This is a genomic window from Amycolatopsis antarctica, assembly GCF_002262875.1.
Classification (GTDB): Bacteria; Actinomycetota; Actinomycetes; order Mycobacteriales; family Pseudonocardiaceae; genus Amycolatopsis; species Amycolatopsis antarctica.
Window position 1 is genome coordinate 1 of record NZ_NKYE01000018.1, and the last position, 55,684, is coordinate 55,684.

Consider the following 55,684-nt stretch of genomic DNA (forward strand, 5'->3'; position numbering starts at 1 on the left):
ATCAACCCCAGACGCGACTACCAACCCACCGGAGCCCCCAAAGGGCCCACCCGCCGACCCCACACATAACAACAGCCGAACCGACACTTCGTCGGTCCGACTGTCGCCGATGTCCTGAGACATCACAGTTGTGCCCTCGGCGGGACTACCAAAGGATGGGAACGGGGCTGACCAGGGACTCTTCACGGGTACGTTGGTGGTCGAGGCGAGTTTCGAGCTTCCGGGCTTTGGGAGTTCGTCGTGACTGCCAGTTCGCAGGCGGTTGCTCGGTTTGTCACGGTTACGATGGGGCTGGTCATCGGGCTCACTTTTCTCTTCGGGTTCGGGAACGTGTTGAATCTGGCGTTGAAGCTGCAGGTACCCGCGTTCGTAGCGCCGCTGGTGGCGCCGGCTGTTGATCTGACGGTGCTGGGGTTGCTCGTGGGTACACGGCACCTGGCCTTGTCGGGGGCAAGTGATGAGGTGCTACGGCCGGCACGTCGTCTGCTGCTCGGGGCGAGCGTGGTGACGCTGCTGTTGAACGTTGCCGATCCGGTGTGTTCTGGCCAGTGGGGTAAGGCGGCATTCGACGCGGTCGGCCGCTCCTGTTGGTTGGGTGGGCAGAAGCAGGTCCCGGCCTCCTTCGTGCCTTGAGCGCTGCGAGTGCCGACCTCGGATCAGCACAGACTTCCGGCCCGCCGTCGACACTGCCGGCGGAGAGGGGCGTGGAACCAATCGCGCGGGCTGCGGCGTTGCAGGGTGATCAAAAGGCGCGAGTCCAACCCAGCCGGACCGGTCACTTCGATGAGGAACTCGTCGAGAGGGCTCGGCAAGCGGACGCCGACCACTGGCGACGCCATGGGCGCCCGATCTCGGCGGAGAATCTCAGGAAGCAGCTCCGGATCGCCGCCCGGACCTCACGCACTCTGGTGAGGGTCGTTCGCCCGGAGAACTCTCCGGGAATAGCCCAGCTACAACGAACTAACTAACCGAAGGGTTGTTGGTTCGAGTCCAACCGAGGGAGCAAAGCGCAGGCCAGAGGTCTGGGCTTTCGCGTTAGGGTGCTAGGGGCGATTTAGCTGTCTAGTTTGGTCGCCGTTCCGGTGCCCGGACGGTGGGCGCCGCAGCCGAGCAGTGGTGTTCCGCATGGTCGACGCTCAGTACCGAGTCGCGCTACGCAAACGGCCTCAGTTCGCTTAGCGCTGACCGATCCACTGGTACGGCAGCTCGGATGTCATTTCCTGAGCGACGCTGATGAGCATCGCCAACACTGGCGTCCGAGTGGGAATCTCTGCGCAGGACGCGTGTTCACGTGACCGGCCGTCGACGAAGTTCCAGAGCATTGTGTGCGTTCGAATCCCCGGTGCGACTCCTGCGGCTATCACACCGGTTTTGCCTGGCGGGCTGCTGATCCTGGCCGAGGCTCTGGTCCGCGGCTCCATGGCCGAGGAAACTGCTGTTGCAACGCCTTCGCCGAGCCCGTCCGCGCCGAATAGCGGCGGACCCTGATGCGGTTCTTCGGCTTGGGAGCGGAACGCTCGCGCCTGCTGATGCGCACCGTCCGTGCGGGCCGCGAGCACGCTGTCCATGGCGATGGTGGTCGCCTTGCGATGCCCGATCGACCGGCATGACTAGCGCGGGTGTCATGTCCAATGACTGGCAGCTGTCTGTCCCCGTAGGGAACGACGCGCTCGAGTCTCTGGGCGCCGCTGCCACATTAGGTGGGATGAGGTGACCGTCGCTCTTGCACTATTCGAACGTTCGTTCTAATTTCAGGGTGGTTGTCGCAGTTGGCGGGTGGTGAAGCGAAGAGGGGATGAGTAGGGGTACTCGGTGGGCATGGTGCCCTGTGCCTCTAGTGTTCGGTCCTGATCTGAATGAGGAGTGGCGGCATGGCTGACGGCAGTTCGATCGAATGGACGGAGGCGACTTGGAACCCGACGACAGGTTGCGATCGAGTGTCGGCAGGCTGCGATAACTGCTATGCCCTCGCGCTCGCCAAGCGGTTGAAGGCGATGGGGGCCACGAAATATCAAACAGATGGTAACCCGAGTACGTCGGGGCCTGGGTTTGGCATTGCAGTACATCAGGATGCGTTGGCGTTGCCGTACCGGTGGCGGCAGCCGCGGCTTGTTTTCGTCAACTCGATGTCGGATCTGTTCCACGCAAAGGTGCCGATTGGGTTCATCCGGGACGTGTTTGCGGTCATCGCCGATACCCCTCAGCACACATATCAGATGCTGACGAAGCGGTCGCTGAGACTGCGGCGGTTCGCAGACCGTCTGAGCTGGCCACCGAATCTGTGGATGGGCGTGTCGGTCGAAGACGAGTCGCAACTTTATCGCGTTGACCATTTGCGTGAGGTCCCTGCAGCGGTCAGGTTCATATCAGCCGAGCCCCTGCTTGGTCCGCTAAATGGGTTGTCGCTGTCGGGAATTGGATGGGTGATCACGGGGGGTGAGTCCGGTCCGCGGGCGCGGCCGTGCGATACCGCTTGGGTTCGTGGCATCCGCGACGCGTGCACAGATCTCGACGTTCCGTTCTTTCACAAGCAGTGGGGCGGTATTCGTCCCAAGTCGTTGGGGCGAGAGCTGGACGGTCGTACCCACGACGGGATGCCTACGCGACGTTCTCTTGCCGTGAACGTCAGGTGAGCGAGCTTGTGAGGCGGACGATGCTGCCGCGGTACAAACCTCGTCGGTCGCTCTCGATCAACCCTTCTTGCCGGAGGTTCTTCAGCGTTTGGATGACATGTTGAGGTCGGTAGACCGTTTCGAACAGCGCGAAATCGCGGAGGGTCTCGACCCTGAGCCCGTCCGCGGCGGCGTGCTTCAGCCTGGCGATTAGTAGCCGGCCTAGGGGGGACAGCACGGGGTCGGCCAACTCGAACAGAGTTTCGGCTTGCTCGTCGCGAGGGTCACGGAAGCCGACGCCGTAGACCCGGTCGACCTCCCAGGCTGAATCTTTCATCTTCTCGAGGCCGCGACGGTGATTTGTGCCGAAGACCAGGTAGAGGGACTCGCCGCGCACGTCGATCAGTTCGAAGTCGAGCAGGAACTTGAAACCGGCTTTGGAGAGAGTCTTCCGGTAGCACGTGAGGATGTGTTGCCGTTTCGCCTGGACAGTGGCCATCGAGTCGATCTGCCGCCAGTTCGGATCACCGCCGAAGACTTCGTCGGCGTCTGGGCCCATCTTGGAGACGAAGCGAATGAAGTGTTGTGTGCCGAGAGTGATGATGACCTCTGATGACGGGTTGTGAGCGATGCGCTGCAGTAGTCGATAGGTGACGGGGACGTTACCCCAGGAATCGAGCACAGCGAGTATTGGCTGTCCCCAGGCGTTCATGGAATTGAGTTGGGGTTCGAGGGCTTTCCGCGCACGTGCCATTTTTGATCTTGATCGGCAGCTTTTCGCTGCTTCGCGGGCGTTCGGGAAACCTGCGTGTCAATTGCTCGCGGAGCATTTCTGTACACCTGACGTCATCGTCAATGAAGATCATTTTCACGATGGGGTCAGGGTTGGGTACCTTTTCAAGAAGCGCTTGTATGGCGATGATCGGCGAGCCTGGGTGGTCGTCCTCGTAGACGCCCGGGCCGGCGAAGCCTTCGGCATATGTGGCCGACTTGTAGGCGTTGGTACCGCGCAGCAAGATCGGGAACCATCGCTCAAGGTATCGGCGATAGATGTCGTGCTTCGCCCCTGTGTGGTCTGCTCGTTTCCAAGGCACTGGGCCGTCAACGGGCACGCTCAACCCCCTACAACGACACACCGTAACACTGTCAACGCAAAGAGTGCTCATTTTTACGTTACAGGTCGCTGGCCTTCACCTCAACGCTGGTTCGTTGCTGCGCGTGGAGTCGGTGGCCGCGGTACGTGTTGATGTCCTTGGCGTACGGCCTGGGTTCCAGAATGCCGTCCCGATAGAGGCGGGACAGCGCTTGTCGTAGGTGCTTGTCCCATGCCTGCCCGAACGTGTCGGGGCCGAACAGGACATAGGCGTCCTGGGGAAGGTCGATGCGTCCGCGTTCGGTAAGGAGGTTCCGGGTCCGGCGTTCGATGATGTCCACCCACGATGATTGGCGAGCCTCTTCTTCGGCTGGGAACGGGTCTGTGATGGAGAACAGGCTGTCCTCGACGGTGTTGGGCGGGGGACTGCAGTAGCGGCGCCACTCGGCGGCTGCTCGGGCGGCGGCTTCTCGTATCCACCAGACGCCATCTGGGTGGTGAGTGAAGTGCACGAGCCAGTAGAGAGGCTGCTTGTGGGCCCGGTCTCTGACCGGGATTAGGCTTGTTGAGCAGTTGGTCTTGAGCTGAAGTCGCTGAGCGTAGCCGCGCGCAATTTGTGCGATGGCTGGTGCGGTCGAGTCAGATGACAGGTAGATCTCTCGCCACCAGTCCCCACCGAGTACGGCATCGAGCCGAAAGAGTGTGTTCTCCTGCTGAGGGCTTCGGGCGGCCCGCCGCAGGTAACCGCCGGCGCGGCTGAACGCCATCGCGATGAAGTTCAGCAGAACCTCGGTCTTACGCCCATAACCTTGTCTTGGGCGATTGAGAACGGACGCGACTTCTTCGAACGTGGGGCCTAGACCGTACGGGTCAACGAACATGAAGAGGGGTGAATTGCCAGCAAAGGCCAGGGCCTCCTGGAGGTGGTCACTTGCCCGTCCACGGCGTGTAATCCAATGAGCTCCGGCTGGCATGTTGTCAGTGAGAAGCTGCCGCAGGTGGTCGTGATTACTTTTGCGGGCCTCGACGAAAAAACAGTCGATACGTCGAAGCTTCTGCATTTCCGAGACGTCTTGTGCCACCAGCAGCGGACTCCCTGCGGTGCCGTCGTCGTATGCACCGCGACCTGCGTGGGTGTCGACATAGGCTAGCCGCCTATCGGCCTCCGTTGAGCCTGCCTTCCCCACAAACTTAGGGAAGTAGGTCTTCAGAAGTTTGTGTTTAAAGACCGCGGATGCTTGCTTCGAGACGAAGAACGGATCGTCAGACCCCATGCCTTCTTCGCCGCCAGCCTCGCCACTGAGGGCGTAGTCCTCGAGTTCCGCCTTCGTCAGACCTTGATCTGTCGGCTCGTCGTCTGGCGTCATCGCTGCCCTCCCGTGTGGTGGTAACGACCAATTCGCGAACGGGAGCGATTATGCTACGCCAGGGCGATAACGATCTGGCCAAACATGCTCAAACTGTCATTCTGGCGCGGCAGGACGAGAACAGCACCCTACTTCTGGATTATGACCGGGACGGGCATGCAATCTCAACGCTGAGCCCCGTTGGCGGCGGATGGCGTCCTGGTCGCTCGATCGAGTTGGCTTGAAATTTCCGGCAGCGGGGTGACAGCGACCTTGAACGTCGATCTCGGCAAGCGTCTATGCCGCATGCTCGGCACCCTTCCTCGAGTGCAGCAGCAGATCGTCGCCCCACCTATCGCCGTCGGCCTCTCATCTGCGGAGACCTCCGAAGCCCTCGGTACCCCGTCGACAATGTGCGTGCCATCCGCCACCGTGCGCAGGTCAGACTCCGGGCAGCGGTGAACACGACGAGTTCAACCCTTCTTGACCTCAAGTCAATGGAGGCCTCGATCTCGACGCGGTCCGGCGCTACAAGCCATGCCCGGCACCACGTTCGCAGAAAGGAATCTCAATGGTCGTGTCAAGCTGTCGAGGTGATCGGTGTTGGCGCGGCCCAGAGTACGTCGACCAGTCGTCGTGTCTGGGCGAGCAGGGCTTGGGTTTGAATGCGTCGTTCGCCGCGTTTCTTGTCGTAGAAGGCGCGCGAGGGGCCGTCGCCACGCAGGCTGAAGAGGGAGGCCATTCCCTTGGAGCCACCGTGCGGCAACCAATCATCAGCCACACGCCCTGGGCATCCAGGGCACTAAGCCCGGAACACCAATAACCTTCGGGAACCAGTTATGACTGCCGCATTGCTGACGATCTCCGGCTTTCGCGCGACGTCCGCCCTGTAAGTCGAATTCCTCGGCCTCGATGAGGTGGGACTGCACGGGGGAGCGACGGATCGGCTCCTCCGCGACCACGACGATCCGCCGATCGGATTACGGGCTAGGCGAAAATCCGCGGTCGCTGGGGCTTGCGGCTTGCATGACGGCGTGCACGACGTGGCCGATTCGTTCGGCGGCGTTGTCGGGGTCGGGTTGGCCGGCGTCGAGCCAGGCGATGACGGCCTCGATGGTGACTGTGGGCAGCAGCCGTGCGGCCCATCTGGCCCACGGGCCGTCCGGGATTCGTCCGGTGAGGTTGCGTCCTGCGACTTCGGTGGAGTTGGCGGCGAGTGCGTCCATAATGTCGCGGAACTCCGGTTCTCTTGCCGCGTAATGGAACAGCAGGCGGAATCCGTCCGGGTCGTCGGCCGCTGCGTTGAGCATCTTCTGGATGGTGTCTTCGTCGAAATCGTCGTCGCCGACAGTGGCTGCGAGTCTGGTGCATGCCCGATCAAGCACTGCTCGGTACAGGTCGGGCTTCGAGTCGAAGTGCCGGTAGAGGAGTACCCGGGTCACGGCGGCCTCAGTGGCGATGTCGTCGAGGCCGGTTGCGGCGAATCCGGCGCGAGCGAATGCCCGTGTCGCCGCGGCGAGGATCTGCTCCCGGCGTTCGGCCCGTGGTAGCCGCACGGTTGCCGACTTTTGCTCCGGGCTCATCAGCACCTCCATCTTGTTTACGTGGGAGTATACAAGTACTGTGGTTTACTTCAAGGTAAACACACGTGAGTGAACATCAGGGGGATGGTCATGAGTGCTGCGATATGGTTGCCGTTCGAGCAGCCTGGTCCGGTCGACGTCGCACCGGTGCTGAGCGCGCTGCAGGCCGAAGGCGCCGTGCACCGGGTGCATACCGCGGTCGGCGACGAGGCGTGGCTGATCACCAGCTACCCGCTCGTGCGCGATCTTCTCGCAGACGAGCGACTGGGCCGTTCGCATCCGGTGCCGGAGACCGCGGCCCGTACCGGTGAGTCGGCGTTGTTCGGCGGGCCGATGGGCGACTTCGATACCGAGCACGCCGACCACGCCCGGATGCGGGCCCTGCTGCAACCGCTGTTCACGCCGAAACGCATGCGCGCTCTGGACTCCCGCGTCGAGACACTCACGACGGAGTTGCTTGACAAGTTCGCCGACCGGCCGCATCCCGCGGACCTGGTTGCGGCAGTGGCGGTGCCGTTGCCGATCCTGGTGATCTGCGAGCTACTCGGTGTGCCGTATGCCGATCGCGACCGCTTTCGGTCCTGGACCCGGGCGGCCGCCGACATTCGCGAGCGTGCCCGCTCCGAACGAGGACTTGCCGATCTGTTCGGCTACGGCAAAGACCTCGTCGCCCGCAAACGTGCCGATCCTGGTGACGATGTGATCAGCCGGCTCTGCGAGGCCGACGGAGTCAGCGACGACGAGATCGCCGCCCTGTCGATGTCGTTGTTGTTCGCCGGGCACGAGACCACCGTCGTCCACATCGGACTCGGCGCACTGCTGCTGCTCACCAATCCCGACCAACGCAATGCCGTGCTGGAGGACCACCACCTCGTCGGGTCGGCCGTGGAGGAAATGCTGCGCGCTCCGGGCAAAACTGGTGGTGGCATTCCGCGCTATGCCCGCGCCGACTTCGAGATCGGCGGCGTCACCATCCACGCGGGCGAGTTGGTGCTGCTCGACACCAGCGCGGGCAACCACGATCCCGCCGACTTCCCCAATCCCGATCGGTTCGACGTCACGCGCCGGGACGCCCCGCACCTGACATTCGGGCACGGCCTGCGCTACTGCATCGGCGCCCCGCTTGCGCGGATGGAACTGCGCGCGGTGTTCTCCCAGTTGATACCGCGATTTCCCGACATCCGGCTTGCGGTACCGGTTCACGATCTGCGGACGCATCGGAACACTCTGACCGGCGGGCTCACCGCACTGCCGGTCAGGTGGTGACCACGATGACGAAGCATCGGCTGTTCGGACGGCTGTACCCGGCGATGAGCCGCGCCCTCGACCAGGCGGGCATGGCCGAGCGTCGCACCGCGCTCCTCACCGGGCTCACCGGCGAGGTCGTCGAGATCGGGGCCGGCCATGGCGTCAACTTCGCCCACTACCCGCCCACAGTCACGCGCGTTCTCGCGGTCGAGCCACAGCCCCACTTGAGGGTGCTGGCCGCCGCGCAGGCGGCGGGTGCGCCGGTGCCGGTTGAGGTCGCCGACGGCGACGCCGAACACCTGACCATCCCGGACCGGTCGGTGGACGCCGTGGTCGTGTCCCTGGTGCTGTGCTCGGTGCGCGGTCAGGACGAGGTGCTCTCCGATGCGCGGCGGGTGCTCACCCCCGGAGGGCAGCTCCGATTCCTCGAACACGTCCGAGCCGGCACCGCTGGCCTGGCCCGAGTGCAACGTGCCCTCGACACCACGATCTGGCCACACCTCGCCGGTGGATGCCGCCTGGGCCGCGACACCCTCGCCGCCATTCACCGTGCGGGGTTCACATCATCGACCTCGACCAGTTCCTGATGCCCGCCGCGAAGACCCCGTTCTCCTTCCACGTGCGCGGCATCGCGACTACGCCGGGCGGGTCTGGGTGACCTGCCACAGTCTGCGCGGCAACTCGCCTTCCTCGAATGCGTGTACCTCGTCCAGTGCCCAACCGTCCGCGAGGGTGTCGACCAGGGCGCGGTCGAAGAAGTGCACCGCGAATCCGCCATTCTCAAAGATGTTGTCGCCGTGCTCGATGCCGGCGCCGTAGTGCGCGTCGCCGGTGTGGCGCACCGTGTACACGAGTACCCCGCCCGGAACCAGGACCCGCTCGATCTCATTGACCAGCGCCTGAATCTCTTCGGTGGAGATTGCCATGCACAGCAGCATGTGCGCGAACACTGCGTCCACACTGGATTCCGACAACGGCAACCGGGTACGCACGTCGTGCACGATCGTCTGGACCCGCCCGTCCAGCCCGTCGGCGGCAGCACGCGCTGCGAGCGAGTCGAGTCCGATGGCGCTGAAGTCCGCAGCGGTCACCGAGAACCCGTTCCGGGCGAAGAACAACGCGTCCCTGCCCTGCCCGGCCCCGAGCTCCAGCACGCGGCTCGCACCGGCGGTGCCGAACCGTTCGGCCGCCGCCACCGCCGGTTGCGACGGCACCTCGCCATACATCTCCGGGTGCTGCCGATAGGTTCTGTCCCAATGTGTCCGCTGCTGCCCGGCCAAGGTAGGGCTTGGATCGTTCGTTGCCACCGGTTTCCCTTCCCGTCTTACGCGAACCAGCCAGTTCACGGGAGATGCTGCCAGTAAACTCGACTCTGGTTGGGGCGGGCGGGCGGCTCCGGCGACGTCGCGCCGGGTACTCGCCGCGCTCCTTAGCGCGGCATAGTCGAGCGCCACTGCGCGGCTACCCGTCCACGACTGACGCGGCTCGCGTAATCAACCGACCGAATTAATTAGCAGATTTGTCCGGGAAAATTCGATATTTTCAGGATTAATGGAAACCGCTAGCGTGTGATTCATGACGATACGTATCACGCACGCCGTCACATCCGATGTTGATGCCCTTGTTTCCTCGGTGGCGGCGTTGTTCGCCGAGGACGGTGGAACCCACGATCCCTATATGGACACCAGTTGGCCCGACCGTCACGGTGCCGCGTTCTACGCTGGTGCCATCAACGATACGGATTCCTTGGTGTTGCTAGCGAAGCACGACGATGCCGCCGGGGTGATCATCGGCCATCTTGTCGATCGTCTGAAGCGCGGCAACCCGCTTCGCCCGCATGCGGTCACTGCGATTCTGGAAAGCATGCGCGTCACCGAGAATCACCGTCGGCAAGGAACAGGATCCGCGCTGATCGCAGAATTCCTGCGGTGGTCCGACGATCATGGGGCGAACCAGGCGATTGTCACCGCGTTCGCCGCGAATGACACCGCCATGTCGTTGTATCAGGCGCACTCGTTTGCGCCGTTCGAGATGACATTGCATCGCCCGCTGTGACTCGGTCGCCCACAGGTACGGGCGGGAATCAGCGAACGCATCGCCGGGTGCCTCGCATGGCACGCCAGAGACTGTGGGGAGCGGTGCTGCGCGTTCCCGGTGGGCATAACTCGTGCGTATCGGACCTGCGTAAGCCGGGTAACACGCCCTTGACGCCTCGCTAACGTAAGTATTGGCTTACGTTAGTGGTGGCTTACGCGGTTGATCCGTGGACGGCGCTCGGGGATCCGAGTCGCCGGCTGATCTTCGAGCGCCTCACCGAACGGTCGCAGTCAGTCACCGAGATCGCCGACGGGATGCCGATCAGTCGGCCGGCGGTCTCGCAGCACCTGCGAGTGCTGAAACAGGCGTGCCTGGTCCGGGACCGGCCGGTAGGCACGCGGCGCATCTACGAGGTCGACCCGCAGGGTCTGGCGGCGCTGCGCGGGGAGCTGGATCGCTTCTGGGGCAAGACGTTGGAGAACTTCAAACAGCTTGCGGACGAGGAAGGGGACTAGGTCATGACGGCATCCACCGAGACCACCGTGCGGCAGGAGATCACCGTTGCCGTGCCGGTTGAGCGAGCGTTCGCGGTGTTCACCGAGCAGTTCGACCGGATCAAGCCTCGCGAGCAGAACCTGCTGGCTGTTCCGATTGTGGAGACGGTGTTCGAGACGCGTGTGGGCGGATCGGTCTATGACCGCGGCGAGGACGGATCGGTGTGCCGGTGGGCGCGGGTGCTCGTGTTCGAGCCGCCGCAGCGGTTCGTGATCAGTTGGGACCTGACGCCGCAGTGGCAGATCGAGACCGACCCCGACCGGTGCAGCGAGGTCGAGGTCCGCTTCCTGGCCGACGGGCCGAACCGGACCCGGGTGGAACTGGAACACCGACACCTGGACCGCCACGGTGCAGGGTGGCAGGGCGCGCGCGAAGGCGTCGCCGACGACCGCGGCTGGCCGCTGTACTTGCGCCGCTTCGCCGACCTGGCCGCCAGCGCATGAGCCGCACCGACGTCATGTCCCTGGCCGAGGCCGAGCGACAGGACCTGGCCGCCAGCGCATGAGCCGCACCGACGTCATGTCCCTGGCCGAGGCCGAGCGACAGGACCTGGCCGACTTCCTCGACACCCTTGCCACCGACGACTGGCAAGCACCGACGCTGTGCTCGGACTGGACGGCGCACCAGGTGGTCGCCCATGTGATCAGCTTCGAGGAACTGAGCCGGCCACAATTGGTGGCACGTTTCGTCAAGGGATGGCTCGGACCGGGCAACGTCAACTCAGTCGGAGTGCGCGAGTACGTGACTCGCTCTCCATCTGAGTTGATCGCTCTGGTCCGGGCGTATGCCCTGCCGCGCGGGTTGACCGCGGGATTCGGTGGAGCCATCGCCCTCACCGACGGTCTGATCCACCATCAGGACATTCGGCGCTCGCTCAAGCAGCCACGGTCGATTCCGCCCGAACGACTCGTCGCGGCATTGCAGATGGCGGTGCGGGCGCCCACGCTGCCCGCGCGCCGCAATACTCGCGGGCTACGGCTCGTCGCGATCGACATCGACTGGGACTTCGGGCAAGGCCCCGAGGTGACCGGTTCAGGTGAAGCACTGCTGATGGCGATCGCGGGACGTCCAGCGGCCCTCGCCGACCTCCACGGACCCGGCCTTGACACCCTCGCCGCCCGACTGCCCTCGCCGTAGCTGAGTGCCACCGCCTGTGCCCGGTGACGGCCAGCGGTCCCGGCTGCTGACGTGTGGCCGGGCGGATTCACGAGGCCGGTCGCCGCCTCCGCGCACTGCTCCGTCGTCGCTATCGGACCGAGCTCAATGGAAACCTGTTAGTTCATCGATTGCTGTACTACAGTAAACGGTGAACTGTCTGGGGAAGGGATGTCCGATGGCGGTACTCGCGCTGGTCCTGTACGTAGCGTTTCTGGTGCTGGCGTTCGGGGTGCGCAGTGTCATGCAGTGGCGGGCGACGGGTTCGGCCGGATTCCGTGGTATCAGCGGGAATCCGAGATCGGCGGACTGGTGGGGTGGCGTGTTGTTCGTCGTGGCGGTGGTAGTCGGTGTGGCGGCGCCGGGGCTGCAATGGACCGGCGTGCTGAGTCCGGTCGGCGTCCTGGATGCGGCGTGGATCCAGGTGGTGGGGCTGGTTCTCGCACTGGGCGGGATTGGGGCGACGGTGGCGGCGCAGCAGAGCATGGGGCGGTCGTGGCGGATCGGTGTCGAAGCCGCCGAGCGCACCGAGTTGGTGACCGGTGGGGCGTTCGCGTGGGTGCGGAACCCGATTTTCACCACGATGGTCACCGCCGCGCTCGGGCTGGGGTTGCTTGCGCCGAACGTGCTCGCGCTGGCGGGTCTGGTCGCGTTGCTGCTCGCGGTGCAGCTCCAGGTGCGCCGGGTTGAGGAGCCGTATCTCCTCGTCGTGCACGGTCAGGCTTATCGCGACTATGCCGCCCGCGCGGGGCGATTCCTGCCGATGCTCGGACGGCTGCCCGCGATCGCGTCTAGCTGAGCAGGCTGGACCAGAACGTCCAGAACGCCTGGCCGATCAAGGCAATCAGCACGATGAACCACAGGGTCAACACGGCACTGTGGTATCGGGCCAAGGACCGTGGTGACCGGGCGCAGCGGTCCCGGGGCCGGGAGGTGGCCGGCGGTGAGATTGTGCAGGGTGGTGTACCAGAAGATCGGGATGGTTACGGCCCACACGATCATGCAGTACGGGCACAGCGCGCCGATGCGGTACACGCTCTGCACAAACAGCCAGTGCACGAACACCACGCCGAACGTCGCGCCGAGCTGCAGTCCGAGCCAGACCCAGCGCGGCACCCGGGATCCGGCGAGCAGCAGCACGCCGATCGTGGTGACGATGGGAAAGCCGAGTACGCCCAGGATCGGGTTGGGAAACCCGAACACCGCAGCCTGGGGCGTGTTCATCACCGAACCGCAGGACAGGATCGGGTTGAGGCTGCAACTGGGGATATAGCTGGGATCGGCAAGCAGCGCGACCTTCTCGATCAGCAGGAGTGTCGCGGCCAGCGAACCGACCGCGCCGCCGATCGTCAGGATCCAGGCGACGGTACGCGCGAACGTCGGCACCGCGGTGTCGGGGGCGTCGGTGCTGGTCGCTGTGGAAGACATCGACGCGGCTACTGGGCCAGGGCCGCGTCGACGGCCGAGGTGAGATCGTCGAGGGAGCGGATCGTCAGTTTCTTGCCGTTGAGGAAAAAGGTCGGCGTGCCCTGGACCCCTACCCCTGCTTGCTGGCCGTCGGCCTGGTCGCGGCTGATGCGGTCGTTCGTCGCGGCGGCGTCCCAGTCGGCCTGGAATCGAGGGACGTCGAGTCCGATCCGGCGGGCGTAGTCGAGGAAGCGGTCCCGCTGAGGGGTTTCCTGGTGGCCCCATTCGGCCTGGTTGTCGAACAGCGTGGTGTACATGGCCTCGAACTTGCCCTGTGCCGCGGCGGCTTGCGCGGTCTGCGCGGCGAGTTGCGCGTTGGGGTGGCTGGCGATCGGGAAATACCGCACCACATAAGTGATGCGCCCGGCGTAAGTCTTTCGCAGCTGCTCGACCGCGGGATAGGCGGCGCCGCAGGATTCGCACTCGAAATCGAGGAACTCCACCAGGGTGACCTTGCCGTCGGGCGCGGTGGACAAGCGGTGGCTGTCCTCGCGCACCAGTAGTTCCGCCGGCACGGTGGGAGTGCCATCGGCGGCGGCTTCGGGTGCCGGAGCACTGTCAGGACGGGTCGCGACCAGCAGGATCGCCACCACCAGCGTGGCCACCGCGGCCAGCACGATCGTCACCTTCAGATTGCGCGTCATCATCCTCAATCCCACGGGAGCCGGAGGCGCTTCCACAAGGGGCAAAACCGGCGAACTGGACTATTCACGGCGCACTGTACAACAGCAGGCGCTGTACAGTTCTACGCGTGGTGACGTCTGAAACGCATGAAGCGGCCCTCGCCAGGGTCGGCCGCGCTCTCGCCGACCCGACACGCTGCCGCATTCTGCTGGCCCTGTTGGAAGGGCCGGGCTATCCGGCGCAGCTGGCTGAGCGGCTGGAGCTGAGCCGGTCGAACGTGTCCAACCATCTGGCCTGTCTACGCGGCTGTGGCCTCGCGCTGGCCACGTATCAGGGCCGTCAGGTCCGCTACGAACTCGCCGACCCGCACCTGGCCCGAGCCCTGCGCGAGCTGCTCGTCGTGGTCCTGGCGGTCGACCCGGGCCAGTCCTGCGACGAACGCGTCCCGCCTCGGGCCGTCGCGGCGCCGTAGACCGCGGCCCGTGCAGTCTTATCCCGGCGCGTCACGGCTTCTTCACGGTGAGCGGGATCGTGGTGGCGGTCTTCTGTGCGACCGGCGGTGTGGGCGAACAGCACGCGCAGCCGTCGGTGGTTTCCGCTGATGGGTCGGCCGGAATCTGTTGCGCTGCAACGGTGTCCGGTGCCGGGGCACCGCGCAGGGGGCGCAGTCGTCCGGCGCGGACGCCGTTGCCGATGACGAAGACTTCGGCGAGTTCGTGGATGAACACGACGGTGGCCAGCCCGAGGGTTCCCAGTGCGGCCAGGGGGACGAGCACCAGCACGATCGCGGCGGACAGGGCGATGTTCTGCAGCATGATGATCCGGGCGCGGCGGGCGTGGGCCAAGGCTTGGGGCAGGTGGCGCAGGTCGGTGCCCATCAGGGCGACGTCGGCGGTGTCGATGGCGACATCGCTGCCCATGGCGCCCATGGCGATGCCGACGTCGGCGGTGGCCAGGGCCGGTGCGTCGTTGATGCCGTCGCCGACCATCGCCACCGACCCGCTGGCGCCGCCGCCGAGCCGTTGGATGTGGTCGGCTTTGTCGGTCGGGCGGAGCTCGGCATAGACATCAGTGATACCCGCTTGCTCGGCCAGGGCGGCCGCGGTGCGGGTGTTGTCGCCGGTGAGCATCACGACCCGCAGACCGGCAGCGTGCAGGGCGGCGACGGTTTCGGGGGCTTCGGGGCGGAGTTCGTCGCGGATGCCGACCACGCCGAGCACCGTGCCGCCGCGTTCGATGACCGCGACGGTGGTGCCGCCGTCCTGGAGCCGCTGCACCTCGTCGGTGAGGGTTCCGGGGTCGGTCCAGCTCGGTCTGCCGAGCCGGGCCTGGATGCCGTCGACGGTGCCTTCGAGCCCAGCGCCAGGAACCGTGATCACCTCGTCCGCGGGGGCCGCATCGGGTGCGGCGGCGAGGATCGCGGCGGCGAGAGGGTGCTCGCTGCGGGCTTCCAGCGCGGCGGCGACGGCGAGGACCGTGTCGGTGCTGTGGCCGTCGACGGCGATGATCTCGGTGACGGCGGGGGAGTTGCGGGTCAAGGTGCCGGTCTTGTCCAGCGCGACGGTGCGCACGGCGCCGAGGGTTTCCAGGGCGGCGCCACCCTTGACCAGCACACCGAGTCGGCTGGCGGCGCCGACCGCGGCGATCACGGTGACCGGCACCGAAATGGCCAGCGCGCAGGGCGCGGCGGCGACCAGCACGACCAGGGCCCGCTCGATCCACGTCGCCGGATCACCGAAGATCGCGCCGAGCCCGCCGATGAGCACGGCGAGGACCATGATGGCGGGCACCAGCGGGCGGGAGATCCGGTCGGCCAGGCGCTGACGGGCGCCCTTGCGCTGCTGCGCGTCCTCGACCACCCGCACGACCTTGGCCAGCGAGTTGTCCGCGACGGTCGCCGTCGCCTCGACGGTCAACACCCCGGTGCCGTTGATGGACCCGGCATACACCTCGGCACCGGGCCCGGTTTCCACCGGAACCGATTCGCCGGTGATCGCGGACGTGTCGAGACTCGACCGGCCGGAGACCACCACGCCATCACTGGCGACACGATCACCGGCGCGCACGACCATCTGATCGCCCACCCTGAGTTCGGCAGGCGCGATCGTCACCTCGGCGCCACCACGCACAACGGTCACCGTCTCGGGAACCAGCGCCAGCAGCGCACGCAAACCGCGGCGGGTGCGGGCCAGCGAATAGTCCTCCAGCGCTTCGCTGATGGAAAACAGGAACGCCAGCATCGCGGCCTCACCGAACTGACCGAGGATCAGCGCCCCGACCAGGGCGATGGTCATCAGCGTGCCGACACCGATCCGGCGCCGCCACAACGCTCGCACCGTGCCCGGCACGAACGTCGCGCCACCAACCGCCGCTCCAGCCAGATGCAGCACAATCCCCGCAGTGCCCGCGCCCAGCCAGCCCACGACGAACCCCGCGGTCAACAGCAGACCGGACAGCGCGGCGAGTTGAAGCTCGCGCACCTGCCAGAGTCGTTGCGGCGCTTCGGCTTCGCGGTCGTCGGCGTGGCTGTCGCCGGTGTCGCAGCACAGGTCGCTCACGCCGGTTCCTCCTGCGCGAGCGTGCCGGCCACCGCGTCGAGCAGATGGTGCCCGGTCGGGTTGAGCCGGTACATCACCAGCTTCCCATCGCGGCGGGAATCGACCAGACCCGCCGACCGCAGCTGCCGCAAATGATGCGACACCAACCCCTGGGACGATCCGACGATCCACGCCAGGTCACACACGCACAGCACCTCGCCCACATGCAGGGCATGCGCGATCCGCAACCGGGTCTGATCCCCGAGAGCCCGCATCCGTTCCGCGCGCAACGCGACCTCCTCAGCCGTGGGCAGCGCGGCACGCAGCGCCTCGGCATGGTCGAAGTCGATACACAACAAGTCGCAGCGGTCATCGCTCATACCCAACAAACTAACGTCCGTCGATATGTTGAGTCAACTATCGGAGATGTCGCTCGCCACCTCCGCCGAAGGGCTACTCGTGCGTTGTAGCGGTGTGATCGGGTGAGCCGGGCCACCCTGGTCGGTGATGGCGTTACCGAGTCGGTACTTTGTTGTAACTGTGAGAGGCCAGGCGCGGGTTCGGCGTGCGAGCGGGTTCGCTCGTGCTGTGCTTGTGCTGGGCGTTTTCCTGTCCTACCTGGCGATGCACGCGCTGCCGTGTATCGGTGAACATCAGCATGTTCAGCCTGCGGCGTCGGTCGAGCCACTGGTCGTGGCCACCGACGATCACGATGTGGCCCACGGCGCCCATGAGCACGATGCGGCGCACGGCGCCGATGAGCATCCGGTCGGTGAACCGGTTCCGGCCAGCGCGCCCGGCTGCCACAGCGACCAGGACACGCCGACGGATCCGGACCATGAGGAATGCGTCGCGTTGCCGCGGACGGCGGATGCCGGTCCGGCGGCGCCGGTGGCGGCGTTCGCCCTGGTGCCGATGCTCTCGTTCGGTCTGCGCGACGCGCGTTACGCCGGTCGTGGGCGGCGGCGCCGGCGATGTCGGGGATCGATCTCTCTCACGCCGTATGCGCTCTGTGTGTTGAGGCGCTGACAGGTCCATCCGCTGCTGCCCTGGGGTAGTGGCGGCCCGGATCTGTCACGCCTCGTTGCGGCTTGGTGCCGCACCACAGAACAGGACATTTCTTGATGCCCTCGCATGATGTGACCCTGCCCGTACCCGCGCCCGATCCGGTCGCGCCGCAACTGGCGGCGTTCGTCGGCAACACGCCGGTGACCTGGATCGACCGCCCGTTCACCGTTGATGGCCGCGGGTTCTGGGCGAAGTTGGAAGGCCACAATCCCGGTGGCATGAAGGACCGTCCCGCGCTGCACATGGTCGCCCGGGCCCGTGAGCGCGGGGAGCTGGAGCCTGGCGGGCTGGTCGTGGAGTCGACCAGCGGCACCCTCGGGCTCGGCTTGGCGTTGGCCGGGATCGTCTACGGCCATCCGGTCGCGCTGGTCGGCGATCCGGGGATGGAGCCGATCATCCTGCAGCTCCTGCGGGCCTACGGGACCCGCGTCGATATCGTCACCGAGCCGGATCCGGTGGGCGGTTGGCAGGAGGCGCGGCGGCAGCGGGTGGCGGAGATCGTGGCGGAGAATTCGGGTGCGTTCTGCCCGGATCAGTACAACAACCCGGACAACGTCGAGGCCTACCGCCCGCTGGCCACGGAGCTGGCAAAGCAGCTCGAGCACATCGACACCCTGGTCTGCTCGGTGGGCACTGGCGGCCATTCGGCCGGCGTGTCTCGCGTGCTGCGGCAGCGGTTTCCGCGGATGCGGCTGATCGGCGTCGACACGGTCGGCTCGACGATTTTCGGGCAGCCTGCCCGCAAGCGGCTGATGCGTGGGCTGGGATCCAGTATCTATCCGGGAAATGTCGATTACGGCGCGTTCGACGAGGTGCACTGGGTGAGTGCGGCGGAGTCGGTGACCACCTGCCGGCGGCTGGCTGCCGCCCAGTACACCTCCGGTGGGTGGAGTGTCGGCGCGGTCGCTCTGGTCGCCGGGTGGGCCGCCCGTCACGAGCCGTTGGGTGCTCGGATCGCGGCGATCTTCCCGGACGGCCCGCAACGCTATTTCGACACCGTGTACAACGACGAGTTCTGTGCCGAGCACGGCCTTTTGGGCGCCGCGATGCCAGACGAGCCCGACGTCATCGACGATCCGCTGCACCATGAAGTGACCCGCTGGTCCCGGTGCACGGACGTGGCCGCCCCGGCGGGGGTGGCGCGGTGAGCGGGGTGCTGACGCAGTTCCGATCGTTCGACCGCCCGGTGCAGTTGTTAGCGCTTAACCAGTTCACCATCAACATCGGCTTCTACATGCTGATGCCGTATCTGGCCGCGCACCTCTCGCTGGGTCTCGGGCTGGCCGGGTGGCTGGTCGGGTTGATCCTCGGGGTCCGGAATTTCTCCCAGCAGGGCATGTTCCTGCTCGGCGGGGCGCTGGCCGACCGGTTCGGCTACAAGCCGCTGATCGTGGCCGGATGCGCGTTGCGGACCGGCGGGTTCGCCATGCTCGGGCTGGTCGACACGGTGCCCGCGTTGGTGATCGCCTCGGCCGCGACGGGGTTCGCCGGGGCGTTGTTCAACCCGGCGGTGCGGGCGTATGTGGCCAAGGACGCCGGGGAGCGCCGGGTCGAGGCGTTCGCCCTGTTCAACGTGTTCTACCAGTCCGGGATTCTTCTTGGTCCGCTGATCGGGCTCGCGCTGACCGGTATCGCGTTCCAGGTGACCTGTCTGGTCGCGGCCGTGGTGTTCGCCGGGCTGACTGTGCTGCAGATCCGCGCACTGCCCGCCCGTAGCGATGCCGAGCACACCGAGGCCGCCCGGTCGTCGACCGGAGGCTGGAAGACGGCGCTGCGCAACCGGCGGTTCCTCGCGTTCTCCGCGGCGATGATCGGCTCCTATGTGATGTCGTTCCAGGTGTATTTGGCGCTGCCGCTGGAAACCCGGCGGCTGGCGCCGTCTGACACGATCGGCACCATCGAGGTCGGGGTGTTGTTCGCGGTGTCCGGGCTGATCGCGATCGCGGGGCAGTTGAAGATCACCGCGTGGTGCCGTCGGCGGTGGTCGCACGGGCGCTGCCTGGTGGTCGGGTTGACGTTGATGGGCTCGGCGTTCGTCGCACCGTTGCTGACCGCCGCGGCGGGGCCGGGCGAGTCGTGGTCGTGGAGTGCGGCGTGGACGTTCGTGCCGCTGCTGGTGTCGATCAGCCTGCTGACCCTGGGCACGGTGGTGGTGTTTCCGTTCGAGATGGACACCATCGTTTCGTTGTCCGGAAACCGTCTGGTGGCAACGCATTACGGGCTCTACAACACGATCTGCGGTATCGGGATCGCGGTCGGCAACCTGGCCACCGGGTCCGCGCTCGATCTGGCCCGGGACGCCGGGGTGCCGTGGTTGCCGTGGGTGGTGCTGATCGGGGTCGGCGCGTTGTGCGCGAGCGCGATCCACGCGCTGGGCCGCTCAGGGCGGCTCGAACCGGCGGCTGCCCCGGCCCTGGCGACCACGTGAGCGAGTGCGGCCGCCGGGACGCCACTACGGTGGAAGCATGAGCGGCAAGGCTCGGGGCGGATTCGCGCGATGGCTGCTGTTGTGCGCCGTCGCGCTGGGCGTGGTGGCCATGCACCACGTCGGCGCCGAACCCGGCCACCCGCCCACGGGCCACCACAGTGCCGCGGTCTCGGTGGCGGAGCATCCGTCGATGCTGCCGCTCGCCGACGAACCGATGCCTCATGGCGGCGGGCACGACCTCGGGCACCTGTGCCTGGCCATCCTCGGCGCCGCGGCCGGGGTGGCCCTGGCCCTGCTGCTCGTCTACGCCCACCGCGGCCAGGCGCGGGAACTGCGGCGCGGCATCGGGGCGTGGGCCGCGGCGCGCGGCCCGCCGCCCACACCTGGACGGCACATTCTGCTCACCTCGTGCGTACTTCGGCAGTGATCACCACCCGCGTCGCCAACCCGTTGGCACGCATGGCAATGACGTGATCACACCGACCCACGAACTCGAGGAATTCCCATGAGGACAATGAAAATGATCGGCTTCGCCGTGTCCGCGGTGGCGCTGAGCGCGGCCCTGGCCGCGTGTGGCGGCGAGGAATCGCAGCACCACCCCGAAACTCCCGCTCCGTCCAGTGCGGCTCCGGCCGCGCCGGCTCCGGCGCAAGGGCAGTCGAATCAGGCGGACATCACCTTCGCCCAGCAGATGATCCCGCACCACCAGCAAGCGGTCGAGATGGCGAAGCTGGTCGCCGGGCGCACTAGCAATCAGCAGGTGATCGACCTGGCCGCGCAGATCCAGCAGGCCCAGGACCCGGAGATCCAGACCATGACGGCGTGGCTTCAGCAGTGGGGCGCCCCTGTTCTTGCCCCGATGCCGGGGATGGACCACAGCGGTCACGGCTCGATGCCGGGGATGATGTCCGCCGAGGACATGGGCAAGCTCGAACAGTCCAAGGACACGGCGTTCGACACGATGTGGCTGACGATGATGGTCGACCACCACCAGGGCGCGATCGACATGGCCACCACCGAGCAGCAGCAGGGCGCCAGCGCCGAGGCCAAGCAGCTCGCCGGCCAGATCATCACCGCACAACAGGCGGAGATCGCCACGATGAACGGTCTGCTCAACAAGAAGTAGCCCGTCGGCACGGTGTGAGGTGCACTGCACACCGCACCTCACACCGTGTCGCCCGCCCTCCTGTCCTGTGTGGACAGTGAGCTGGGTTTGTCCCACCTACGCCACGATTTCTTCCTGGCGCTGGGAATGGGGACGTTGCCGAGTCGGGTAATCAGAAACGAGGCCACGGCCAGCAGTGTCTGCGAGCGAGTTCCCCGCAGCCAAGCTCTCGATCGATCGTGAAGGTCACACGCCGGTCGCCGAGCGACTAACAACGATAGTACTATCTCGATAGTGGACAGAGAGGGCCGAGCTGCCTAGTGTGGCAGCGGGCCTGCGGGGCGGTCCGCAGAGTTGTTGACCTACAAGGAGATGCAGCACACGTGAGACCGCACCGGTTCCGCAGGACAGCAGTGGCCGCCGCCATGTCGGCGCTCGTGGTGACGCTCGCGCCGCCGACGATGGCCCAGCCCGCCGACCCGGACACCTCGGACGCGCGTGAGCGCTACGAGGAACTGGGCGTGCAGGCCGCCACGACCGAGGAAGACCTCTCCGAAGCCGAAGGACTGTTGGAGGTCAAGCAGCGCGAACGCGAGTCCTCCGACGCCGACCTGGCCGCCGCGACTCAGACCGCCGACGAGGCAGGCGTGCAGCAGCAGCAGTTTCAGGGTGCGGTGGACCAGTTCACCTCGGCCTCGTTTCGCGGTGCCCGGCTGGAGCCGATGAGTGCCGCGCTGCTGAGTAGTTCGCCGCAGAACTTCCTGGAGCGGATGTCGGCGCTCAACGTGATCGCCGGTTCGAACGCCGAGGCGATGGACGCCTACCGCGACACCGCCGCGCAAGCCAGCGCCGGACGCACTAACGCCGCGGCGGCGCAGCAACGCGCCCAGACCGCGGCAGCCGAGGCCGAAGCTCTCGTGGCCCAGGTCAGGACCCGCAAGCAGGACCTCTCCGGGCAGATCGCGCAGGTCCGCGGTGCGCTGGCGGACCTACCGGCCGCGGACAAGGCGGAGATCGGACAGGTGCAGGACAACGGCTCCTATCTGGGCCCGCCCGGCGCGGCCAACGACGCCTTGCAGGCCGCGCTGTCCAAACGCGGCGCCGAGTACGAATGGGCTGCCACCGGGCCCAATGAGTTCGACTGCTCCGGCCTCACGTCCTGGGCCTACAAGCAGGCCGGGATCGCCATCCCGCGCACCAGCCGCCAGCAGTACACCGCGGGCAAGGCTGTGTCGCTGGACGCTCTGCAGCCGGGTGACCTGCTGTTCTACGACGACGGCACCGGCGATCCCGGGGCGATCCATCACGTCGGCATGTTCGTCGGCGCGGGCAAGATGGTCGACGCCCCCACCGAAGGCCAGCTCGTCGACGTCCGGTCGATGCGCGGCGACGAGCCGATGCGCGTGCGCGACGTGCTCGGCGATCTCAACACCCGTCGGGATCTGGCCTACACCACGGTGATGACGGTGCTGGACAACCTGCACCGCAAGGCGTGGGTGGCCCGCGACCGCGACGGGCGCGCCTACCGCTATTGGCCCCTCGTCGGCCGCCAGGAAGCCGCGGCCCACGCGTTGCGCCGCGTGCTGGACTCGACCGGCGACCCGGAGGGCGTGCTGCTGCATTTCGCCCAGACCGCGTCGGAGGCCGAGTCCGACATCCTCCGCAAGGCGCTGCGCCGGAAACCGCGGAAACGATGATCCTGGCCGCCGCGCTGCTGCTCGGGGCCCTGCTGACCGGCTGCGGCGCCCCGGTCCTGCTGCGCCGGCTGACCGCGTCCCGGGTCGATCCCGCGGTCGCGATCGCGCTGTGGCTGGTCACGATGACCGGCGTGCTGCTCGGTGCCGTCGCGAGCCTGACGCTGCTGGTGTGGCCCGGGCACGGCCCGGCGGACGCCATCACCGCCTGGGTGCATCGATGCTGGACGGCACTGAGCCACGACGGAATCCCGCACCTGGACCCGCTGGTGGCCACCGCCAGCACGGGCGTCGCGCTCGCCGTGGCCGTCCGCATGGCCCGGGCGGGGGTGCGGCGCGGGCGACGGAAGGCTGCGCTGCGCCGCCAGCACGACCAGGCCCTGCTGCTGACCCAGCCCGACACCACCGGAGCCGCCCCGACACTGTGGCTCGACCACGACACCCCGCTGGCGTACAGCCTGCACGGCCACGGCGGACTGGTGGTCGCCACCCGCGGACTGACCGAGCAGCTCACCAAGCCGCAGGTGCAGGCCGTGCTCGCCCACGAACGAGCCCACCTGCGCGGACGCCACCACCAGCTCGTCGGCATCGTCGACCTGGCCGCCAAAGCGCTACGGATCCTGCCGCTGATGCGCCACGCCGCCGGCGCGATCCGCGTCCTGGTCGAACTCGCCGCGGACCGGGCCGCCGTCGCCGCATGCGGGGCCGCACCGGTCCGCGAAGCGGTCCGGGCACTCACCTCCCCGCTCGCCCCGACCCGAGCCCTGGCGATGTCCGGCGCAGACACCGCCGTGCGCCTGCGCCGACTCGACCGCCCCCGCGCCTCGCGCCGGTCGGCATTCGCCGTCGCGGGGGCCGGCGCCGGCGCGCTGCTGATTCCCCTCACCCTCACCACGGGACTGCTCGCCGCCGCCGGCGTCCTGTTGTGCGCGTGATACCAACCACGCGTCGCCAAATCTGATACTAAGGTCGCTAGTACTAGGCCCTTAGTGGTTACCGTCGTGAGTGTGTGACTGCCCCCCCAGAAACGTGCACTCGTCCACCACTTGCACGCGATACCCCTAGGGGGTATAAATCTGGGCGGGGACTATTCGCCCCGATCCGCAGCAGAGGAGCAGCCGTGTCCGAGTCAGCGCAGCACCACGATCCCCACCAGGACGAGCACGCCGAACATCAGCACGGCGGCGGCGCGAGCTGGTCGATGGCCTCCTCGGCGACGCTGCACTGCCTGACCGGTTGTGCCATCGGCGAAGTACTCGGCATGGTCATCGGCACCGCGCTCGGCTGGGGCAACGTCGCGACGATCATCCTGGCCGTCGCACTGGCGTTCGTCTTCGGCTACGCGCTGACGATGCGCGGCGTGCTGCGGGCGGGCGTGGACTTCAAGCAGGCGGTGAAGGTGGCGCTCGCGGCGGACACGGTGTCGATCCTGGTGATGGAGATCGTGGACAACGCGGTGATGGTCGCCGTGCCCGGCGCGATGGAGGCCGGTTTGGCCAACTGGGTGTTCTGGGCGGCCCTGGCGTTCGCGCTGGCGGTGGCCTTCGTGCTCACCGTGCCGGTCAACAAGTGGATGATCGGCCGCGGTCTCGGCCACGCCGTCGTCCACCAGTACCACCACTGAGGCGATGTGGTGACCGAGTTCAGCTATCACGGCGGCGACGGCTGCCGGTTGCACGCGATTCGGTGCGGCGCGGGGCCCGCCGTCGTGCTTATGCACGGCGGCGGGCCCGACCACCACAGCCTGCTGCCGCTGGCCGAACGGCTCGCCGACCGCTACACCGTCGTGCTGCCGGACGTGCGGGGGTTCGGCCGATCGGTGTGCCGTGACCCCGCCGCGTACACCTGGGCCCGCTACAGCGCCGACGTCACCGCGCTGCTCGACCATTTGGGACTGGCCTCGGCCGTAGTCGGCGGCACCGGGCTGGGCGGGACGATCGCCCTGCGCACCGCCCTCGAACACCCCGATCGGGTCTGCGCCGCGGTGCTGATCAGCGTGGAGGACATCGAGGACGACGAGGCCAAAGCGGCGGAGACGGCGCTGTTCGACGAGTTCGCGGCCCGGGTCCGCACCGAGGGCATCGAGGCTGGGTGGGCGCCGATCCTGCCCGGCCTGGCCCCGGTGATCGGCACGCTCGTGCGCGAGGCGATCCCGCGCGCGGATCCCGCGAGTATCGCCGCGTTCGCGGCCATCGGCCACGACCGCGCGTTCCGCAGCGTGCACGATCTCGCCGAAGTCGCCGCGCCCACCCTGGTCATTCCCGGCAGCGACCCGCGCCACCCCACCGCGTTGGCCGACGACCTCGCCCGCACCCTGCCGCGCGGACAGCTGGCAACGGCCCGGGTCTCACCCGGGCTGCGCACTGCTGAGGACCTTGCCGACGCCGTCGCACCGGCGATCCGGGACTTCCTCAACGACATCGACTGATACCGCGGTCGAGCGAGGGCCGGACCAGCCGGTCACCGGTCGACCTGATCCAGTGCCACAGCCAACCTGTCACGGGAGCCGACACATGGGAGTCATCGCCCGCCAGTTCAGCCGCCCCACCGGCCCGATCGGTCACGTCGTCGGCCGGTTCATGGCCCGCAAGAACGGTGGATTCAACCGCTGGCTGGTCGACTAGCTCCGGCACGGCGTACCCGCGCCGACGCAGGTGGTCGAACTGGGTAGCGGGCCCGGGGTCGGGCTCCAGGCGCTGCTGACCGCGTTCCCTGACGCGCACATCTCCGGCGTCGACCCGTCCGACACGCTCGCCCGGCACGCCGCACGGCGCAACCGGCACGCGATCAGGCGAGGACGACTGCGGCTGGTGGTCGGCGAACTCGCGGACCTGCCCGCGTCTCCCGCGGTCGATCTCGTCGTCGGCGTGCATCTGCTGTATTTCCTTCCCGACCTCGAACGTGCCTTGTCCACCATCGCCACTTTGCTTGCGCCACAAGGACATCTCGCGCTCGGCTACCAGCTGCGCCAGCACATGCCGGCCGCCGGGCGACGCGACTTCGCCCGAGCGGGCCACACCCTATTCGACTCCGACGACGACGTCGATCGTCTCGTGCGATCGGCCGGACTGCGGACCGAACACGTCCGGGTCATGGGTACCGACACGAATCCGGGCGGGCGGCTCTGCTCGCGTCCCGCTAGCCGGGGATCACCGCCTCGGGCGCGCCAACGCGGCATCACGTCGCCCGGCTCCGGTGCGCCCCCGAGGCTTGTAGATCGACAGCATCAGGGCCAGGACCAGCAGCACCAGCCCGCCCCCGGCATGCACGACATGTGTCGGATTCCGCAGCTCGACGAGCACCGTGGCAGACGGTGCCGCCGCGAGGTCGGTGTAGTGGCCGATCGAGGTGGCATAGAGCAGCAGAACCACGGTGGCCATGAGATTGATCGCCAGCTTGAACACCACCCAGTAGTGCCGGAGAAGCCCCCACAGCGACCCGAGGGCCGAGACGAGCCCGCTGGCCAGCGACACCAGGCTCATCGGCACGAGAACACACCACACCAACGGTTCCATCACCGAGTACGCGCCCCGCACCTGCACGACGTCGGAGCTCGCGACACCGATGATGGCAAGCACGAGGTAGGCCACGACCGCGCCCAGCCAACCGACCGAGGACGCCACGTGCGTCATCAGCATGGCCTTACGCACGCGCGGCGCCATGCCCATCACCTGGTTTCCCCGTCGGGCTCCGCGGTGACCCGGATGATGCCGCCGGGATCGGCGCCGACATCGGAGGACAGGTGGCGACCCGGCCCGTGCTCCCCGCCGCTGATCACCAGCACCACCACGGCCAGCGCGACCACCACACCGATCACGAGCCCGGTCACCACCACCCAGCGAGGGATCCGCCCAGCACGGTCACGACCAGGTTCATCGGGCATGGGATCGTCGTCTGCCTTCACGGATTTTACGATACATACTGTCTCGATGCATGACAATGTGTCGCCACGGTGGCATCGCGGATAGAATCAGGTGGTGCCGAAGCTGTGGAACGAGACGGTCGACGCGCACCGGAACGCGGTGCGCCAGGCGATCCTGGATGCCACCTGGGCCTTGGTCAGCGAACACGGGATGACGGCGGTGACCATGTCGCAGATCGCGCAGAAGTCCGGGATCGGGCGGGCCACGCTCTACAAGTATTTCCCGGACGTCGACACGATCCTGCTCGCCTGGCACCGCCACCACGTCACCGCGCACCTGGAGCAGCTGGCCGCGGTGCGGGACAAGGCCCGCGGTCCCGCCGCGCGGCTGAACGCGGTCCTCACGGCGTATGCGCGCATCTCCTACCATCGCGAGCAGCACGGGGCGGAACTCATGGCGTTCCTGCACCGGGACGACGAGATCGCCCCCGCCCGCCGACAGCTCGTCGACCTGTTCCGGGACGTGATCGGGGAAGTCATGGCGCACGGCGATATTCGCGATGACATCGCGGCCGGTGAACTCGCCGGGTACTGCCTGCACGCGCTGTCCGCGGCCGGCGCGCTGCCGTCCGAGGCGGCGGTACACCGGCTCGTGCGCCTCACCCTGGACGGGCTACGCCCCCCAGGAGCGCGTGTCCGCGGATAGCGGCGCTCACAATTGTTTCTCTGAACGCCCTGGCGCGGCGGCTCTTATCAGCGCTGCCGTGTGGGTTCGTGGTGTTCGGCGGCTGTGTCCCCGCCGGGATGGGCATGGATGAGTGCCTGGTTCAGGCGAGGTAGCGCGTGGATGAGCCGGCGTTCGGCGTCGTGGGCGATCTTGTGTGCCTGTAGCAGGGTCAGGGTGGGATCGACGTCGAGTTCGGAGTCGGCGACGAGGGTGTGCCCGACCCAGCGCAGCCGGACCGTATCGACGCCGCGCACGCCGGGGGTGGCGGCCAGTGTCTGCTCGGCGGTGTCCACCAGTGCCGGGTCGACCGCGTCGAGCATCCGGGAGAACACCTCTTTCGCCGCGCCCCACAGCACGGACAGGATCGCCACGGTGATCAGCAGTCCAACGACCGGGTCCGCCCAGCGCCAGCCAATCCAGGAGCCGCCGGCGGCGAGCAGGACCGCGAGACTGGTGAACCCGTCGGTGCGAGCGTGCAGCCCGTCCGCAACGAGCGCGGCCGAGCCGATCTGGCGGCCGACGGTGATGCGGTAGCGGGCGACGGCCTCGTTGCCGATGAACCCGACGAGCCCGGCGGCGGCCACCCAGCCGATCTCGGTCATGTCCTGCGGGGTGATCAGCCGGTCGATCGCCGTCCACGCCGCCAGCACCGCGGAAGCGAGCATGACCAGCATGATCACCAGTCCCGCGAGGTCCTCACTGCGGCCGAGCCCGTAGGTGAAGCGCCGGGTCGCGGCCCGGCGCCCGAGCAGGAACGCGATCGCCAACGGGACGGCGGTCAGCGCGTCGGCGAAGTTGTGCAGGGTGTCGCCCAGCAACGCCACCGACCCGCTGACCGCGACGACCGCGAGCTGGGCGACCGCGGTGACCATCAGGCCCGCGAAGGAGATCCACAGCGCTCGCATGCCGCGCGCGCTGGCCTCCAGTGTGGAGTCGACGATGTCCGCGCTGTCGTGGCTGTGTGGCGTCACCGCATGCTTGACCTGGCTCCATAGCGAGCCCAAGGGTCCCTGGTGCCCGTGCCCGTGGCCATGTCCGTGGCCGTGGTGCTCGGCATGGTCGTGTTGCTCCGTCATGACGGAATCCACCTTGTGCTCGCGTGACCTCGGTGCAGTCAGGGCTGCTTGCGAGCACACCATACCAGCATAGATGCGCACTCATGCAGATACGCAGGCAGTTGGGTAGCGGGGTAGGGTGGCCGTCATGCACACCGGACTACCGGAGTTCGACATGCCCGCCGACGAACAGGTCGACCTCGCGGCCGAGTCGTTCCGGATGCTGGCCGACCCCACCCGCATCAAGGTGCTGTGGGCTCTGCTGCAGGGTGAATCGTCCGTGGCGTGCCTGGCCGAACTCGCCGGGGCGGCGCCGACCGCGGTCAGTCAGCACCTGGCGAAATTGAGGTTGGCCGGGCTGGTGACCGGGCGACGCGAAGGCACGTTCGTGTACTACTCCGCCGCCAACGACCATGTGCGGAGTCTGCTCTCCCAAGCGCTGTTCCACGCCGACCACGTCGACCGTGACATTCCCGCGGACGCCACCACGCCGCACGCCCACTCACCATCGCCGGCGAATCGCACCGGCCCGCCCCGCACGTCGGATTAGGTCCGATCACGGCGAATTGTCGTGCACCGTCTCCGGGGACGATGCACGACAATCCAGCCGACTATGCGGATCCGGCTTACACGGTGGTTTTCGTGTCGATCGCGGTGCTGCGGAATCCGCGTAGCCGCAGGCTGTTGGACACCACGAACACCGAGCTGAACGCCATCGCCGCACCGGCCAGCATCGGGTTGAGCAGCCCGGCCGCGGCCAGTGGCAGGGCGGACACGTTGTAGGCGAAGGCCCAGAACAGGTTGCCCTTGATGGTGCCCAGGGTCCGCCGCGACAGCCGGATCGCGTCGGCGGCGGCGCGCAGGTCGCCCCGGACCAAGGTGATGTCGCTGGCCTCGATCGCGGCGTCGGTTCCGGTGCCCATTGCCAGGCCGAGGTCTGCGGTGGCCAGTGCGGCGGCGTCGTTGACACCGTCGCCGACCATCGCGACGACCTTGCCTTCGGCCTGCAGTCCGGCGACGGCGTCGACCTTGTCCTTGGGCAGGACCTCGGCGATCACCCGGTCGATGCCGACCTCGGCGGCCACCGTGCGGGCGACCGCTTCGTTGTCGCCGGTCAGCAGCACCGGGGTCAGGCCCAGCGCGCGTAGCTGGGTGATGGCCTCGGCTGAGGTGGGCTTGACCGTGTCGGCGATGGTCAGCACCGCCCGTGCCTGGCCGTCCCAGCCGACGGCGATCGCGGTCCGGCCCTGTTCCTCGGCAGTCGCCTTCGCCGTCTCCAGGTTCTCGGGCAGGTGCTGGCTCCATTGTTCGAGTAGCGCCGTGCGCCCGGCGAGCACCGCGTGGCCGTCGACGATCCCTTGCACACCAAGGCCTTCACTGTTGGCGAAGCCCTCCACCGACGTGAGTTCGCCGACCTCGTCTCGGGCACCACGAGCGACGGCCTGCGCGATGGGGTGTTCGGAGGCGTTCTCCAACGCCCCGGCCAGCCGCAGAACCTCCTGCCGGGTAACGCCTTCGGCGAGGTGAACGTCCACAAGGGACATGTCGCCGGTGGTGACGGTGCCGGTCTTGTCCAGCACCACGGTGTCGACGCGGCGGGTGGATTCGAGCACTTCCGGGCCCTTGATCAGGATGCCGAGCTGCGCGCCCCGCCCGGTGCCGACCAGTAGCGCGGTCGGTGTGGCCAGGCCCAGCGCACACGGGCAGGCGATGATCAGCACGGCGACCGCGGCGGTGAACGCGGCCGAGGCGGTCCCTCCCGCGCCGAGCCAGAACGCCAGGGTGCCGAAGGCCAACGCGATGACGATGGGCACGAAGATCCCGGAGATCCGGTCGGCGAGCCGTTGCGCGGCGGCCTTTCCGGTCTGGGCGTCCTCGACCAGCTTCGCCATCTGCGCGAGCTGGGTGTCCGCGCCGATCCGGGTAGCCCGCACGACGAGCCGCCCGCCGGCGTTCACCGTCGCGCCGACCACCGAGTCGCCGGGTGTGACCTCGACCGGCACCGATTCGCCGGTCAGCATGCTGGCGTCGACCGCGGAGCTGCCGTCCTCGATGACGCCGTCGGTGGCGATCTTCTCTCCCGGCCGCACGACGAACAGGTCGCCGACCGCGAGCTGGTCGGTGGGGATGCGCTGTTCGGTGCCCTCACGCAGGACGGCGACCTCCTTCGCGCCGAGTTCGAGCAGCGCCCTTAGCGCGGCTCCGGCGCGCCGCTTGGAGCGGGCTTCGAAGTAGCGCCCGGCGAGGATGAACGTGGTGACTCCGGCCGCGACTTCCAGGTAGATGTTGCCGTCGCCTGCCATCCGCTCGATGGTCAGCGTGAACGGGTGGGTCATGCCCGGTGTGCCCGCGGTGCCCAAGAGCAGCGCGTAGAGCGACCACAGGAACGCGGCGATGGTGCCGATGGAGATCAGCGTGTCCATCGTCGCCGCGCCGTGGCGCAGGTTCGCCCAGGCCGCCTTGTGGAACGGCCACGCCGCCCAGACGATCACCGGGGCTGCCAGGGTCAGCGAGATCCACTGCCAGAAGGTGAACTGCAGCGCCGGGATCATCGCCATCGCGATCACCGGCACCGACAGCAACGCCGAGCCGATCAGCCGGTGCCGCAGCGACCGGGTGCCCTCCGGTTCGCCGTCACTGTCCGCTGTGGACTCCGCGGCAGGGGCCGCGGGCAGGGTCGCGGTGTAGCCGGCGGCCTCGACCTGCTCGACGAGCGTGTCGGTGGCAACCTCGCCGGTGTAGGTGACCTTGGCTTTCTCGGTCGCGTAGTTGACCGTCGCGGTGACCCCGTCGAGCTTGTTGAGTTTGCGCTCGATCCGGTTCGCGCACGAGGCGCAGGTCATGCCTCCGATCGCCAGTTCGACCTCGCCGCTGCCGGTGACCGGTGCGGATGTCGTCAGGTTCGATGTCATCGGAAATCGTCCTTCCTGGCCGGTCAGCCGTGGCCGCCGTGGCCGTCATCGGCCGCGGGCGTCGTCGGATCGGCCGGGGCGGCAGGGGTGGGCGCGGGTGCGGCACTGCCGGTGGTGGCCAGGGTGAACTCGGCGGTGCGGACCGTTCCGAGGTGCTGGAAGTCCAGGAACAGCCGGTAGGTGCCGGCGGAGGGCACTTCGGCGAAGAACGTCACGCCGGGTCCTGCGGCGGTCTTGCCGTCGCCCGGTGTGCCGTCGGGGTGGACGTGCAGGTAGGCCAGGTCGCCGCCACGCAACGCGACCAGGTGGCCGTAGGCGCCGAGGTAGGGCTGCAGGTCGGTCACCGGGCGGCCGTCCTTGCTGACCGTGACGGTGACCTTGGAGGACTGGCCCGGAGTGAGGTCGCCGTCGAGGCGCACCTGGTAGCCGTCCACCGACGCCTCCCGCGACGGCGGGTAGTCCACCGGCTCGAAACCGCCAGGGACAGCGAGGTCCACCCCGAGGGTCGTGCCCTCGCCGCCGGTCGGGGTGAAGTCGGCGAACGCCCGGTAGCTGCCGGGATCGGTCAGCGTCAGCGGCACCGACCACGTCCCGTCCGGAGCCAGCTCGGGATGGACGTGCTGGAATCCGGCGGTGTCGCGGCGGACGACGATCAGGTGCATCCGCTTCTCGTGCTCGACATCGAACCCGGTCACCGGAGCACCATCGGGGCCGGTGACGCGGAAAGACCAGGTGTTCGGTCCCGCGGCGAGGGTGGTGGTGGCCGGGGCGAGGGTGTAGCCGCCCGCCGAGGACGCCAGACCGCCGGGCTGGTCGACCGGCACGGTCTCCGCGACGGTGCCGCTGTGAGTGTCCCCGTGCCCGGCGGGCTCACCGGCGGCACCGGCTTCCCCGTCGAAAGGACCGACAGCGGTGCCGATCGCCCAGCCGCCACCGGCGACCAGAGCGAGCGCTACACCGTAGGCGGAGAGCTTCGTTGCAGTGTTCATGTCACGTCCTTTGTCAGACCCCGAAATTTCGGGGATATGCCGCCGTTTCAGGCGGTAACGGTGTATCCGGCTTCTTCCACGGCGACCGCAACCTCGGCCGCGTCCGGCTCACGGGTACCGGCCACGGTGACCCCGCCGGTCGGCAGGTCGACCTGGACCGAGGTGACTCCGTCGATCTTGCCGACCTCCTCGGTCACCGAACTCACGCAGTGCCCGCAGGTCATCCCGGCGACGGTATAGAACGACTCGTACATGGCGGTTCTCCTTTGCTGTAGCGGAGTTCTTGCTGAGATTTATACCCATGGGGGGTATGCATGTCAACTGGTGGACCGGCAATTTTCTGGATGTTGGGGATACCCCCTGGCTGTATCCATGGACGGGGTGGTGGCGCCGGATATCGCCTCGGCGCCACCAGTCCGGGTTCAGGTCGAGCGTTCGGTAGCACTGAATCCATTGCGGGCGTGGGCTCCATCGCAGAACGGCTTCGTCGCCGACATGCCGCAACGGCAGAGCAACCGCGTACGCTCAGGCCCCAGTTCGTAGCTGGTGCCGTCGTGATCGACGAGTCGGATCGGGCCCTTGACCTGCAATGGGCCGTTGTCCACCGTCTTGATCATGACCGGGGTGTCGGCGGGGCTGTCGCTCACCGTTCGGCCGTGATCTCGTACCCGGCCTCCGAGATCGCCGCCCGGACCTGCTGGCCGTCCATCGTGGCGTCGGTGCTGACGGTGACCTCGCCGGTCGCGATGTCCACATCGACATCGGCTACCCCGGCGACCCCGCTGACCGCGGCGGTCACCTTGGTCATGCAACCCGAGCAGGTCATGCCCCCGACCGTGTACACGCTGGTGCTCATCGACTTCCCTTTCCTTGGTGGAACTTCCGCAACCAGATACGGTTACGGGGGTAGGGTATACCACGACGATCGAGACCTGGCGGTCGTGATCTCGGTGTGGTGTGCGTGACGGCGCCGGTTATGGCGCGGAACGGGAGAGTGCTCTGGTGAGGCGAGTTCGCTCAGCGGCCCAATGTCGGCGTCTGCGCGGCGCCCTGTACTCGGAGACCAGCCGGGTCATTCTCCGGTGCGGGCTCGGTTGTGCGGTTCAGGCACTCGTGTGCCGTCAGACGGGCACCGTGTCGACGTCGCCGGGAGCAGGCGACCGACCGTCCAATTCGTAGGTTTCGATCGAGAGACGGTGGCGTCGACGCCGACATTCGACTGACTCAGGCGCTGTTCCTACCCGCGAGCACGGGTGGCGGTTGTCGTCGGCGCCGTCATCCGGCGGCCGGTGTTCGGGGTCAGGAACGGACGAGCCGGGCGATCGCGTCGCTGGCTTCGCGGATCTTGTCCTCGGCGGTGTCGCCGCCCTCGGCGATGGCTTCGGTCACGCAATGCTTGAGGTGCTCGTCCATCAGAGCCAGTGAGACCGACTGCAGGGCTTTGGTCGCCGCCGAGATCTGGGTCAGGATGTCGATGCAGTACTGATCGGTGTCCACCATCCGCTGCAGCCCGCGGATCTGCCCCTCGATGCGGCGCAGCCGCTTGAGGTACGCGTCCTTGTCGCCGGTGTAGCCGTGCATGTCGTTCTCCTCGGGTTGATGTCAAGGCCCACTGTAGCCCTGACTCGTATCTCCACGACTCCGCGAGCATCAGGTTCGCGACGTGGGTTCGTTTGGGCGGCAACGTTTCCAGCATTTCCTCCCATTCCAGGAATACCCCCCTGGTGTATGTGGTTCGAAGGTGCTAGCTTCACCTCAAGCATACCCCCCTCCCGTATGGAGAAGATGATGTCCACAGTGAGAGAACCATCCAGCAGGCGGTGGTGGGCGCTGGCGCTCATCGCGGCCGCACAGTTCATGGTGATCATGGATACCTCGATCATCGGCGTGGCTCTGCCGCGGATTCAGGAAGAGCTTGGCTTCTCACAGGAGAATCTGTCCTGGGTGTTCAACGCCTACGTCGTCGCGTTCGGCGGTTTGCTGCTGCTCGGCGGCCGGTTGTCGGATCTGCTCGGTGCCCGCAGGGTGTTCGCGGCGGGCTGGGTCGTGCTGCTGGCCGGGTCGGTGCTCGCCGGTGCCGCCGGTCAGGTGTGGGTCGAGCTCACCGGGCGCGCCGTGCAGGGTGTCGGGGCGGCGTTGATCGCACCCTCGGCGTTGACGTTGCTGATGATGCTCTTCGGCGGTGAACCGAAGGAGCTGGGCAAGGCGCTGGCGCTCTACGGTGCCGCGGCTCCCGCCGGTGGCACGGCGGGGGTGTTCCTCGGCGGGGTGATCACCGAATATTTGAGCTGGCCGTGGGTGTTCTACCTCAACGTGCCGATCGCGTTGATCGCGCTGGCGGCGACGCGGGCGCTGATGCCCGCCGGGACCAGCAGGCGCGGCTCGACCGACCTGGTCGGGGCGATCACCGTGACCCTCGGTCTCGCCGTGGCCGTGTATGCGGTCGTGCGGGCTCCCGAGGCCGGTTGGGGCTCGGCGGAGACGATCATCGGGCTCGGCGCCGCCGTGGTCTTGCTCGCCGTGTTCCTGTTTTTGCAGGCCAAGCGGCGGAATCCGTTGATGCGGCTGGGGATCTTCCGCACCTCGAACCTGGGTGCGGCGAACCTGGCGCAGGTGTTGCTCGGTGGTGCGTGGATCCCGATGTGGTTCTTCCTCAACCTCTACCTGCAGCAGGTCCTCGGTCTCGGGGCGTTCGCCAGCGGCGCCGCCCTGCTGCCGATGACCACGGTGATCATGCTCGTCATGATCGTGTTCGCGCCGCGGCTGGCGGCGCGTTTCGGTCCTCAGCCGATGGTCGTGGCCGGTCTGGTCGTGCTCGCCGCCGGGCTCGGCTGGCTCGCCCTGGCCCGACCGAACGGAAACTTCTGGGTCGACGTGCTGCCCGCGTCGATCGTCGCCGCGACCGGGATGGCACTGGCGTTCATCCCGTCGCTGGGCACCGCGATCTCCAGTGCCCGCCCGGAGGAAGGCGGCCTCGCATCCGGCATCGTCAACACCAGCTACCAGGTCGGATCCGCCCTCGGCCTGGCCGCGATGACGGCGGTGGCCGCCGGGTTCGGCGCCGACCAGATCGGTGACGTCGACACCCTCACCGGCGGCCTGTCCGCGGCGTTCCTCGGTGCGGCCGGTATCGCCGTCGTCGGCACGATCGTCGCCGCCGTGACCCTCAAGCGCCACACCGCGGAGAAGGCGGACATGTCCGCCGAACCGGCCTCAGTCGTCTGAGGCCCAGCACCGGGCGTCGGCGCCGCACGTGCGGCGCCGACGCCCGCTTCCACCACCCGCACCAGTCCTTGGAGAACGATGTCCCGCCTGAGCACCCTCAGTCCCGCCGACGCCCCCGACAAGGCCCGCGCCCTGCTCGCCGACATTGCCGAACGCCACGGCTCAGTCGGCCCGATGATCGCGACGATGGCCCACTCTCCAGCCTTATTGCAGGGCTATCTGGAGCTGTCCCGGGCGATGAAACGCCTCAAACTTCCCCGCACGCTCAGCGAGAAGATCTCCCTCGCCGTGCAGGAATGGCTCGGCTGCGCGCTCTGCCTCGAGGCCCACACCACCGCCGGGCGCGCCGCTGGACTCACCGACACCGACATCACCATGGCCCGCCAAGGGCTCTCCGTCGACGACCGCGAAACCGCGCTGCTGAGCTTCGCCACCAGGGTGCTCGCCGAACCGTTCACGATCACCGACGACGACCTCACCGACCTGCGCGCCCATGGCTGGAACGACCGCGTCATCGCCGACACCGTCGGCCTCGTCGCACTCAACCAGCTCACCGGATCGTTCAACCTCGTCGCCGGACTCGAACCCGACGAAAGCTGACCAACCTCGGTGCGCACCTGCACGCCGCCATGTCGGGGCCGCACAACGAAGCGAGGGGGCTGATTGCCGAAAACCCGGCTTGGCCCAGCCTGTGCCGCCGACCGTCCACCGCGTTTCGTGGCCGAGTTGGTGTGTTCAGGCTGGGCCGTTTTCGTCCGGTGCCGGAACGGTCAAGATCGATTGCACCGTCGCGGTGACGGTGCCGGCGGGGTTCGCGGGCATCCGTCCGGCACGGATTTCCGCGGCGGCACCGTGGAGCACGTAGTGCACGACGCTGATCAGCCAGCTGGTCGGCAGGTCGGACCGGAAGTCGCCGTCGGCTTGGCCGCGGCGGATGAGTTCTTCCATGCGCGCCGACGGCGCGGCGTGCAGCTCGCGAATCCGGCCGGCCGGCAGGGTCCCCTCCGCTGCCTCCAGCAACGCCATCGATTCGGCCACCAGGGTCCAGCTCGAGTGCAGCAGTCGGGTCAGTGCCTGTCGCGCATTCCCCGTCAGGTCTACGGCAGCCAGTACCTCCTCGCCGCAGCGCAACGCCTCGACCAGAGCGGCTTCGACCAGTTCCGCACGGTTGGCGAAGTGACCGTAGAGCGTCATTCGGCCCACACCGGCGGCCTTGGCGATGTCATCGATGGTGGCATCCGGATGGACGCCAAGAGTCATGCGGGCCGCGGAGACGATCCGGGCGATGCTGCGCTCGGCGTCAGCCCGCCGCCGCGGCCGAACAGGAGGAGAAGCCATCCGCCCACCCTAACTCGTACGGGAATGTACGGAGTAGCCTCCGCGTTAGAAGTCGTACTTAGACGTACGAGTTATGGAGGTTGTGATGACAACCCACGAAACCGACGCGACGACCGCGGGGCCCGCGACGGCGCACCCGCGGCGATGGCGCATCCTCGGATTTCTCGGCGTGGCCCAGTTGATGTTGATCCTCGACGTCACCGTCGTGGCGATCGCGCTGCCCCAAATGGAGACTGACTTGGGGCTGAGCCGGGCCGCGCTGACCTGGACCGTGAGCGCGTACACGTTGACCTTCGGTGGTCTGATGCTGCTGGGCGGCCGGATCGCCGACCTACTCGGCGCCAAGCGCGTGGTCTTCGCCGGGCTGCTGGTTTTCACGACGGCATCGCTGGTCACCGGCCTGGCTGACTCCGCGGGCCTGCTGGTCGGCGGCCGGATCGCCCAGGCCGTGGGCGCGGCGCTGCTGTCACCGTCGGCGCTGTCCCTGGTCGTCGCCCTGTTCGACGGGAACGAGCGAAACAAGGCACTGGGTGTCTGGTCCGCGCTCGGCGGCGGGGGCGCGGCACTCGGCGTCCTGGCCGGGGGACTGCTCACCGCCGGACCGGGCTGGCCGTGGGTGTTCTACGTCAATGTGCCGATCGGACTGGTGATCCTGGCCGCGCTCGCCCGAATGCTGCCCCGGTCGACGCCGGTGGCGCCACGGGCGCGGCTGGACGTCCTCGGTGCGCTGCTGGTGACCGGCTCCTCCGGGGCGGTGATCTACGCGCTCGTCAACGCCGGTGAACACGGGTGGCTCACCGCCACCAACGCCTGGATGCTCGCCCTGGCCCTCGTGGGCTACGCGGTGTTCGTCTGGTGGCAGCGGACCGCCCGCTCGCCGCTGATGGACGTCGCACTCCTGGCTCGGCGTCCGGTGGCCACCGGAACGTTCCTCATCCTGACCGCGACCGCGCTGATGATCGCGGTGTTCTTCCTGGGCACGTTCTACTTCCAGAACGCGAACGGCTACGGCGCCCTGCACACCGGGTTGCTGTTCCTGCCGGTCGCGCTGGCGACCATGCTCGGCGCCAACCTCACCGGACGGGCACTGGCCCGGGTCGGGGCCCGCGGGCTCGCCGTGACCGGGCTGATCGCCGCGGCGATCGGGATGGCCGTGCCCGCCCTGTGGATGCACCCCGCGACCGTGGTCGTCGGTGTGGCCATCGCCGCCGCCGGAACCGGCGCGATCTTCGTGGTCGCCTCCGCCACCGCACTCGGACAGGTCGCCCCCCACGAAACCGGGATCGCCTCGGGAATCGTGAGCACATTCCACGAATTCGGCGCCTCCCTCGGCGCCGCCGTCGTCTCCAGCATCGCCGCGGCCAGCCTCGTCGGCGACACCCTCGGCGGGTTCACCGACGCCTTCACCGTGGCGGCCATCGCTGCGGCCGTGGCAGCCGCGGTGGCGGCCGTACTCACCCCCGGCCGGTCCAGCGCAACGGCGTGAGGCGGGACGTCCGAAGCGTCGCAGGCCCGTCGTGGCCGTCGGCTGGATGCTCTTTCACCGCTGAACAAATCACCAGCACTTGCGGTGGAGTTGCGGCGGTGAAAGAGCATCTGACCGGAGCTGTTGCCGCCGAGACCGATCGCGCTGACGACGGGTCCACGCTCGACCACACGCCCGGCTGACTCCCGGACCTTCTACGATGCGTGCCGTGAGCACCGCACCCACGGCCCCGACCCGGCGAGGATCCCTCGCGGGGCTCGCACTTGTGGTCGCGTTGCTCGCCGGTCTGGTGCTCACCGTCGGCCTGCACTGTGCCGGCGGTATGGCGGGAATGTCCGCCATGCCAAGCGGAAGCGCAGTGGCTCCGATCGACATGACACTGCACACCTCCGCGCAGGTGTCGGCTACAGCCGGAAGCGACGGTCCGGCTATGCCGGCCGCACCGACACCGCGGGCATCTGGAGTCGGCGTCGCCACTGTTTCCGCGTCCGACATTCCGGCCGACCACGGGTGGGGCGGTGCGCTGGCGGCCTGCCTGGTCGTGTTTCTCGGGATCGTCGCGGCCGTGGTGAAGTGGCGACCGCGTCGGATCGGGCGGCTCGTCCTGTCAATGAATCGCGCCGACCGTTGGCCTTCCCGCCCGGCCGTGGTGCCTCGCGCGCCGAGCCTGGCGCAACTGTGCTTGCTGCGAACGTAGGAGAAGTCTGCCCCTGACCCGCATGGACCCGGTGGGTTCGCGGGTTGCTGGCGTGCCCTGTGCGTGGGCACCTTCGACTTTCCTTTTCTTCGCTGGAGGCTTTCGTGAATCTTGGCGCTGTTTTGCTCACCGGACTGTTCGCCGGTGGCGTGTCGTGCGCCGCCGTACAAGGCGGCCTGCTCACCGGACTTATCACCCGGCAACGCGGGGGACCGGCCGCGACCCGGACCGATGCCGCGGCCGGCACACCACGGCGCGGGTGGGCGGCATGGGGCGACGACATGGCCCCGGTCGCAGGGTTCCTGGCCGGCAAGCTCGTCTCCCACACCGTGTTGGGGGCTCTGCTGGGTGCCCTCGGCGGTGCGGTGCAACTCTCCGCGGGCGTGCGCACCTGGCTGCAGATCGGAGCCGGACTGCTGATCATCGTGTTCGGGCTGGCCCAGCTCGGCACACCAGGGTTTCGCCGTATCGTCGTCGAGCCACCCATCTCCTGGATGAAGCTGGTGCGCACCCGGGCCCGTTCCCAGGCCGCCCTCGCCCCGGCCCTGCTCGGCTTCGCCACCGTGCTCATCCCGTGCGGTGTGACACTGTCCGTGGAAGCCCTGGCCATGACATCGGGATCCGCGTTCGGCGGTGCCGCGACGATGGCGGTGTTCGTGCTTGGCACCGGCCCCCTTTTTGCCATCCTCGGCTACGCCGCCCGCAAGGCCGCGACCGCGTGGCGGGGCCGACTCGCCGCGATCACCGGAATCGCGGTGCTCGCGATGGGCCTGTACACCCTCAACGGCGGACTCGAACTGGCCGGATCCCCGTTGGCCGCCAGCCGAATCGCCAATGCCGTCGCCCCCGACGACACTCCGGCCGACACCGCCGCCACGTCTACAGTGGACGGACAGCAGACCGTGTCGATCACCGCCCGCACCGGCTCCTACAGCCCCGCCAACGTGCACGCCCGACCCGGAACGCCCACCACGCTGGTGGTGCGTTCGGAGGCCGCTCAAGGCTGCGTTCGCTCGTTCATCATTCCCGGCCACGACATCGACGAAGTCCTTCCGGTCAACGGAGAAACACGCATCGAACTCGGCGTGCTGCAACCAGGGCGACTCGACTACTCCTGCGGCATGGGCATGTACACCGGCACCATCACCATTACCTGAGGGAGGACACCTCGATGCCCACCAAGCACACCCTGCACGTCACAGGCATGCACTGCGGCAGCTGCGCCCTGCTCATCGACGACACCCTCGACGACCTCCCCGGCGTCCTCAACACCCAGACCTCCCGCAAACACCACCGCACCACCATCGAACTGGACACCACCGCAAACACCCTGCAGGACGTGATCGACACCATCGCCAGCCTCGGCTACCACGCAACAAGCCGAGATTGACGACCAGGCGTACAGTCGCTCTCCTCGCGACAATGAGATCACGGCGAACCTGACGATCATGACCACAGCCGTGATCACACGGCGCCGCTCGGTCGTAGCTGAAGCCGAGTCAGGCACATCTGCGCGAACGGCCAGGTCCACAATCTCGCCGGTCGCAGCGGATTCTGTTCGACGGGCGTTGACAGACGCGACTTCGACTGCGCCTGCGATACTTGGCAGGCGTCGCGAACCCAGCGAACCTGGCACCGAGCTCCATGTGGGTTGCATCGCCGAAGCCCTTACTGCCGCTCGGGCGGTAGGTCGCCTGACGTAGGTACCAATATGGGTATTCCGCCGGATGTGCTGCCGTTGCTTCCCGCGCAAGCTGGGACCGGTTGTAAGGCAGGAGGCGCGACATGAATGCCGATGAACGGATGGCTCTGCAGCATGTTGCAGCGAATGAGGTCAACTTCCACACGGGCGCTTGGGGTTGCGCGGCGGGCAATCGCTGGCGTGGTCCAGAAGATGCCGACGCCGGTGCTCTGCCGCTGGAGGAGGCCGACGTACTGGATCGGCTGGCAGATCTCGGCGTGATCAGGATCGAGCCGCGCCTCGGGCCGCTCGAGCGCAATGTCGTGGTCGCATCGTCCGATATGGCTGCGTGAGAGCGCTCGACGGACCTCGGTGGGCCGTCACAGCGCGGCCACCGCGTTACATGTCGACGAAAACCGATGTACCGCAAGGAAAGCGCGCACATCGTGTGTGTCGGCAGGGCTGCACCGCTCCCCGCACGATTGTCTGTTTCCGACTCCTGAGGCGTCGGCGCCTCGCCGTGTCAGGATTGGCGTTTACCGTGCCCGACGGGTTGCCGGCAACAAGCCATAGTCGACCCTGCAGTGTTCGTTGACCTGTTCACCATCCCGTGCCTACGTCACAGGACGATCCGGCGCCCGAATCTATCGTAGCCGTGGCCAGGACAGCACCGTCCCTCAAATCCCTGGCTACCAGGGGCAGCACCAGCCGGTCCTTGGCCTCGTCGATGTACCGCGGAGTCACGTGCAGGTGGAATAGGAACACCGTCTGCCATTCATCGGCGCCACAGCAGTTGAGCAGGTTCACCCCTCGGCACCTAACTCCGCGACGGGCCCTTGGTCAAAGGTTGTTGGTCTCAGCGGCGTGGGCGAGGGGAGATCCCCGTAGGGCGTGAACCTGCGACACGACAGACGTGGCGTGACCTGCACGTTTCCGTTTTGTCGTAATTTCAGGTGGGACGGTTCGTGCGAGGGGAACGCGTGTGACCTGCGGAAACACGCGAAGTGCGGAGCGTCCCCGGCAGGACCACCAAAGGATGGGAACGGGACTGACCAGGGACTCTTCACGATGGGCGAGGTTCGAAATTGACATGAACCTCGCCCATCGGCGCCTTTATATGTACCTTATCGCGGTTTGCGTGAACTCCGTCGATAACGCCAAAGCATATATCCCGTGGACAATGCTATCAAAATTGAAAAGGTCCAAGTGGCCGGAGAGCGGAATGCCACGGGCATGTATGTGATGGCAACAACTGCAACGATCGCAAGAATAAGTGGACCTGTAAATTTCTTGTCGATTGAGTTCCTCCACGCTTTCGTATTTTCAGTGCTTAGGAATTAGCTACATGCTACCGCCGCCGTACTATAGCACCGCTTGCGACAAACTTGTCCTAGCGTGGACTAGAGACGGGCCATCATGATATCGACACGACGTCTATCGCTCCGTTCGAATCTCGTCCATCGATCAGCGTTTTCTGCGGTACTCCACAATTGTAAGCGCCAGAGGAAACACAGAAGCTGCGCCAGTAGCCGCGAGACCCTGGTTGTCCAATAGAATCGCCGCAACAAAGAAGGAAAGCACAAACAAGGCAAACACGACCGCGGCAACGAGAGCGACAGTCTTCGACATCACATTCCCTCTGGTTTCAGAGATCCCAAGTATCAGTTGCACGCAGTTGCCGCATTGTAGATAGATTGGCCCGCAAGAAGGCCTCCGCCAGTGAAAGCTGCTGGAGCTCCAGCTACCGTGGCCCCACCAACAACAACGGTGGCCGCACGCGAGGTCACAGCCGGGCGCGTGATCAGCGTCTCGACCCCGCCCAGGCTCGGCGCCCCCACCTTCGGCCGGTGGCCGCCTAGCACCCCCCGACGAGCGGCTGCCGGACGGCGTGGCCGTCGATCAAACGGCACCAGCGCATCACGATGTCCTGACCTTCCCGGCAGGTCAGGAACACCAAGAAGTAACCGAGAACGAGTGATCGATTATGACCCTGGTCCTGACCTCCCTGGCCGAGGAGGCCGACGAGTGTTCGCTGGATCTGACGGTGATCGCCGACAGCCTGCCGCCGGCGAAGATGTCTTCTGCCTGTCACACGATCGGAGCGTCTACTCGCCGCCGCCTCCCTGGGGGCAGGGTTCTGTCGGGAACTGCTGGTAGTTGATCTGCCATGACTGACCTCCATGATGATGTTTCCCCGGCTGCCGTTGTTGCCGGGATGGATGCCACGGACGTTTTGTCCCCACTGCTCGCTGCCGCACGTGAACAGACGGAAGCGTCGGGGTTGACCGTGTTCCCGGACCTCCCCGAGATCAAGGCCAGCAACGTGGTGGACGTTTTCGCGGATCGCATGGACGTGGCGGAGTTCGTGAACCTGGCCGCCACCGTGGGATGCCGCCTGCTGTATGTCCGCGACGAACGATTCCGCGCCGCCGAGGTCGATGATGCGATCGAGGAAGAAGGGGATGTCCCGGACGCTGCTGCGCTCCGCAAGGCCGCCGCCCGGTTCGACGGGAACATTGTCCGGTTCGAGGTCGCGTTTTGGTTCGACGGCATATGGCACCGCTGGCAGACCGACGCCCCGTTCCACGATCCACTAGAGGACTTGATCGACAATATCGACAACGATTCCAACCGGCCGAGGCCGCACCATACGGCCGAGTGGCAGTTGAGTCAGGAGGAACATGACCGCCTCGTCCAAGGGCTACTCGACGACCGCGAGTTCCTCACCGGACCGCGTCATCGCCGACACCGACTCCGTGAGGAGCATCCGCTGCTGGCGCCTCTCATGGAGGCGGGCCCGCCGAAGTCGCATGCCGTATGGCGGATCGTGCAGGAAGCTACGGAACGCGTCGACGAGTTGCGCGAGCAGGCCGCGCGGGAGCTGCGGACTCGTCTGCCCGAGCTGGCGCAACAACTCGGCCGTACCACCGAGTACCGGGCAACCCGGACGAGGAAGTTGCGGCTTCAGGTGGCCGCCGAGTTCCTCACTGAGCACAGCGGCGGCTACCCGATGCCTACCGCGCTACGCGACGAAATCGTGGAACTCGCCCAACAACCTCCAGACGAGGGGAACGCCAGTCTGTTCTGACCAGTTCATCGCTGCTTTCGTTTCTTCTTCGAACGTTTCCCGTTGACCGGGCGGGCACCTGGCCGTGGCGGGGCCACGTTGGGCACGGGGGCCTCGTCGGCTTCACTGGGGGCGCGCAGAGTGTCCGCGTGAGCGAACTGGCCCAGCATGGCGTCGGTGATCTCCCGTTCGCGAGCATCGACAGCATTGGCGATGTCGCCGGTCGGGGTGGCGATCTCCGCGAGCACGGACGCGGCAAGGTGCAATCCCAGTTCGTCTCGGTGGGCATGTCCCTTCGGTGGCACTTCCAGCAGCCAGGCCCCAGCAGGCCAGGACCGATCGGCCCACCGTGGTGGTCGCTGCCGGGTAGCCCACGTGTGCAGGAACTGCATCCCCACCGATGCGAGTGCCACGATGTCCGCGACATGCGGGGCGCACGAACCGCAGGCTTCCCAACGGTCAATGTCGGCGACACCCGAGTCGGCCGCGTCGTGCGACGTCTCGGTGATGGCGTTGGCCGCGACGTCGATGGTGTCGCAGAAGTCGTCCCAGTCAATGCCGAGTTCGCGGGCTTGGCGGCGTAGCCACAGAGCTGTCGCGTCGGCCATCATGCGTGCTTTGTTGGACTGCTGGTGGTGTACGGCAGCGTCCATCCAGGCGTCGGTCTGGGCCTTTTGCTGCTCATATGACGGCCGCTCCGCGTCTGGCAGGTGGGTGGCGCAGCCTGTGGCGAGGATGCCGTCTTCGAGCACGACAACCCGGTTCCCGCACAGTTTCCCGGTTGTCTTGGTGGGGTGTCCGCACTTCGGTCGTGCCGCGTTCGGCGGTTTCGGCGGCAACTCGCCATGGCTGACGGGTGACGGTTCGCTCTGGACGATCATGGGGGCGGGCGCCGGGTGCAGCCGTTGCGCTCCGGCGGCGACGGCCGCGCGGTGCCGCGCGAACACCGCCTTCGGCCGCGACGCATAGTTGCTCCAACTCGTGTCTAACTCCGCGCCGTTCATCAGCAGGCTCGCAGCTTCAAACGCCTCGTTTGCTTCGTGAGCGGCCTGTGTCATCGACGACGACGCTTCGCCGAGGTTGAGGTCGACTTGGCCGCTGACGAAGTCGAGGATGTGGGTTGCTTCCGCGAGGTGACGCACAACCTGCCCGAGCAGCGTCACCCCTAGCATCGACGCGGAATCCGGTCGGAGACCACGCTCCTCAGTGACGGCCACGATTTACTCCTCGACAGCACGAAATCAGGGATCGGTCGGTACTAGCTGGCGAAACGTTGCAGCGATGCGACACCCTAGCCGCGCCCCAATCACCACGGCAGGTATCGCCACACCACCGGGGCAGCACCATCACCCGGTCCGCTGATCACATGTCATCCCCTCGGGTACAAGGCTGTTCACGTCGGTGCGGCACCAGATGGCGACTATGACGGTGCGGCAACCTGTCGACTCCGCCTCGGACCGTTGAAGGGACCGCTCAGGTGACCGTCACCGACCTGCCATTGACCCCCGCTCGCCGCGACATCAAGGGCATGACCGCGTTGCTAGCCAATTTGAAAGACAAGACGCAGATCGCGGTGACGTTCAAACGCGACACCTACGGCCTGTTCACCGTCGAAGGCCCGGCCGTGAAGTCACCTGCCGTGAAGACGTTCATGGTTGGTTCTCTGTTCATCGAATCCGGTCTGAAGCCCGACAAGGCCGTACAATCCATCCGCTACAGCGACACGACCAACACCGACGCGACGGTCGACGACCCCGACGCTCTCCGGGGCACTGTCAACGGGGTAGGGCATGGCGATCTGGTCGCCGCCACCTTCGAACAGGCCCCGCACGGCCGCTTCACGGTCACCGGCGTCGCCGTCCACACCGCCGATACCACCATCCTGACCGTGGGAAGCTGGTTCCTCGTCCACCGAGGCAGCACCGCAACCCGTCTCCAGGCATTGACGGTCCTTGCCGACGCTGGAACCCACACCCTCCCTGTACCGGCACCGATCACCGCCTGGGAATCCGACGACCCGTCTACGACCTAGTCGGGCCATTGGACGGTTACGGCTACGACGGCAACACCCCCAAGTTTGTCGGTCCCTGTCGCTACGTTGGCGATCCACCCGAGCGAGACAACTTGGAGGCGGCGCCGTGGGCGACCGGAACTACAGCAAGGCGACCGAGGCGGTGCTGTTCGCGTTGAGCACGAAATGCTATTTCCCGGACTGCAACGTTCCGAGTGTCAGCATCTTGGGCCGTGGCGACGAGAAGAAAAACGTGGACATCGCACATATCGTTCCGGTGTCCCCGCGCTGGCCGCGCTACCGGCCGATGAACAAGCAGGAGCGGGACAGTTTTACGAATCTAATCTTGTTGTGCAAGGCGCACCATCCGCGCGTCGACAGGCACGACAACGAACACATGTATCCCGAATCGCTCCTCCTTGAATGGAAGGAAGAGAACGAGAAGGGACTCAGGGCGAAAATAGACGGTCTCGACCGACTGACCGAAGACCGCCTCGAAGAACTTCTGACGACCGCGATACAATCCGGCAAACATGAAATCCGTGACGCGCTCGATGAACTGAAGGAAGTCAGCGCCGGGGCTGCGGACTTGCTGTACGGGTTGATCGACAGGATCGAAGATAGCTACATCGACGCTGAGTCGATCTCCCTCCTCTACGCTGCGTCGGAGCGTCTGGGCTTCCTCGAAGAGGGCGCAACTCTGATGTACAGCGCCTCGGAGAATCTTGGGGAATTTGAGTCAAACGCGCTTACCTTGGATAATGCAGCGAACAAACTCGCCGACATTGACTTCGGTCAGTTCGCTGCGGCGTCGCAACGCCTTGAGCAATTCACAAACGACTGTCCGGCGATGATGGACTCGTTTCCGCAGCCGACGAACATCAGCGGAGACATCGAAACGGCGGGCAGAATAGTAGTCGCGGAGATCGAAAACACCGTGAGAACCATAAACGTCGGCCAGCTACCAACGATCGTCGACGACGAACAGCGATGGAAATACGGGCTCGTCGGATTCGCCCTCGGAGTGGCCGCCGTCCTCGCCACCGTCATCATCCTTGCGTCCAACGGAGCGGTCTAGACCCTACCGGGCTATGCTCGACCCGACATTTCGCCGGGCTACACGCCGGACGCGCGTGCCTACGCGGGCCGGGACACGGGCACGGTGCCGGTGCGGTGAACGATACGGGCTCGGCGTCGTGCTGCGGGGCGAGTACGAGTTTCAGTTCGCCGGACGGGGCGAGGACGTAGGCGTCAGTGAAGGTGAAGTCTTTGCCTGGTGGCATCTGTTCGTCAGGGGCCAGTGGCGAATCGCAGGGACCACCGGGTCTTCGAGGAGTTTCGCCGCGCCTTGGGCACGTTCGGGGTTGCTGACCATCATGTCCCGTTGCTGCACACCGTGGGAGACCGGCCGTGGACTGTTCCGGAGATCGCGGCGCCCCCGCGGCAGGCGCGATCGCTGCCCCGAACCCGCGCAGAATGGTGGAAGGGTGTCCTCGGTGCGGCGGTGAAGGCGGGTATTGCCTCGGCGGTGCTCGGTGTCATCGGAGCCGTGATCGTGAAACTGCTGTAGGTCACCCTGTTCGCTGCGTTGGTGTGACCGTGGAGTCGTTGACACGATCGGTGCCCTGCGCCGGACCCACTCGCTCTCACCCGGACCCGCGGCAGCGCTGCTCTTCGCCTCACTACATCGCGATCGGTTGCTCGGCGCCGCACACAGCGATATGTAACCCGGACCCACAACCCCAATTTGTCGCGGCAGGGACGCGACCTCGTGGCACCCGCGCGGGACACGGCGGCGATCCGGACCCTGTGCCTGGTCGATGCCTTGGGCCGGGCATCGCGGGCATCGGCTTCGGCAGCGGCCTCCATGGCCCGCAGCGCGCGCGGTCAGCACGCGAGCGAGAATCCGCCTCAGTCATGCCCACCGCTGTGCGTGAGCTGGAGGTCCATTCGCGGCGACCGATGCGGTCGTGTCCGTGAGTGCCCGCGCATCACCTGGTGGCGTTACGAGGGGTTGACCATGTCCTCATCCCGCGTTGTCGGCGTCGACAACGCGGGTCTGGTCCTTGGACAGGCTGCTGATGGTGCTGTGCTGGTCCTTGATCTCGCCGGGCGGATCTCGCCGAGCGTGCGGTGGTGCCGTTGCATCGCGTCGGCACTGCGTTAGCGCGATGCCTGTGCGTGGTGGGCGATGTCGGTGACGTTGTAGGTGTCGGATTCGGCGTGGAAGGTGAACAGGTGGCGGCGGTGGTCGTGGGGTCGCAGGTTCTCGGCGATGGTGTCGATGTCGAGTCGGTGTAGCAGGTCCAGCATGGCGTGCAAGGGCGATGGATGTGTGTCTTGTGGCGTGGTGGTGTCTGTGTGTGTCAGGTGCTCGATGGTGACGCGCGGCAGGACCGCGGCGGACCAGGGCAGCGAGGCGAGGGTTTCGGCTGGGAAGTAGTGGTGTCCCAGGTCGGTGATGGCGAGGCTGATGCCGTGTTGTGCTTCGGCTGCGAGGCGATCGAGCACGGGTTTCGTGTCGGGGCCGGCGACGGCGCCTGCGGGGATGGCGTATTGCAGCTGTTCTGCGGTGACCGGTGTTTGCGCGGCGATGGTGTGTAGCTCGCTGAGTAATGTGTCGTCGTGCACGGCTCGGCCGGGGAGGTCGAGTACGAGGGTGGGGGTGAATCGGTAGCGGGTTCGCCAGGTGTCCAGGTGCGTGCAGGCCAGGGTGAGTGTTGCGGGAAGGACGCTGGCGAGCAGGCCGGTGTTTTCCGCGAGGTCGAGTACGTCGGTGAGGTTATGGCGGGCGCCGTCAGAGGCGATCCAGAACGGTAGTGCTCGTACTCCCGCCCAGGGCCGGGTGCGGCAGTGTTGTGTGGCGATGCGGTCGATGGGTTGGTAGTCCAGTTGCAGTTCGTGGTGTTCGAGGGCGTGGGTGAGTTGTCCGAGCAGTTCGAGTTGGGCACGGTCGTGATCGCCAGTGCTGGTACTGGTGCTGGGGTTGTTCCACGGTTCTGTGTGGTGGGTGGATTGGTGGAGGGCGACGCGGGTGGCTCGGAGTAGGTCGAGTGCCGAGCGGCCTGGTTCGACGGGGACCAGTCCTAGGTGTGGCTGCAGGCGGATGCGGTGTCTGCCGATCCGGATGGGGTCGCATAGCCAGGCGTAGAGCTCTTTGGCCAGGCGGGTGACGACGCTCCAGGTGTCGAGTTCGTCGACGAACACGACGATGTCGTGGTTGCTGCGTCCGACGAGCAGGCGGGCGGGGGTGCTGTCCTGGGCCCGGTGGATGAGGGTGACGATCCGTGCGAGTAGTTGGGTGCCCAGTTCGGCGCAGGTGCGGTCCAGGTCCGGCCAGTTCCCGGCGCGGATGGTGAGCATGGCGGCTGCGCGCGTGTGTTCCAGCGAGAGGTTGACGTGTCGCAAGAAGGCGTCCTCGGTGAGCGCGCCGCTTCCGTCATGGGCCAGGCCGTCTTCTAGTACCCGCAGCACGGTGGTGTCTTCCAGGAGCACGACAGCGCCGTGGGGGTCGGCGGTGATCTTGCCGATCGTGGCGGTACACCACCGTGGAAGCCTGGAGGGGGTTTTCAGTGCTGGTGTGCGGAAATCTGTGCGGACGGTGGCGTTGTCGTGCCCGGATTTCAGAACGGTGGTGACTGCGTCGGCCAGTCCGGCGCGGTCGTCTTCCACGGCGATGTCTGTCAGGTGATGCCGTCGCAGGGATTGCAGCGGTTGCCCTAGCAGTGATTGTGCCGCGGCATTGGCCTCGATGATCTGGCCCTGTCTGTTGATCCCGAGGGTCGCTGACACGGTGGCGAGTGCGGTGTTGTGCAGCTGCTGGCCGCGCTCGGCCGCGGCCATCCGCGCGCGGGTCAGTCCTTCGGCGATCACGTTCTGCTCCTCGCGCACGCGATCGCGCAACCCGCTGGCGAATCCGCCCGCGAAGTCCCCCACCACCTGTGCCCGCACAGATCGCGGGCAGTACGGGGTGTATTCCAGGGTCAGGTCTGACAGCAGTCGCACACACGGCCCTAGAGCTTCGGCTGCCAGTCGCAACGAGTACGACAGATCGCGCCCGACTGCTTCCGGGCAGTCCAGTGCCGAGGGATCGCACAGCTGGTCCAGTCCAGTGATCTCCGCTCCCAGATGCGTGAGCAGGATCGCGGTCCACCGCCCGAATTCGGTCTCGGCCTCGTGAGGGTCCAAGGCCAGGTAGGTGGTGCCCAGCAGCGCCTCGTACCAGCGCGCCCCGAACTCGCGGGCGTCCTGCCAGGTCAGTTCGAGCCCCGGTGCGGTCACCACCGCCATCGCCGCGATGTCGGCCTTGCTTTGCGCGATCTCTGCTGCGGTGAACTCCGTGGTATCGACAACGCAGCGGCGCAGCGCGGTTCGGACCCGTTCGTCGAATTCGGCCTCCTCGGTCCGGGCAGGGTGCTGCTCGGGGGATTCGTGGTGGTGCAGGGACATCACGAACTCCTGTCTTCATCGGCTGGTGGACGGGGGGATCGGCGTCTGCCCTCGAGTAACTCGGCGAGGCACTTTCGGCCGCGGGACAGCTCTTCATGGACCGTGGATTCACGACAACCACGCTCGTGTGCGATTTCTTCGACCGTGAGTTCTTCGTAGTAGTGGCGGAACAACGTCTTCGCGATGGCGGGCGGGATCGCCTGCATTGCTTGAAGCGAGGCGATTCGGATCTCGGCGTCTTTCTGACTCGCGATCGGGCACGTGCGCATCACTCGATCACTGTGTTGCAGCGCCCGCGTGCGCTCGTCATGGCGGCGTTGGTCGTGCAGGCGGCGCCGGGCGATCATCGTGAGTAACCCTGCTGGGTCGCCCTCGATCGTGTACCATTTCATGCACAGCTGCAGAAAGGCGTCGGCCACGGCCTGTTCTGCGTCGGCGTCGGGATGCTGGTTGCGCAGCATTTTCGTCAACCGTGGCGCGAATTCGTGGTACAAGCCCATGATGCGAGCCAGGTCGGCCGGCGCCAGCACGCGGTGCTCGCGCGGGGATGCCGGGTCGGTCACTCCGGCTCGCCCTCCGTGGTGTCGCAGCGGTGTGTTCTGTGTCCCGTGCTCGGCAGGTTCATCGAGCACACATGCAGCTCGATTACCACTGGCGCCGAGTACCGCCATCGCTTCCACCATGCACGGGCACCGCGGGCCACCGCTACCACGCACCGCAGGAACCAGGCCGGCGGCGAGATCACCACAAGCAGCGTCAACACCAGCTCTGTCGGGATCATCGATGTTCCTCATCTTGTCGGGGGGACGGAAACGCGGCCTCGGGGGCGACCGCACATATATCTCTCCGCAGCCCGCCCATTCCTTGCGCACACATCACCCGAAAGGGGCTAGATATCCTGATCGGGCGATCGCCGGCAGACACCCATATCACCGCATGCGGTCAGAATCCGGCATTTTGTTCACTCGACCGAGTGCGACATCGGCGCGGGGTTCTTGTTCTGCCGGGGCCGCGCCGAGACGCCCAGGGATACACCGGAAAGAGGTAACCCCGCAGGGGAGCAGCCCGCATGGCGGTAGGCGAGCGTCCCGACCCGACCGTACGGTGGAACCGACACACGGGGAGCGGCATATATGACCTCAGAACACGACACCACATCCGCACGCGCGCTCGACGTCGAGACCACATCGTCTGAGACCCAGCAGCACACCTTCGTCAACATCGCTGAGCCCTCGGTCGCGCGCGCGTATGACTGGTACCTCGGCGGCAGCCACAACACCGCTGTCGACCGTGCCTTCGCTGAGCAATACGCACACATACTCCCAGCGAAAACAATGGCGATCGACAATCGACAATTCCTGCGCCGGGTCGTCACCTATCTCATCGAAACCGAAGGAATCCGGCAATTCGTCGACATCGGCTCCGGCATTCCCACCGTCGGTAACGTGCACGAGATCGCCCACGAGATCACCCCGGACGTCAAGGTGGTCTACGTCGACAACGACCCGGTCGCGGTCGAACAATCGCGCATCATCCTGCGCGACAACCCCCATGCGAGGGTGATCGACGCCGACCTGCGCACCCCCGCTCACATCCTCGATCATCACGACCTCCTGGAGACCCTCGACCTCACCCAGCCCACCGCGGTGCTCATGGTCGCGGTCTTGCACTTCGTCGGCGGTGACCACGACCCCGATCACATCATCGGCCAGTACCTCAGCGAGCTCCCGGCAGGCAGCTTCCTCGCGGTGTCGCACCTCAGCCACGAACACGTCGGATCAGAGCTCGCCGAGAAGGTCCACCACGGCAGCAGGGTGTACCGCGACGCGGGGAAACCCTTGTACAGCCGCAACAGCGCCGACCTCGCGCACTGGCTTCGACGCTGCGAGGTGTTCGCACCCGGGATCGTGCCGGTAACCCAATGGCGACCCGAATCCCCACACCCCGATACACGTCCCGAACACCAGCTCATCATCGGAGCACTGGCCCGCACCCGCTGACCCTGTTCCCCCACCGTCGCAGACAGCGAAGTCACCGAGCCTGGCGCCGACCCGTGCCGGAGACAGGCGATACCGACCCTCGACGGTGACGCCGCTGTGGGCTGGAGTCGACGTGGGTGTCAGGACTCGGCCGACATGGCCGGGGCTCACTGACGGTGCCGGCGCAGGGGCGGGGTCCGGTAGTACTCAGGAGCGTTGAGCCGGTACCCGGACCGGAGGTGATGATGGTCAGCGCGTGGTCACGCGGCCGGCGAGTTCCCCCGCGCTGGGGCGTGCGCCGCGGTGGGCGTCGATAGCCCAGGGCTGCCGCTGCTGCCACTCACACGAGGGCCGGCCCGGCAGCCCGGCTCGCGTGGAAACTCCTGCAGGCCCCGGCGAGCGGGCAGCGCCACCGAGTAGGGCTGCTCGCCGGTGGACAGCGGCGTCCCGGTGGGACTGATTCCGACCAGCCGGACGGCCTGGCCTTTCCACGCGAGATTGGAGGACCAGAACTTAACCCGAAGCCCCGACAAGACACCGACTCTCCCGCAGGGCTTTCACGTGGTCGAGTGTCGAGTCCCTCACGCCAACGCAGCGCGGTCATCCAGCGCCGATCACTCCGTCTGGGCGAGTCGGTCCTCATAGTCGGCGAGCTTGAGTCGCCAGCAGGTGGCGGTGACGTCGTCGATCCAGTGCTTGCCCAGCACGGTGGGGTCGGCCTTGTCGCCGACACCGAGGGAGAGTTTCACCATCTCGCCGAGCGCGGTGATCGCGTCGTCGGTGAGGTTGGTGATGAACTCGAGGGTGAAGTTGGGAAGCTGCCGCCGGTCCAACGTCTTTGAATAATCAGTGTTTCCCTGGTGGTATTCCACGGCACTCGAGTAGTGAGCGCACATCATGTGTCCCGCCGTCCGCTCAGCCTCGGTCAGACGGCTCTCGTCGGCGGCGGTGCAGTACCGCAGGCTGGACTTGTTCTCGCTCGGGTGTGTCCATCCGACCAGGGAGATCAGCTTGATCAGGCGGTAGTTGTCGTCGATGAGCCCGATCTTGCCGGCCGCCTGATTCCGGTTGTCGCGGTGTCGATTGGAAGGCTCGGTACCGCTGTTTGGTGACGCACACGATGACGGCGTGCATGAACTTCTCGCGGTCGGGCACTTGCACTGCCCAGCGTTCGTCGGTGCGGGTGTTCCACAGCACGCCGCTTCGGTGGCCGCTCATCACGAGGTAGAGCGCCAGCTGTAGGAACATGGCGCGGTCGAGTTCGGAGACGAACTTGAGCTCGTAGACCTGGCCGTCGTGCACGGCGTCGGCGACACCCACGAACGTGATCGGTGTCGCCGCCGGTGCTGCGACAGCCGTGCCGGACAGGTCCATCGGCACCTGGGCCGCGCAGTCGCGGGGGAGCTGTGTCGCCAGTCGTCTGGTCAGTGCGTCGCGCACCTCGCCGTTGACTTTTCGGGTGACTTGTTCTGCGTAGCGCATCTGGTCCGTGTCGACGGCGGTCAGCAGCAGCGAGTTGTCCCAGGGGTCCTCGCTCAGCTTGCCGCTGAGCTGCTTCGCGATCGGTTTGGGGTTGAGGATCACCTCGATGGCGGGGTTGTACCTGTCGAAGAACACCGCCTCCTGGTAGTGCCCTACCACGGGGGAGAGGTCGATCAGCCCGTCGACGCGGTCGATGGTGATCTCCTCACCTGCGCCGTCGTCGAGGCGCCGTCTGTCGAGTAGATCGACGCAGGCTTGGAGGTTCTCCGCGTAGGTGAAGTCGAAGCAGTCCGAGGCCAGCAACGGCTTGTCATACGTTGGCAGGTCCTCGGTCAGGAGCTGCGTGAATCGCTGTATGGGGATGTATCCGATGCTTTTGGGTTGCCGGTGAGCATGTTGTGACCGCACGAAGAGGACGTCGTGCTTTCCGCGGGAGGCTGCGACCAGGAACACGTTGCGCAGGACGGTCGTGTCGACGTTCGGGAACCCGCAGCGCAGGTTCCACATGGCCTCGTCGTAGTCGAACACCACGCTCACTGGGCGTTCGAGGCCTTTGCTGGAGTCGAACGTCGTGAACACCGCGGTGTCGTCGCTGTAGGTCACTGAGGTGTCGCTGTCGCGGATGGAGGCGTAGACGGTTTCCTTGTTGAAGATCTCGCCATGATCGCGTTCCAGGTGATTTAGTGCCTCGGCCATCTTGCCGTTGCGTCTGCCCAGGCACAGCAGGTCGCCGGGCTTCTTCGCTCTCATGAAGTCAAGTGCCTCGTGGTAGGAGACGTATCGGATCGTCTGGTCGGGGTTGACGCCCACCACCGGCTTGTTCCATGCCTCGCTGAGTTGCGCGCCGAGTTCCTGACCGGCCCGGAAGGACTGCGTGAACGGCATCTGCTCGGCCTGCTGGGTGATCTCCCTGGCGAAGCGCTGCACGTCCAAGGTCGTGTTCGAGTGCACTTTCTGAGCCAGGTCACCGACCAGCACGGTCTGCATGGACGGTTTCAGCGACTTGATGTTGCGCAGCAGCTGCGCGTACTCCTCGTTGATGTCCTGGTACTCATCGACCACGAGCAGGTCGAATCTGGGGAACCACGCCGAGAGACTGGTGAACGCCGCGTTGAACCGGCGGAGGGATTCGTCAAGACCGCATTTGATGCCCGCCCTGCGCAGTGAGGGGTACACGATCCCGTGGTAGTTCTGCACTTTCGCGTGTTTCACCCGGCGTTGCGCGTCGGCTTTCAACAGCTTGCTGTAGGTCAGGTACAGCACCCGCCGGTCCCGGCCCACTTCGGTGCATAACGCCTGAATCGCTGTGGTCTTGCCCGATCCCACCGTCGCATCGACAATCACATCCCGCCCCGCCCGCACCGCATCGATCATTCGCCGCTGTTCGCCACTCAACGGCGCAGACGGCACCGCGGCACTGCGGCCATGACTTTTTAGCTGGTTCGATGTCCGGCTCGGGCTCGTGGCCACAGCGAAGTTCGAGTTGGCCGCCAGGTGTTCCCGCAGCACCGCCTCGCCATCAGCTCGCAACGCCGGCCGTAGTTGAGGCGGCAGCAGCACGTGACACCGTTCCTGCAGCGCACGGGGCGTGCGCTGCAAGGTTCCGGCCAGCGCGTCCAGCGCCACACCGCGCCGGAGCCCGTCCAGCAGCGTCTCGGTGTCCTCCGCGGACCAGGCCGCACCCGCGCGGCGCGGTGTGGACCTGGCGCCCTCACTCCAGCTCTCAGTAGTCACCTCGTCACGCTATCGACAACCAGCGACAAAATATGCAGACTTCGCCTGGTTTGTGCTGCCGCGAACGTGCCTCGGCTGTCCCGCTATCGGTCGTGACGGCTACCCCGGTAGGACTGACGCGGTCTCCCAGCCGAACTCGTCGAAATGTCGGCCGTTCCGGACGTTGTCGAGCGCACGTGGGACGAAGTCGAGCACGTCGGCGGGCAAGCTGCCCGGATCGGCCCAGACGAGTTCGCTGCACTTGTGCGCCTCGCGGATGCGCGGCTCGCCCTTCCAGGCGTCGGTGGAAAAGAAGAAGTCCACCCGAGGTTCGGCCGAGCGGCGGAACATCACCCCGGCCGGGAGCAGATCGGCCGGGTCGAGCTCGATCCCGATCTCCTCGGCGGACTCGCGAACCACGCAGTCGGTGACCATCTCTCCCATGTCCACGTGCCCGGC

58 protein-coding genes and 2 pseudogenes (1 of these 60 cut by a window edge) are annotated in these 55,684 nt (G+C 66.7%); 33 read left to right on the plus strand and 27 right to left on the minus strand.

Annotated features, from left to right (window positions below; all coding sequences use genetic code 11):
- Window positions 1-240: 240 nt before the first annotated feature.
- Together CFN78_RS29930 and CFN78_RS23525 are read left to right on the plus strand one after the other, a co-directional pair.
- Window positions 241-633, plus strand: coding sequence for a hypothetical protein (locus CFN78_RS29930; RefSeq protein WP_240519646.1), 393 nt, complete (start codon window positions 241-243; stop codon window positions 631-633).
- Window positions 634-1,871: 1,238 nt separating this feature from the next.
- Window positions 1,872-2,633 (plus strand): DUF5131 family protein, encoded by a 762-nt coding sequence (locus CFN78_RS23525; protein ID WP_094865068.1) that lies wholly within the window; start codon window positions 1,872-1,874, stop codon window positions 2,631-2,633.
- Here the strand turns inward: CFN78_RS23525 and tcmP (CFN78_RS29935) are convergent.
- From tcmP (CFN78_RS29935) to CFN78_RS23545, 5 genes and pseudogenes are all read right to left on the minus strand, one after another.
- Window positions 2,626-3,324 carry a three-Cys-motif partner protein TcmP gene (tcmP, locus tag CFN78_RS29935; protein ID WP_240519647.1) on the minus strand — a complete coding sequence of 233 codons (699 nt, stop codon included), beginning with the start codon at window positions 3,322-3,324 and terminating at the stop codon, window positions 2,626-2,628. The two genes, CFN78_RS23525 and tcmP (CFN78_RS29935), sit on opposite strands and share 8 nt — an antisense overlap.
- Complete coding sequence (gene tcmP, locus CFN78_RS30375; protein WP_420807920.1) at window positions 3,275-3,778, minus strand: three-Cys-motif partner protein TcmP; 504 nt, start codon at window positions 3,776-3,778, stop codon at window positions 3,275-3,277. The genes tcmP (CFN78_RS29935) and tcmP (CFN78_RS30375) overlap by 50 nt, the downstream gene beginning before the upstream one ends.
- A 7-nt stretch (window positions 3,779-3,785) precedes the next feature.
- Complete coding sequence (tcmP, locus tag CFN78_RS23535) at window positions 3,786-5,072, minus strand: three-Cys-motif partner protein TcmP (RefSeq protein ID WP_094865069.1); 1,287 nt, start codon at window positions 5,070-5,072, stop codon at window positions 3,786-3,788.
- Between the two features lie 559 nt (window positions 5,073-5,631).
- Window positions 5,632-5,793, minus strand: a pseudogene (locus CFN78_RS23540) (IS110 family transposase); the annotation flags it as partial.
- Window positions 5,794-6,031: 238 nt separating this feature from the next.
- Window positions 6,032-6,646, minus strand: coding sequence for a TetR/AcrR family transcriptional regulator (locus tag CFN78_RS23545; protein ID WP_205660628.1), 615 nt, complete (start codon window positions 6,644-6,646; stop codon window positions 6,032-6,034).
- 78 nt (window positions 6,647-6,724) lie between these two features.
- Here CFN78_RS23545 and CFN78_RS23550 point away from each other — a divergent pair, with 78 nt between their 5' ends.
- Together CFN78_RS23550 and CFN78_RS23555 are read left to right on the plus strand one after the other, a co-directional pair.
- Complete coding sequence (locus CFN78_RS23550) at window positions 6,725-7,900, plus strand: cytochrome P450 (protein WP_094865281.1); 1,176 nt, start codon at window positions 6,725-6,727, stop codon at window positions 7,898-7,900.
- 5 nt (window positions 7,901-7,905) lie between these two features.
- Window positions 7,906-8,469: a class I SAM-dependent methyltransferase gene (locus CFN78_RS23555; RefSeq protein ID WP_240519648.1), complete on the plus strand. Its 564-nt coding sequence runs from the start codon at window positions 7,906-7,908 to the stop codon at window positions 8,467-8,469.
- Window positions 8,470-8,517: 48 nt separating this feature from the next.
- Here the strand turns inward: CFN78_RS23555 and CFN78_RS23560 are convergent, their stop codons facing one another.
- Window positions 8,518-9,228 (minus strand): class I SAM-dependent methyltransferase, encoded by a 711-nt coding sequence (locus CFN78_RS23560; protein WP_240519649.1) that lies wholly within the window; start codon window positions 9,226-9,228, stop codon window positions 8,518-8,520.
- Window positions 9,229-9,457: 229 nt separating this feature from the next.
- Here CFN78_RS23560 and CFN78_RS23565 point away from each other — a divergent pair, with 229 nt between their 5' ends.
- The 5 genes from CFN78_RS23565 (at window position 9,458) to CFN78_RS23585 (ending at window position 12,428) form a co-directional block, all read left to right on the plus strand.
- Window positions 9,458-9,937 carry a GNAT family N-acetyltransferase gene (locus tag CFN78_RS23565; RefSeq protein WP_094865071.1) on the plus strand — a complete coding sequence of 160 codons (480 nt, stop codon included), beginning with the start codon at window positions 9,458-9,460 and terminating at the stop codon, window positions 9,935-9,937.
- A gap of 188 nt (window positions 9,938-10,125) precedes the next feature.
- Window positions 10,126-10,434, plus strand: a complete 309-nt coding sequence (locus tag CFN78_RS23570; RefSeq protein WP_094865072.1) for an ArsR/SmtB family transcription factor — start codon at window positions 10,126-10,128, stop codon at window positions 10,432-10,434.
- Window positions 10,435-10,437: 3 nt separating this feature from the next.
- Window positions 10,438-10,917, plus strand: a complete 480-nt coding sequence (locus CFN78_RS23575; RefSeq protein ID WP_094865073.1) for an SRPBCC family protein — start codon at window positions 10,438-10,440, stop codon at window positions 10,915-10,917.
- A gap of 58 nt (window positions 10,918-10,975) precedes the next feature.
- A complete protein-coding gene (locus tag CFN78_RS23580) occupies window positions 10,976-11,611 on the plus strand; it encodes a maleylpyruvate isomerase family mycothiol-dependent enzyme (RefSeq protein WP_094865074.1) in 636 nt (211 codons plus the stop codon).
- Window positions 11,612-11,807: 196 nt separating this feature from the next.
- Window positions 11,808-12,428 (plus strand): methyltransferase family protein, encoded by a 621-nt coding sequence (locus tag CFN78_RS23585; RefSeq protein WP_094865075.1) that lies wholly within the window; start codon window positions 11,808-11,810, stop codon window positions 12,426-12,428.
- On the opposite strand, the gene CFN78_RS23590 is transcribed toward CFN78_RS23585, so the two are convergent.
- Entirely contained in the window at window positions 12,362-13,057 is a 696-nt protein-coding gene (locus CFN78_RS23590) for a vitamin K epoxide reductase family protein (RefSeq protein WP_240519650.1), read from the minus strand. The two genes, CFN78_RS23585 and CFN78_RS23590, sit on opposite strands and share 67 nt — an antisense overlap.
- Window positions 13,058-13,065: 8 nt before the next feature.
- Window positions 13,066-13,740 carry a DsbA family protein gene (locus CFN78_RS23595; RefSeq protein ID WP_240519651.1) on the minus strand — a complete coding sequence of 225 codons (675 nt, stop codon included), beginning with the start codon at window positions 13,738-13,740 and terminating at the stop codon, window positions 13,066-13,068.
- Window positions 13,741-13,847: 107 nt separating this feature from the next.
- On the opposite strand from CFN78_RS23595, the gene cmtR reads away from it, so the two are divergent.
- Window positions 13,848-14,192: a Cd(II)/Pb(II)-sensing metalloregulatory transcriptional regulator CmtR gene (gene cmtR / locus CFN78_RS23600; RefSeq protein WP_094865077.1), complete on the plus strand. Its 345-nt coding sequence runs from the start codon at window positions 13,848-13,850 to the stop codon at window positions 14,190-14,192.
- Window positions 14,193-14,223: 31 nt separating this feature from the next.
- On the opposite strand, the gene CFN78_RS23605 is transcribed toward cmtR, so the two are convergent.
- Both CFN78_RS23605 and CFN78_RS23610 read right to left on the minus strand, forming a co-directional pair.
- Window positions 14,224-16,278, minus strand: coding sequence for a heavy metal translocating P-type ATPase (locus CFN78_RS23605; RefSeq protein ID WP_094865078.1), 2,055 nt, complete (start codon window positions 16,276-16,278; stop codon window positions 14,224-14,226).
- Window positions 16,275-16,637 (minus strand): ArsR/SmtB family transcription factor, encoded by a 363-nt coding sequence (locus CFN78_RS23610; protein WP_094865079.1) that lies wholly within the window; start codon window positions 16,635-16,637, stop codon window positions 16,275-16,277. The genes CFN78_RS23605 and CFN78_RS23610 overlap by 4 nt, the downstream gene beginning before the upstream one ends.
- Before the next feature lie 208 nt (window positions 16,638-16,845).
- Here CFN78_RS23610 and CFN78_RS28830 point away from each other — a divergent pair, with 208 nt between their 5' ends.
- From CFN78_RS28830 to CFN78_RS30380, 10 genes and pseudogenes are all read left to right on the plus strand, one after another.
- Complete coding sequence (locus tag CFN78_RS28830; RefSeq protein WP_133116430.1) at window positions 16,846-17,286, plus strand: hypothetical protein; 441 nt, start codon at window positions 16,846-16,848, stop codon at window positions 17,284-17,286.
- Between the two features lie 95 nt (window positions 17,287-17,381).
- The gene (locus tag CFN78_RS23620; protein WP_094865081.1) at window positions 17,382-18,473 is read left to right on the plus strand and encodes a PLP-dependent cysteine synthase family protein; all 1,092 of its coding nucleotides are present in this window, start codon (window positions 17,382-17,384) and stop codon (window positions 18,471-18,473) included.
- A complete protein-coding gene (locus CFN78_RS23625; RefSeq protein ID WP_094865283.1) occupies window positions 18,470-19,753 on the plus strand; it encodes an MDR family MFS transporter in 1,284 nt (427 codons plus the stop codon). Before CFN78_RS23620 ends, CFN78_RS23625 begins: the two co-directional genes overlap by 4 nt.
- A gap of 37 nt (window positions 19,754-19,790) precedes the next feature.
- The gene (locus CFN78_RS23630; RefSeq protein WP_094865082.1) at window positions 19,791-20,180 is read left to right on the plus strand and encodes a DUF6153 family protein; all 390 of its coding nucleotides are present in this window, start codon (window positions 19,791-19,793) and stop codon (window positions 20,178-20,180) included.
- A 78-nt stretch (window positions 20,181-20,258) separates the two neighbouring features.
- Window positions 20,259-20,879 carry a DUF305 domain-containing protein gene (locus CFN78_RS23635; RefSeq protein WP_094865083.1) on the plus strand — a complete coding sequence of 207 codons (621 nt, stop codon included), beginning with the start codon at window positions 20,259-20,261 and terminating at the stop codon, window positions 20,877-20,879.
- Window positions 20,880-21,670: 791 nt separating this feature from the next.
- Window positions 21,671-22,555 carry an NlpC/P60 family protein gene (locus tag CFN78_RS30165; protein ID WP_276307377.1) on the plus strand — a complete coding sequence of 295 codons (885 nt, stop codon included), beginning with the start codon at window positions 21,671-21,673 and terminating at the stop codon, window positions 22,553-22,555.
- Window positions 22,552-23,487 carry a M56 family metallopeptidase gene (locus CFN78_RS23645; protein WP_094865084.1) on the plus strand — a complete coding sequence of 312 codons (936 nt, stop codon included), beginning with the start codon at window positions 22,552-22,554 and terminating at the stop codon, window positions 23,485-23,487. The genes CFN78_RS30165 and CFN78_RS23645 overlap by 4 nt, the downstream gene beginning before the upstream one ends.
- A gap of 266 nt (window positions 23,488-23,753) precedes the next feature.
- Window positions 23,754-24,176 carry a DUF4396 domain-containing protein gene (locus CFN78_RS23650; RefSeq protein ID WP_094865287.1) on the plus strand — a complete coding sequence of 141 codons (423 nt, stop codon included), beginning with the start codon at window positions 23,754-23,756 and terminating at the stop codon, window positions 24,174-24,176.
- Between the two features lie 9 nt (window positions 24,177-24,185).
- Window positions 24,186-24,980: an alpha/beta fold hydrolase gene (locus CFN78_RS23655; RefSeq protein ID WP_205660631.1), complete on the plus strand. Its 795-nt coding sequence runs from the start codon at window positions 24,186-24,188 to the stop codon at window positions 24,978-24,980.
- A 226-nt stretch (window positions 24,981-25,206) separates the two neighbouring features.
- Window positions 25,207-25,575: pseudogene (locus tag CFN78_RS30380) on the plus strand (class I SAM-dependent methyltransferase); the annotation flags it as partial.
- A gap of 126 nt (window positions 25,576-25,701) precedes the next feature.
- Here CFN78_RS30380 and CFN78_RS23665 read toward each other — a convergent pair.
- Window positions 25,702-26,214, minus strand: a complete 513-nt coding sequence (locus CFN78_RS23665) for a DUF2269 domain-containing protein (protein WP_094865291.1) — start codon at window positions 26,212-26,214, stop codon at window positions 25,702-25,704.
- Window positions 26,215-26,219: 5 nt separating this feature from the next.
- Window positions 26,220-26,456 carry a hypothetical protein gene (locus tag CFN78_RS23670; protein WP_094865085.1) on the minus strand — a complete coding sequence of 79 codons (237 nt, stop codon included), beginning with the start codon at window positions 26,454-26,456 and terminating at the stop codon, window positions 26,220-26,222.
- A 73-nt stretch (window positions 26,457-26,529) separates the two neighbouring features.
- On the opposite strand from CFN78_RS23670, the gene CFN78_RS23675 reads away from it, so the two are divergent.
- Entirely contained in the window at window positions 26,530-27,120 is a 591-nt protein-coding gene (locus CFN78_RS23675; RefSeq protein WP_094865294.1) for a TetR/AcrR family transcriptional regulator, read from the plus strand.
- Between the two features lie 47 nt (window positions 27,121-27,167).
- On the opposite strand, the gene CFN78_RS23680 is transcribed toward CFN78_RS23675, so the two are convergent.
- Complete coding sequence (locus tag CFN78_RS23680; protein WP_094865086.1) at window positions 27,168-28,217, minus strand: cation diffusion facilitator family transporter; 1,050 nt, start codon at window positions 28,215-28,217, stop codon at window positions 27,168-27,170.
- A 127-nt stretch (window positions 28,218-28,344) separates the two neighbouring features.
- Here CFN78_RS23680 and CFN78_RS23685 point away from each other — a divergent pair, with 127 nt between their 5' ends.
- Entirely contained in the window at window positions 28,345-28,746 is a 402-nt protein-coding gene (locus CFN78_RS23685; protein ID WP_094865297.1) for an ArsR/SmtB family transcription factor, read from the plus strand.
- Between the two features lie 76 nt (window positions 28,747-28,822).
- On the opposite strand, the gene CFN78_RS23690 is transcribed toward CFN78_RS23685, so the two are convergent.
- From CFN78_RS23690 to CFN78_RS23715, 6 genes are all read right to left on the minus strand, one after another.
- On the minus strand, window positions 28,823-31,108 hold the full coding sequence (locus CFN78_RS23690; protein WP_094865087.1) for a heavy metal translocating P-type ATPase: 2,286 nt from the start codon (window positions 31,106-31,108) through the stop codon (window positions 28,823-28,825).
- A 23-nt stretch (window positions 31,109-31,131) separates the two neighbouring features.
- Window positions 31,132-32,097 (minus strand): hypothetical protein, encoded by a 966-nt coding sequence (locus CFN78_RS23695; protein ID WP_094865088.1) that lies wholly within the window; start codon window positions 32,095-32,097, stop codon window positions 31,132-31,134.
- Window positions 32,098-32,144: 47 nt separating this feature from the next.
- Complete coding sequence (locus CFN78_RS23700) at window positions 32,145-32,351, minus strand: heavy-metal-associated domain-containing protein (protein WP_094865089.1); 207 nt, start codon at window positions 32,349-32,351, stop codon at window positions 32,145-32,147.
- A gap of 168 nt (window positions 32,352-32,519) precedes the next feature.
- Window positions 32,520-32,744 (minus strand): CDGSH iron-sulfur domain-containing protein, encoded by a 225-nt coding sequence (locus CFN78_RS23705; RefSeq protein WP_240519653.1) that lies wholly within the window; start codon window positions 32,742-32,744, stop codon window positions 32,520-32,522.
- A complete protein-coding gene (locus CFN78_RS23710; RefSeq protein WP_094865090.1) occupies window positions 32,741-32,953 on the minus strand; it encodes a heavy-metal-associated domain-containing protein in 213 nt (70 codons plus the stop codon). Before CFN78_RS23710 ends, CFN78_RS23705 begins: the two co-directional genes overlap by 4 nt.
- A gap of 443 nt (window positions 32,954-33,396) precedes the next feature.
- On the minus strand, window positions 33,397-33,678 hold the full coding sequence (locus tag CFN78_RS23715; protein ID WP_094865091.1) for a metal-sensitive transcriptional regulator: 282 nt from the start codon (window positions 33,676-33,678) through the stop codon (window positions 33,397-33,399).
- A 207-nt stretch (window positions 33,679-33,885) separates the two neighbouring features.
- Here CFN78_RS23715 and CFN78_RS23720 point away from each other — a divergent pair, with 207 nt between their 5' ends.
- Window positions 33,886-35,322: an MFS transporter gene (locus CFN78_RS23720; protein WP_094865302.1), complete on the plus strand. Its 1,437-nt coding sequence runs from the start codon at window positions 33,886-33,888 to the stop codon at window positions 35,320-35,322.
- Between the two features lie 78 nt (window positions 35,323-35,400).
- The gene (locus CFN78_RS23725) at window positions 35,401-35,922 is read left to right on the plus strand and encodes a carboxymuconolactone decarboxylase family protein (RefSeq protein ID WP_094865092.1); all 522 of its coding nucleotides are present in this window, start codon (window positions 35,401-35,403) and stop codon (window positions 35,920-35,922) included.
- A gap of 135 nt (window positions 35,923-36,057) precedes the next feature.
- Here CFN78_RS23725 and CFN78_RS23730 read toward each other — a convergent pair whose 3' ends face one another.
- Entirely contained in the window at window positions 36,058-36,660 is a 603-nt protein-coding gene (locus tag CFN78_RS23730; RefSeq protein ID WP_094865093.1) for a TetR/AcrR family transcriptional regulator, read from the minus strand.
- 85 nt (window positions 36,661-36,745) lie between these two features.
- On the opposite strand from CFN78_RS23730, the gene CFN78_RS23735 reads away from it, so the two are divergent.
- From CFN78_RS23735 to CFN78_RS23760, 5 genes are all read left to right on the plus strand, one after another.
- The gene (locus CFN78_RS23735) at window positions 36,746-38,146 is read left to right on the plus strand and encodes an MFS transporter (protein ID WP_094865304.1); all 1,401 of its coding nucleotides are present in this window, start codon (window positions 36,746-36,748) and stop codon (window positions 38,144-38,146) included.
- An 801-nt stretch (window positions 38,147-38,947) separates the two neighbouring features.
- On the plus strand, window positions 38,948-40,000 hold the full coding sequence (locus CFN78_RS23745; RefSeq protein WP_094865095.1) for a sulfite exporter TauE/SafE family protein: 1,053 nt from the start codon (window positions 38,948-38,950) through the stop codon (window positions 39,998-40,000).
- Between the two features lie 14 nt (window positions 40,001-40,014).
- Complete coding sequence (locus CFN78_RS23750; protein WP_094865096.1) at window positions 40,015-40,233, plus strand: heavy-metal-associated domain-containing protein; 219 nt, start codon at window positions 40,015-40,017, stop codon at window positions 40,231-40,233.
- Between the two features lie 395 nt (window positions 40,234-40,628).
- Window positions 40,629-40,877, plus strand: coding sequence for a hypothetical protein (locus tag CFN78_RS28835; protein ID WP_133116431.1), 249 nt, complete (start codon window positions 40,629-40,631; stop codon window positions 40,875-40,877).
- A gap of 1,814 nt (window positions 40,878-42,691) precedes the next feature.
- Complete coding sequence (locus tag CFN78_RS23760; RefSeq protein WP_094865097.1) at window positions 42,692-43,612, plus strand: hypothetical protein; 921 nt, start codon at window positions 42,692-42,694, stop codon at window positions 43,610-43,612.
- 5 nt (window positions 43,613-43,617) lie between these two features.
- Here the strand turns inward: CFN78_RS23760 and CFN78_RS23765 are convergent, their stop codons facing one another.
- Window positions 43,618-44,808 carry a hypothetical protein gene (locus CFN78_RS23765; RefSeq protein ID WP_133116432.1) on the minus strand — a complete coding sequence of 397 codons (1,191 nt, stop codon included), beginning with the start codon at window positions 44,806-44,808 and terminating at the stop codon, window positions 43,618-43,620.
- A gap of 260 nt (window positions 44,809-45,068) precedes the next feature.
- On the opposite strand from CFN78_RS23765, the gene CFN78_RS23770 reads away from it, so the two are divergent.
- The 3 genes from CFN78_RS23770 (at window position 45,069) to CFN78_RS23780 (ending at window position 47,172) form a co-directional block, all read left to right on the plus strand.
- Window positions 45,069-45,623, plus strand: a complete 555-nt coding sequence (locus tag CFN78_RS23770) for a hypothetical protein (RefSeq protein WP_094865099.1) — start codon at window positions 45,069-45,071, stop codon at window positions 45,621-45,623.
- A gap of 106 nt (window positions 45,624-45,729) precedes the next feature.
- Window positions 45,730-46,680, plus strand: a complete 951-nt coding sequence (locus CFN78_RS23775; RefSeq protein WP_094865100.1) for an HNH endonuclease signature motif containing protein — start codon at window positions 45,730-45,732, stop codon at window positions 46,678-46,680.
- A gap of 198 nt (window positions 46,681-46,878) precedes the next feature.
- Complete coding sequence (locus CFN78_RS23780) at window positions 46,879-47,172, plus strand: hypothetical protein (protein ID WP_133116433.1); 294 nt, start codon at window positions 46,879-46,881, stop codon at window positions 47,170-47,172.
- Window positions 47,173-47,765: 593 nt separating this feature from the next.
- Here CFN78_RS23780 and CFN78_RS23785 read toward each other — a convergent pair.
- From CFN78_RS23785 to CFN78_RS29310, 3 genes are read right to left on the minus strand one after another with little or no spacing between them, the layout of a single operon-like run.
- Window positions 47,766-50,051 (minus strand): EAL domain-containing protein, encoded by a 2,286-nt coding sequence (locus CFN78_RS23785; protein ID WP_094865103.1) that lies wholly within the window; start codon window positions 50,049-50,051, stop codon window positions 47,766-47,768.
- Complete coding sequence (locus tag CFN78_RS23790) at window positions 50,051-50,614, minus strand: sigma-70 family RNA polymerase sigma factor (protein WP_094865105.1); 564 nt, start codon at window positions 50,612-50,614, stop codon at window positions 50,051-50,053. Before CFN78_RS23790 ends, CFN78_RS23785 begins: the two co-directional genes overlap by 1 nt.
- On the minus strand, window positions 50,611-50,832 hold the full coding sequence (locus CFN78_RS29310) for a hypothetical protein (protein WP_094865106.1): 222 nt from the start codon (window positions 50,830-50,832) through the stop codon (window positions 50,611-50,613). Before CFN78_RS29310 ends, CFN78_RS23790 begins: the two co-directional genes overlap by 4 nt.
- 352 nt (window positions 50,833-51,184) lie before the next feature.
- On the opposite strand from CFN78_RS29310, the gene CFN78_RS23800 reads away from it, so the two are divergent.
- Window positions 51,185-52,051, plus strand: coding sequence for an SAM-dependent methyltransferase (locus CFN78_RS23800; protein WP_094865108.1), 867 nt, complete (start codon window positions 51,185-51,187; stop codon window positions 52,049-52,051).
- Between the two features lie 593 nt (window positions 52,052-52,644).
- On the opposite strand, the gene CFN78_RS23805 is transcribed toward CFN78_RS23800, so the two are convergent.
- The 3 genes from CFN78_RS23805 to CFN78_RS23815 all read right to left on the minus strand — a co-directional run.
- Window positions 52,645-52,863, minus strand: coding sequence for a hypothetical protein (locus tag CFN78_RS23805; protein ID WP_094865110.1), 219 nt, complete (start codon window positions 52,861-52,863; stop codon window positions 52,645-52,647).
- Window positions 52,864-52,945: 82 nt separating this feature from the next.
- Window positions 52,946-55,246 (minus strand): DEAD/DEAH box helicase family protein, encoded by a 2,301-nt coding sequence (locus CFN78_RS23810; protein WP_240519654.1) that lies wholly within the window; start codon window positions 55,244-55,246, stop codon window positions 52,946-52,948.
- A gap of 99 nt (window positions 55,247-55,345) precedes the next feature.
- Window positions 55,346-55,684 carry the 3' portion of an NUDIX domain-containing protein gene (locus CFN78_RS23815; protein ID WP_094865112.1) on the minus strand. It continues 144 nt past the right edge of the window, so 339 of the gene's 483 nt are visible here — the last part of the coding sequence; the start codon falls outside the window, past its right edge; the stop codon is at window positions 55,346-55,348.

Coding starts and splice junctions, on each gene's coding strand:
- CFN78_RS23525 (WP_094865068.1), top strand. CDS start 1,872: ATGGCTGACGGCAGTTCGATCGAATGGACGGAGGCGACTTGGAACCCG.
- tcmP (WP_240519647.1), bottom strand. CDS start 3,324: ATGAACGCCTGGGGACAGCCAATACTCGCTGTGCTCGATTCCTGGGGT.
- tcmP (WP_420807920.1), bottom strand. CDS start 3,778: ATGAGCACTCTTTGCGTTGACAGTGTTACGGTGTGTCGTTGTAGGGGG.
- tcmP (WP_094865069.1), bottom strand. CDS start 5,072: ATGACGCCAGACGACGAGCCGACAGATCAAGGTCTGACGAAGGCGGAA.
- CFN78_RS23545 (WP_205660628.1), bottom strand. CDS start 6,646: ATGGAGGTGCTGATGAGCCCGGAGCAAAAGTCGGCAACCGTGCGGCTA.
- CFN78_RS23550 (WP_094865281.1), top strand. CDS start 6,725: ATGAGTGCTGCGATATGGTTGCCGTTCGAGCAGCCTGGTCCGGTCGAC.
- CFN78_RS23555 (WP_240519648.1), top strand. CDS start 7,906: ATGACGAAGCATCGGCTGTTCGGACGGCTGTACCCGGCGATGAGCCGC.
- CFN78_RS23565 (WP_094865071.1), top strand. CDS start 9,458: ATGACGATACGTATCACGCACGCCGTCACATCCGATGTTGATGCCCTT.
- CFN78_RS23575 (WP_094865073.1), top strand. CDS start 10,438: ATGACGGCATCCACCGAGACCACCGTGCGGCAGGAGATCACCGTTGCC.
- CFN78_RS23580 (WP_094865074.1), top strand. CDS start 10,976: ATGAGCCGCACCGACGTCATGTCCCTGGCCGAGGCCGAGCGACAGGAC.
- CFN78_RS23585 (WP_094865075.1), top strand. CDS start 11,808: ATGGCGGTACTCGCGCTGGTCCTGTACGTAGCGTTTCTGGTGCTGGCG.
- CFN78_RS23590 (WP_240519650.1), bottom strand. CDS start 13,057: ATGTCTTCCACAGCGACCAGCACCGACGCCCCCGACACCGCGGTGCCG.
- CFN78_RS23595 (WP_240519651.1), bottom strand. CDS start 13,740: ATGACGCGCAATCTGAAGGTGACGATCGTGCTGGCCGCGGTGGCCACG.
- CFN78_RS23610 (WP_094865079.1), bottom strand. CDS start 16,637: ATGAGCGATGACCGCTGCGACTTGTTGTGTATCGACTTCGACCATGCC.
- CFN78_RS23620 (WP_094865081.1), top strand. CDS start 17,382: ATGCCCTCGCATGATGTGACCCTGCCCGTACCCGCGCCCGATCCGGTC.
- CFN78_RS23630 (WP_094865082.1), top strand. CDS start 19,791: ATGAGCGGCAAGGCTCGGGGCGGATTCGCGCGATGGCTGCTGTTGTGC.
- CFN78_RS23635 (WP_094865083.1), top strand. CDS start 20,259: ATGAGGACAATGAAAATGATCGGCTTCGCCGTGTCCGCGGTGGCGCTG.
- CFN78_RS30165 (WP_276307377.1), top strand. CDS start 21,671: ATGGACGCCTACCGCGACACCGCCGCGCAAGCCAGCGCCGGACGCACT.
- CFN78_RS23645 (WP_094865084.1), top strand. CDS start 22,552: ATGATCCTGGCCGCCGCGCTGCTGCTCGGGGCCCTGCTGACCGGCTGC.
- CFN78_RS23650 (WP_094865287.1), top strand. CDS start 23,754: ATGGCCTCCTCGGCGACGCTGCACTGCCTGACCGGTTGTGCCATCGGC.
- CFN78_RS23665 (WP_094865291.1), bottom strand. CDS start 26,214: ATGGCGCCGCGCGTGCGTAAGGCCATGCTGATGACGCACGTGGCGTCC.
- CFN78_RS23680 (WP_094865086.1), bottom strand. CDS start 28,217: ATGACGGAGCAACACGACCATGCCGAGCACCACGGCCACGGACATGGC.
- CFN78_RS23685 (WP_094865297.1), top strand. CDS start 28,345: ATGCACACCGGACTACCGGAGTTCGACATGCCCGCCGACGAACAGGTC.
- CFN78_RS23690 (WP_094865087.1), bottom strand. CDS start 31,108: ATGACATCGAACCTGACGACATCCGCACCGGTCACCGGCAGCGGCGAG.
- CFN78_RS23695 (WP_094865088.1), bottom strand. CDS start 32,097: ATGAACACTGCAACGAAGCTCTCCGCCTACGGTGTAGCGCTCGCTCTG.
- CFN78_RS23700 (WP_094865089.1), bottom strand. CDS start 32,351: ATGTACGAGTCGTTCTATACCGTCGCCGGGATGACCTGCGGGCACTGC.
- CFN78_RS23710 (WP_094865090.1), bottom strand. CDS start 32,953: ATGAGCACCAGCGTGTACACGGTCGGGGGCATGACCTGCTCGGGTTGC.
- CFN78_RS23715 (WP_094865091.1), bottom strand. CDS start 33,678: ATGCACGGCTACACCGGCGACAAGGACGCGTACCTCAAGCGGCTGCGC.
- CFN78_RS23720 (WP_094865302.1), top strand. CDS start 33,886: ATGTCCACAGTGAGAGAACCATCCAGCAGGCGGTGGTGGGCGCTGGCG.
- CFN78_RS23725 (WP_094865092.1), top strand. CDS start 35,401: ATGTCCCGCCTGAGCACCCTCAGTCCCGCCGACGCCCCCGACAAGGCC.
- CFN78_RS23730 (WP_094865093.1), bottom strand. CDS start 36,660: ATGGCTTCTCCTCCTGTTCGGCCGCGGCGGCGGGCTGACGCCGAGCGC.
- CFN78_RS23735 (WP_094865304.1), top strand. CDS start 36,746: ATGACAACCCACGAAACCGACGCGACGACCGCGGGGCCCGCGACGGCG.
- CFN78_RS23750 (WP_094865096.1), top strand. CDS start 40,015: ATGCCCACCAAGCACACCCTGCACGTCACAGGCATGCACTGCGGCAGC.
- CFN78_RS28835 (WP_133116431.1), top strand. CDS start 40,629: ATGAATGCCGATGAACGGATGGCTCTGCAGCATGTTGCAGCGAATGAG.
- CFN78_RS23760 (WP_094865097.1), top strand. CDS start 42,692: ATGACTGACCTCCATGATGATGTTTCCCCGGCTGCCGTTGTTGCCGGG.
- CFN78_RS23785 (WP_094865103.1), bottom strand. CDS start 50,051: ATGTCCCTGCACCACCACGAATCCCCCGAGCAGCACCCTGCCCGGACC.
- CFN78_RS29310 (WP_094865106.1), bottom strand. CDS start 50,832: ATGATCCCGACAGAGCTGGTGTTGACGCTGCTTGTGGTGATCTCGCCG.
- CFN78_RS23800 (WP_094865108.1), top strand. CDS start 51,185: ATGACCTCAGAACACGACACCACATCCGCACGCGCGCTCGACGTCGAG.